This is a genomic window from Nonomuraea sp. NPDC051941 (genome assembly GCF_044593615.1).
The window spans coordinates 109211-164106 of the sequence record NZ_JBIUCF010000022.1 but is presented as its reverse complement, the minus strand read 5'-3'; the positions used below and the strand labels follow the sequence as shown (position 1 = coordinate 164106).

Genomic DNA, 54896 nt, shown 5'->3' with positions numbered 1-54896 from the left:
CCAGGCCGCTGGCGCGCTCGGCCCGCCGCTCGGTGATCTCGAGGCGGACCGCGCCCATCACGTACGCGTTGACGGTGCCGACGACCCGCATCACCGTGGCGACCGGCACATCCCCCAGCGCCGCCAGGGAGGTCTCCAGGTAGGCCAGCGCGTTGGGCCCCAGATTGGGACGCCCGCCCAGCAGGTCGGCGAACCACTCGTGGCGCAGCGCCGCCTGCCTGGTGAGCCGGGCGAGATCCCGCAGCGCCGCCCGCCAGTCGCCGCCGGGCGGCTCTGACGGCACGATCTCGCCGTACACCTCGTCCACCATGAGGTCCAGCAGCTCTTCCTTGGTGGACAGGTAGCCGTACAGGCGCATGGGGCCCGCGTCGAGCGCGGCGGCGACCTTGCGCAGCGACACCGCGTCGAGCCCCTCGCGGTCGGCGAGGTCGATGGCCGCACGCACGATCCGCTCCCTGCTCAGCGGGCTCGGCGTGGGCCTGCTCGGCGGCTCGGGCCGCTCCCAGACGAGCATAGGCTCACCTCCTTGAGGAATGAGAATACACCGTCTATCGTCGATACAGTGTATTGCTCAATACAGTGTATCGAAAGGACTCTCCCATGACCTCTCCCCGCATCGCCGTCGTCGGAGCCGGGCTCGGCGGCCTCACCCTGGCCCGCGTCCTGCAGGTCCACGACCTGCCCGTCACCGTCTTCGAACGCGAGCCGTCACCCGATTCCCGCTCCCAAGGCGGCACCCTCGACATGCACGCGGGCTCCGGGCAGACCGCGCTGGCCAAGGCCGGGCTGCTCGACGAGTTCCGCGCGCTGGCCCGGCCGGAAGGGCAGGAGAAGCGGATCCACGACGAGCACGGGACCCTGCTCCACCACGAGCAGCCCGCCGACGGCGACGAGAGCATGCCGGAGATCGACCGGGGGCAACTGCGCGGCCTGCTCATCGGCTCGCTCGCCGACGGCACCATCCGCTGGGGCCACGCCGTGGAGGGGGCCGCCGGGCGGAGCGTGCTCTTCCCTGACGGCTCCAGCGAGGAGTTCGACCTGGTCGTGGGCGCGGACGGGGCCTGGTCCCGGGTGCGTCCCGGCCTGTCGGAGGTGACGCCGGCCTACACCGGCGTCAGCTTCGTCGAGACCGGCTTCGAGGAGGCCCGCCACCCCGTGCTGGCGCGCCTGGTCGGCAACGGCACCATGTCGGCCTACGGCCCCAATAAGGCCGTGCTCGCCCAGCGCAACAGCAACGGCCGCATCCGCGTCTACGCCGCCTACCGCGGTCCGCAGGACCGGCCGGTCTCCGAGGTGCTGTCGATGTTCGACGGCTGGGCCGAGAGCGTACGCGCGCTCCTGCTGGAGGCCGACGAGCCGTTCGAGTCCCGCCCGCTGTTCACGCTGCCCGTCGGCCACTCCTGGCCGCACGCCCCGGGCCGCACGCTGCTGGGCGACGCCGCCCACCTGATGCCGCCGCTGGGCGTGGGCGCCAACCTCGCCATGCTCGACGGCGCCGAGCTGGCCGACGCCCTGGCCGCCGAGCCCGACGTGGACGCGGCGGTCCGCGCCTACGAGAGCGTCATGTTCCCCCGTGCGGCGCGCCTGGCCCGCTTCGCCACCGACGGCCTCGACGCCCTCTTCTCCCCGGAAGGCGTCAAGGGGGCCCTGTGTCTCTTCAGCGAGCTCACCGGCTGACCGCTGCCGTGGTCGCGGCGGAGGTCGCGAAGGCCTGCCGGCCGCGGGCCAGGAGCTCCCGTACGGCCGGGCCGTGGCCGGTGCGCCAGACCAGCGCCAGCAGGGCGGGCGCCTCGACGTCGGCGATGGTGCGGGCCACGAGCCGGTCGCCGTGGCGGGCGGCCATGGAGTCGCTGAGGACGCCGACAGCGACGCCGCGGGAGGCGAGGTCGGCGATGGCGTCGGCGGCGCTGGCCTGCAGGGCGATCACGGGCCTGCGGCCCTGCGCGGCGCAGGCCCGGTCGAACACCGCGCGCAGCCCGGTGCCGGGCGGCATGCACACGATCGGGTACGCCTCCAGGTCGCGCAGGCCGACCTGGGGCAGCTCGGCCAGGGGGTGGCCGGGCGGGACGGTCACGACGAGGCGCTCGCTGGTGATCGTGAGCGCCTCCAGCCCGTCGAGGGCGTCGGTGGCCGTGCCCACCAGGGCCAGGTCGATGGTGCCGGCGCGGACCCCGTCGATGAGGCGGTCCGAGTTGTCCTCCAGCAGGGAGAGCTCCACGCCGGGATGCGCCCGGTGGAAGGCGGCGAGCGCGTCGAACAGCGGCGTGACCGTGCAGCCGATCACCATCCCGATCGTGAGCCGCCCCCGGATCAGGTCGGTCACCTCGCCCACCGCCTCGCCGACCGCCCCCGCCGCCGCGAGCGCGGCCCGGGCGTGCTCCAGAGCCGCCCGGCCCGCGACGGTCAGCGTCGCGGTGCGGCCCGAGCGGTCGAACAGCTCGGCGCCGAGCTCGCGCTCGAGCTGGCGGATCTGGGCGCTGACGCCGGACTGGCTGATGTGCACCCGCTCGGCGGCCCGGGTGAAGTTCTGCTCCTCGGCGACCGCGACGAAGTACTCCAGCTGCCTCAGTTCCATAACCAGAGATTCTAGCTTCCATCAGAACCATCTGTTGGACTTCTGATGGGTGGCCGGGCAGGGTGGAAAACATGACGGAATACGAGAAGGCCATGCGGCCGGAGGACATCACCCGCCTGTTCGTCGAGCGGTCCAACGCCGGTGACGCGGCCGGAGTGGCGGCGCTGTACGAGGAGGACGCGGTGCTGGCCTACCCGCCGGGCAGCCAGACGGTGGGCCGGGAGGCGATCCGCGAGCTGTGGGAGAAGGTGCTGGCCGGGCGGCCGCACTTCGAGCCCGAGCAGCCGCTGCCGACGCTGATCCACGGCGACGTCGCGCTCACCTCCACCCCGCCGAGGGACGGGGCCGGGGCGCGGGCCCAGGTCGTACGCCGCCAGCCGGACGGGAGCTGGCTGCGCGTGATCGACCAGCCCGAGTTCGTCCCGCCCACCGGCTGAAAACGGGTCGCCGGGCAGGGCGGGGGCCGACTACGGTCGCGTGGATGAGCGATGATCGTCTGCCCCTGCTGTGGCTCTGCGGTCCGTCGGGCGTCGGCAAGTCGACGGTCGGCTGGGAGGTGTTCACCCAGCTCAGCCGGAGCGGCGTCAGGACGGCGTTCGTCGACGGCGACCAGATCAGCATGTGCCACCCGCTCCCCGAGGGCGGCACGCACCCCGTACGGGCGCGCCATCTGGCGGCGATGTGGCCGAACTTTCGCCGGGAAGGCGCCCAGTGCGTGGTCCTGTCGGGCTTCGTCTTCACCGACGAGGAGGTCCGCCAGTACACCCGCCTGCTCCCGGACGCCGCGCTGACGCTGTGCCGGCTGCGGGTCGGCCAGGCCGAGCTCAAGGAGCGCTTCCTCGCCAGGGGCTGGCGTCCCGACCTGGTCGAGCAGGCCATCGCGGACGCGGAGGCCCTGGAGCGTACGGACTTCGCCGACGTGTGCGTGGACACCGACGGGCTCTCGATCGCGGAGGCGGCCAGGACGGTCCTCGCCCGGGCCGGGGGATGGCCGCTCGCGCGGGTGCCGGTGCTGTGGTTCTCCGGCGCGACCGCCGTCGGCAAGTCCACGGTCGCGTACGAGGTCTTCTCGCGCCTCATCAGGAGCGGCGTCCCGGCCGCCTACGTCGATCTCCAGCAGATCGGCGTGCTCCGTCCCGTCACCGACGACGCTCGGCGGCTCAGAGCGGGCAACCTCGCCGCCCTGTGGTCCGGCTACCGGGCAGCCGGAGCCCGCTGCCTGATCGTTTCCGGCGACGCCGGCCTCGACACCTACGCGGACTCCCTCCCCGTAGCCGCGCTGACGGTGTGCCGCCTGCACGCCGGACCCGGCACGCTGGCCGAACGGGTGATGCTGCGCGGGCAGGGCGGAGGGCCGGCCATCCCCGGCGACGAGCTGAAGGGGCTGGATCCCGGCGCCCTGCGGCGGGCCGCCGAACGGGCGGCCCGTGAGGCCGAGGCCCTGGAGCACGCCGGCGCGGGCGACCTCCGCCTCGACACCGACGGCCGGTCGGCGGCGGAACTCGCCGAAGAGGTGCTGGCCGCCTGGCCCGGCCGTCCCGCCGGCGCGTGAGGCGGCGCGGCGGCCGTCAGCCCGCGGACGCCGGGCTCAGAGCCGCTGCAGCCCGCTGAGCACCCGTTCCAGCAGGCCGGCCTCAGGCCGCCCGCCGGGCAGGCGCGGGTGGTACAGGTGCAGCAGCCCTTCGGCCGCCATGTCGGCGATCAGCACACGGGCGACCCCGAGCGGGATCTGCAGCACCGCCGCCACCTCGGCCACCGACCGGACCTGCCGGCACAGCTCGCTGATGGCGGCGTACTCGGGCGTGATCAGGGCGAAGGTGTGCGGCGGCGCGTCGGCGGAGCACACCAGGGCCTCCATCGCCAGCTTGATGCGCGGCGCGGTGCGCCCGCCGGTGACGGCGTAAGGCCGGACCGGCGAATCCGGGTCCTGCTCGTCGGGATCGGGCGGCGGCCGCCAGCCGCCGCCCCAAGGCGGGTCGGTCATGTCCGCTCACCAGGACTGCCGGGCGCGAAGGGCCGGGGTGAGCACCTGTCCGGCCCGGTCGGCCAGGAGCGTCATCTGGTACGCCACCACGCCCATGTCGCAGTCGGGGGTGGCCAGCACGGCCAGGCAGGAGCCGTCGCTGATGGCCACGTTCAGCATGAGCCCGCGCTGCATCTCGATCGCGGTCTGGACGACCGGCCCGCCCTCGAACAGGGTGGCCGCGCCCTGCGTCAGGCTGGCCAGGCCCGAGGCGACGGCGGCCAGTTGCTCGGCGCGTTCGGGCGGGAAACCGGCCGAGACGGCGAGTGGCAACCCGTCGGAGGAGACGACCGCCGCGTGGGCGACGCCGGGGACCGACCGGGCGAAGTCGGTGATCAGCCAGTCGAGATTGCTGTTGCGGGTCATGGGCCTTCCTCGCGGGTCGTGCTCCCTGCATCGAAGGGAGGGATGCTGCGCATGCAGATGTCGTCGCGGGCCGCTCGGAACCCCAGCTGGTAGCTGGCCATGCGGTCGCGGACCTGCTCGGGCGAGATCTGCGGGATGGGGGCGACGCCCTTGGGCACCGAGGGGTTGTCGGCGCTGCCGGGCACCAGATTGGCCTTGGGCACGCGCTTGGGCAGGCCGGAGGCGGTGGTGCCGTCGTTGGCCGGGCTGGCGGCGGCCTCGGCCGCGCTCCACCCGGCGTCGGCCTGGGGCGAGCTCCAGGCGCCGTCGGAGGTGTCGTGGTTGAACCAGGCCGACTTCACCGCCGCGAAGATCGGCAGGTAGCCGTCGGGGTCGGGGACGGGCGCGACGCCCAGCCCCGTGCCGAGCGGGTCCACGGAGATCGCCCTGGCGGGGACGGCCCCATCCGGGAACGGGCCGTTGGCGATCGGGCCCGGCGCCGCGCCGCCGAACGCCGGGCTTCCCGGGACCGGGCCCGGGGCCGCGCCGCCGAAGGACGGGCCTCCCGGGACCGGGCCCGGGCCGCCGCGCAGGAGGTCGAAGCGCGCCCTGGCCCCGGGCGTGTCGAACATCCCCGGCCAGATGGCGGCCGCCGACCAGTCCGCCGAGGACTTGTCGGGCCCGGGATCGGTGGCGAACGACGGCCAGTCGGCCGAACCCGTCCCCACGGCCGGTGAGTACGGCCGCGGGGACGGAACCACGGGCGGGGGAGGGGTGACCCAGGAGTCGGATATGTCGAACGGCCGCCCGAAGGAGGCCGCCGGCGTCGGCTGGGCGGGCGGCTGCAGCAGCGCCTCCGGCAGGAACACCGTCGCGGTCAGCCCCTTGGAGTCGTTGAGGTGCAGCTGCACCCGGATGCCGTGGCGGTGGGCCAGCCGGGCGACCACGAACAGCCCCATGCGCCGCGAGACCGACACGTCCACCGTGGGCACGTTGGACAGGCGCTCGTTGGCCTGCGCCAGCTCGTCGGGGACCATGCCGATGCCGCTGTCGGAGATGGACAGCACGGCGCCGCCGCCCTCGATGGCGGCGGCGGTGACGACGACAGACGTGGTCTGGGGCGAGAACGACAGCGCGTTCTCCACCAGCTCGGCCAGCAGGTGGATGATGTCGTTGACCGCCTGCCCGGAGACGGCGCTGCGGGTGGCGACCCGGGGCGTGACCCGCTCGTAGTTCTCCACCTCCGACAGGCAGGCGCGTACGACGTCGGCCACGCTGACCGGCTTGTTCCAGCGCCTGGGAGGCTCCTGACCGGCCAGGAGCAGCAGGTTCTCGTTGTTGCGCCGCATGCGTGTGGCCAGGTGGTCGAGCGTGAACAGGCTGGCCAGCCGCTGCTCGTCCTGCTCGCCCCGCTCCAGCCCGTCGATGAGCTTGATCTGCCGCTGCACCAGGGTCTGGCTGCGCCTGGACAGGCTGACGAACATGGCGTTGACGTTGGCGCGCAGCCTGGACTCCTCGCCGGCCAGCCGGACGGCCTCGCGGTGGACCTCGTCGAAGGCCCGCGCGACCTCGCCGACCTCGTCCAGGGAGTCGACCCCGATGGGCGGGATGGCCACGGTGGTCTCGTCGCCGGCCTCGTGCAGCGAGCGCACGGTCCGGGGCAGGCGTACCCCGGCGATGTGCAGGGCCTCGGTGCGCAGCCGGCGCAGCGGCCTGACCAGCGACTGGGCCATGATGGCGGTGACCATCAGGACCGCGAGCAGCAGCAGGAGGCTGTAGGTGGCGGCCAGCAGCGCGTCGCGGCGCGCGGAGTCCTGCAGCGTGCGGCTCTGCACGTTGATCGACTCGCCGAGCCGCCGCTGGACGGTCCACATGCCGTCCACAGTGCCGCTGATCGCCTCGAACCAGCGCTCGGCGTCGTCCTCGCGGCCCGGGTCGAGATCGACCCGGCCGCCCTCGGTGACCTGGGCCAGCGCGCGCAGCCTGATCGCCTCGGCGCGGTCCACCAGCGTGCCGGTGACGGTGTCGTCGTAGGTCTGCAGCTGGTCCAGCGTGGCCACCGACCTGAACACGGCGATCTCGCTCTCCTGCTGGGCCCGTGCGGCCATGAAGCGTTCGAGCTCGCCGCTCTGGAAGCGGCCCGCCGAGGCCACCGCGGCGAGCAGGCCGCGCTGCTGCGAGGCGGCGTCGTGCGCCTTGGACAGGGCCGCCAGCGCGCGGACGCTGTTGCCCAGGGCCTCCTGGTCGCCGCCCTGGGCGATCTGGTCGTGGAACTGCTGGAAGGCGTTGATGATCTGGGAGTACTTGGTCAGCGCCGGCAGCGCGAGCAACTGGGTGGACTGCACGATGCCGCGGGTCGCGGGGATCTCCGGCAGGCGGCTGATCATCTGCTGGGTGATGGTCCAGGCACTCTCGCCGTGGTCGGGGGTGATCGTCTGGGCCTTCGCGCGCACGGCGGCGACCGCCTCGTCGACGGGGGCGAACTGCCGGCGCAGCGGCTCCGCGCGCGCGGCCGAACGGCCGGTGGCCACGAAGTAGACCGCGAGGTCGCGCTCGCGGGCGAGCTGGTGGGTCAGCTCGATGACGGTGTCACCGAGCTCGGCCTTCTCCAGCACGCGCTGGTACTGGCCCGCCGCGGCCCACGAGGTGATCACCTGCTGGGCTCCGAGCACGACGCCCACCCCGGTGGGGATGAGGATCAGGGCGACGAGACGCGCCCGCACCCGCCAGTCACGCAGTCGCAGCCTGCGCTTCTGCCTCCTGCGGACGTGCGCTAATCGGGGGCGAGGGCGGCGCGCGGTCGGTTGCTTCGTCACTGGCTCCCCACTCTGTCGCCTGAACGCACGCCGGCATGCGAGGCGCGTGATGTGCGCCATGAGACGAAGAGCAATTTGAACACACACCGACGAGGTAGGCCAACCTTACAAAGACCATGACTTCCATTGGAATGGCCGATTGACCTGGAATCCCTCCTATCTGCCCAAGGTTGCCAGAAATAGGACACTTTTGGACAACCCGTAATGTTCCACCGAGTCATGACTCATGACATTTCATGGCAATTGCCGCAGATCCTGCTGTACGATCACCGGCGGCCTTTCGGATGCGTGGACTCGCCAAGGAGAAACCCTCAATGGAATCCGGTTCTGCTTTTCGCGCGTTCCTGGCGTTCCTGGCCGCCGCCGCCCTCGCCGGGTGCAGCGGCGGCAGCACCCTCGCGGCGAACCCGGGCACGCCGGGAGACCTGGAGAAGACCACGCTGACCATCGGTGTCAGCCCCACTCCCTCCTCGGCTCCGGTGTTCATCGCCGATCGCAAGGGCTTCTTCAAGGCCGAGGGCCTGACCGTCAAGACGGAGATCATCCAGGCCCCGCAGCAGGTCATGCCGAAGATCCTCAACGGCGGCATCGACATATTCAAGGGCAGCTACGTGTCCCTCATCAACATCCAGGGCAGCGGCGCCGCCAAATTGAAGATCCTTTCAGACACTTTGCAGGGCGCGCCCGGCATCGCCGGCGTCGTGGTACGCAAGGACTCCCCGCTGCAGACCCCCAAAGACCTCAAAGGTAAGACGATCGCGGTCAACTCCCTGAACAACCTGGGCACCATGTCCATGAGCGCCCATTTGAAGGCGTATGAAGTAACGCCGAAACAGGTGAAGTTCGTCGCCATCGATTTCCAGGCACAGCTAGGCGCGCTGACGAGCGAGAAGGTGGACGCGGCCTGGATGGTGGAGCCGTTCCTGTCGGCCGCCCAGCAGGCCGGCGCCCGGCTGCTGCTCGACACCAACACCGGCCCGACCGACGCGCTGCCGATCGACGGCTGGGCCGGCACGGCGGAGTGGGTGAGCAAGCACCCGAAGACCACCGCCGCCTTCCAGCGCGCGGTCGCCAAGGCCCAGCGCCTGGCCGCCACCAACCGTGCCGAGCTGGCCGAGGTCGTCCCGCTCTACACGCAGACGCCCAAGCAGGCGGTGATGACCATGGCGATGGGCACCTTCCCGACCTCGCTGAACCCCAAGCGGATCCAGCGGGTGGCCGACCTGATGTACGAGTTCGGCTACCTGAAGTCCAAGGTGGACGTGGCCTCCATGGTCGTCCCCGAGCCCGTTCCGCAACCCGGTTAGCCGCGCCGGCCGACCCCTCGACGATCAGCTCGCGACGGCCCCAGCCGGGCGCGGTGCCCGCGAACTGCATGCATCCCGGGCCGATGGGGTCAGGGCCACGCCTGGAGCTCCTCGCCGTGCGGGTCGTCCACCAGGCTCCATTCGGCGTCGATGCGCATGGTGGCCCGGCGGCCGGTGTCGTAGCGGTCCCAGCCGGGGTCGCCGGTCGTGGCGAAGGAGACCCAGGCGGCGTGCATGCGGGCGGCCGGCTCCGCAGGCGGTTCGTCCGGCCCGAGCAGCGCCTCGGGGCCGCGCAGCCGGGGCAGCCCGGTGACGTCGAAGACGAACGGCAGCTCCACAGCGTGGGTGGCGCCCAGTTCGCCGCCCAGCGCGTTCGAGCGCCACGCGAAGGAGTAGCGGTAAGTGGCGGCGTCCGCGCGTCCCGCGTGCGCGTCGGCCAGGCGCCGGCTGCCCACGCCGAACAGGGCGTCGCCCATGATGGCCGAGCGCAGTTCCCCGAAGGACGCCTCCGGCCTGGCCTTGCGGTAGGTCTCGACGAGGCGGGCCGGATCCGGGTGCGAGCGGGCCGCGGCAGCGTCCACGTCCGCCGCGGTCGAGGTGGACAGGCTCCCGAACGGCGCCAGGTAGAGGTTGCCTTCCTCCGTGTTGGTGCCCACCAGCAGGTCCACCCCCGCGCCGCGGCCCGCGGCGACCGCCTCGGCCGGTTGCCGGTCGAGCACGATGCTGAATGCGCTGAGCCCGATGAGCGGGTCCGTGTGGGTCTCGGTCCGCAGGTCGATGCCCGACAGTTCGGATACGACCTCGACGAGCCGTTGGTCGGGGACGCCGGCGAAGGCGGCGGCGTGCGGCTCGATCCCCAGGGAGCGGGCCGCGGCGCGGGTCACGCGGGCGGCCTGCTCGGACGTGAAGGCGCCCAGACCGCTGCCGCTCTGCACGATCGCGCGCCGGAACAGCCCCTCGGCCTGCGGCGCGGCCAGCACACCGCCCACGATCGTGGCACCCGCGGACTGGCCGAACAGCGTGACGCGGCCGGGGTCGCCGCCGAACGCGGCGATGTTCTCCCGCACCCAGCGCAGAGCGGCGATCACGTCGAGCAGGCCCCGGTTGGCGGGCGCCCCGGGCAGGTCGAGGAAACCCGCGACGCCCAGCCGGTAGTTCAGCGTCACCAGGACGACCCCGTCGCGGGCGAAGGCGGCGCCGTCGTAGATCTCGGACCGGGTGGATCCCGCCACGAACCCGCCGCCGTGCACGAACACCATCACGGGCAGCCGCGCGCCGCCGGCTTCCGGCGTCCACACGTTGACGGTCAGGAAGTCCTCGCCGGGGATCCAGCCCGGCCCGAAGTACGGGGTCATGTCCACGCTGCCGAGCCTGCGTTCGGCCTGCGGCGCGGTCGGACCCGGCGTGGTGGCGTCCCGCACGCCGTCCCAAGGGGCGTGCGGCCTCGGGGCGGCGAATCGGGCGGCGCCCGCCGGTGGAGCGGCGTAGGGGATGTTCAGGAAGACGCTCGTCCCGTCGCGGCGCAGGCCCCGTACGGCGCCCTGCGCGGTGACGGCGGTGTCTCGCGTACGGTGGTTCATCGAGCGTCCTCCAGGCTATCGGCGTGTGGTGCGAACGGCGCCCAGCCCTTGATGGCGAATCCGCTCCCTTCGCGGCGCACCTCGGCGGCCCCCTGCCCGCCCAGGTGTGCGGGGACGACCAGGGCGTTGCGGTCGGCGGCCCAGCCGAGCACCTTGCGGCGGGTGGCGCGGGCCCCGGCCGGGTCCTCGCAGAAGCAGCTGTTCGTGTCGGGCTCCACGAACTGCACGGGGCTGTGCAGCAGGTCGCCGACGAACACCGCGCGGTCCGCACCCGATTCGAGGACGACCACGGAGGACCCGGGGGTGTGGCCGGGCGCGGACTCCAGGCGCAGGTTGGCGTCGATCGTGTACGAGTCCTCCCACAGCGTGGTCAGGCCCGCCTCGTGGACGGGGGCGACGCTGTCCTCGAACACGTTCTGGTTACCCCGGCCGAGCAGCGGCTTGTGCTCGTTCGCCGGGTTCCAGAAGTCGAAGTCGGCCTTGGGCATGAGGTAGGTGGCGTTGGGGAAGGTCGGCACCCAGGCGCGGCCGTCCAGGTAGGTGTTCCAGCCGACGTGGTCGACGTGGAGGTGGGTGTTCACCACGAGGTCAACGTCCTCGGGCCGTACGCCGGCGCGGGCCAGGTTGTCCAGGAAGCCGGTGTCGAGGCGGCTCCACACCGGCGAGTAGGGCCGTTCCTTGTGGTTGCCGACCCCGGTGTCGATGAGGATGTTCCGGCCCTCGCTACGCAGCAGCCAGGTCTGGATCGCGGCGTTGACGATCCGCGTCTCAGGGTCCACGAAATGCGGCTCCAGCCAGGAGGCGTGCTCCTCCCAGGCGCGTGGCGAGCTTTCCGGGAAGAACGTCTCGGGCGTCATCGCGACGGGTCCGTAGAACTCCCACACTCGCGTGACCGTGACGTCACCCAGGGTGATCTGATCGGTGATCATGAGTATTCCTTGATCGATGAGTGGTGATGAACGCGGTGGAAGCCGCCGCCCGTCCATCGTGCGCCGCCGCCCCGGCCGAGCGGTATGCGACAGGTGACTGCACCTGCCGTCCGGCAGCCGTTGCTACGGTGACAAGGAAGCGGTACGGACCTGCGACGACGCTGCGTCACGGCCGACGGGCACAGGCGTTTCCGGAGGGAGGCCCATGGACGAGCGGGTGCCGCGCGACCCGATCATCGGGCGGGACTCCGAGATCGAGCGGCTCTCCGCCCTCGTGGCCGACGGGTCCGGCGGCGGACGCGTCCTGCTCCTGTCCGGAGCCGAGGGGACGGGCAAGAGCACCCTGCTGGAGGAAGCGGTCCGCCGCGCCGAGGCGGCAGGCCACCAGGTGCTGCGCGCGACCGGCCACGGATCCGAGAGAGACCTGGCCTTCGCGGGACTCCACCAGCTCCTGCGGCCGGTGCTGCACGAGGCGGCCGACCTGCCGGACAGGCAGCGCCTGGCGCTGCTGGGGGCTTTCGGCTTCGCGCCAGACGCCCCCGACCCCCTGCTGACAGGCGTCGCGGTCCTGACCCTCCTGTCCCAGGTCGCCGAACGGGCGCCCCTCCTGGTCGTGCTCGACGACGCCCAGTGGATCGACTCCGCCTCCGCCGCCGTCCTCGCCTTCGTCGCCCGGCGGCTGGACGCCGACCCGGTTGCCGTGCTGGTCGCCGCACGCGACGGCGATCCCGGCCTCGACCGGGATTTCCCGACGCTCACGCTGGGCCCGCTCGACGACGTGGCGTCCCGGCGGCTGCTCGACCTGCACTCGCCCGGCCTGACGGGAAGGATCAGGAAACGCGTCCTCGACCAGGCCGCGGGGAATCCGCTGGCCCTGCTCGAGCTGGCCGAACACGCTCGTCCCGACCGCGACGATCACGGTCCGCCGCCGGTCGGCGAGCGCCTGGAGGACATCTACGCCGCCCGGCTGACAGAGCTGCCGGAAGCCGGTCGGCGCGCCCTGCTGCTGCTGGCCGCCGCCGATGTGGAGGACCCCCCGGACGCCGTCCTGGCGCTGCTGCCCGACGCCGACGACAAGGCCTGGCCCGCGGTCGAAGAGTCCGGGCTGATCCGCCGGGCGGGCCGGCACCCCCGGTTCCGCCACCCGCTGATCCGTTCCGCGGTCTACCACGCCGCGCCGTTCGACGCCCGGGTGGCGGCCCACCGCGCGCTGGCCGACGCCCTGCGCGACGAACCGGACCGCCGTGCCTGGCATCTCGCCGCCGCGACCCTCCACCCGGACGCCGACGTGTCGGCGGCCCTGGAGCACACGGCCGGTAGGGCGCGTCGGCGAGGTGGCTACGCGGCGGCGGCCAAGGCGCTGGCCCGCGCGGCGGAGCTGCGTCCCGGACGCGACGACGGTGCCCGGCTGCTCGCGGACGCGGCCGGCCTGGCCGTCTTCACCGGGGACCTGTCCTGGGTGCGGGAACTGGCCGATCGGGCCCGCGACCGTACCGACGACCCGGCCGTGATCGCCGCGGCCTCCCTGCACGTCGGCCGGCTGGCCGCGCTGACCAGGCAGCACGCCACCGCTTTCGCCGGTCTGGCCGCGATCGCCGACGACCTGGCCGCCACGCGTCCGGACACCGCGCTGGACGCGCTCGCCACCGCCGCCGTGCTGCGCTTCTACTCCGGCGAGGAGTCCCAACGGCGGGAGATCGACCGGATCCTGCCCCGCCTGCCCGCCGGACCGCTGCGGGACTGGGTGCGGATCGTGTCGGACCCGTTCGGCGGCGGGCGCGAGCTCGTGCCCCGGCTGCCGGACCTGATCGCCGCGGCCGGGGACAGCCCGGAACGGCGGACCGCGCTCGCCGTCGCGGCCTGGGTGCTGGATGAGCTGCCGCTGGCCGTCCGTACGTTCGAGGAGGCCGTACAGTCGTGGCGCGCCGCGGGACCGCTACCCGACGGGCTGGGCGGCGTCGTCGCGCTCGCCTACTTCGAGTACGGCCACTGGGAACAGGCCCGGACGGTGTGCGCGGAACTCGCCGAGCTGTCCGTCGCGGCCGGGCTCGCCCACGCCGTCGCGTGCGCGCGCGCCATCGACGCGATGGTCCAGGCCTCCCACGGAGAAGCCGCGGGTGCCCGCGCACTCGCCGAGGAGGCGCTGCGCCTGGTGAACCCGTTGGAGAGCCGGTCGGTTGCCATCTACGCGCGCCGCGCCCTCGCCGTCGCCGCCCTGGCCGAGGGCGATTACGAGACGGCCTACGAGCACGCGCGGATGGTGTTCGACGCCGACGGCGACCCCGTCCACTACCACGCCTCCTACCCGGCGCTGCCGGAGCTCGCCGCGTCTGCCGCGCGCGGCGGGCACCACGCCGATGCCGTCGAGATCGTCGAGCGCTCGGCCCGCGCTCTCGCGCGCGGAGGCTCGCCCCGCCTGCGGGCCCTGGTCCACCGCAGCCGCGCGCTGCTCGCCGAGCCCGGCCACGCCGAGCCTGACTTCCTGGCCGCCCTGGCCGACCCGGCGCTGGAAAGCTGGCCCTTCGAGCGCGCGCAGACGCTGCTGGAGTACGCCGAATGGCTGCGCCGCCGACGCCGGATCGCCGAGGCGCGGCCGTACCTCAGCACCGCGTACGACATCTTCCGCCGCCTCGGCGCACGCCCGTGGACGGAACGCGCGCAGGCCGAGCTGCGGGCGGCCGGTCTGGACGTCGACACCCCGGACCCCGACGCCTTCGCCGGACTCTCCCCGCAACAGCAGCAGATCGTCCGGCTAGCCGCCCGCGGGCTGACCAACCGGGAGATCGGCGAACGCCTCTTCCTGTCGCCGCGCACCGTCGGCTCCCACCTCTACCGCACCTTTCCCAAGCTGGGCGTCACCGCCCGCTCGCAGCTGCGCGACGTGCTGGAGACGGGGACCCGCGCGACCGACTAACGTGCCGGGCACCCGATGCGGGCTCCGCCAAGAGCCCCCGCGAGCTCGGTCGTCGCCTCGTCCAGGCGTTCCAGGTGAAACAGTTCGCGGTGCGCCGCGGAGGAGGTGCGGTCGCCGCCCCACCGGTGCTCGGCGGCGAGCCGCGCCAGCGTGCGGCGGCCGTCTTGACAGGGGATCGCGGGCCACCCGCCCGCCTCCACCAGGGCGATCGTCCGGTCAAGCGTGGCCCGGATGCGCTCGACGGCACGCATCTCGCACCCCGCTTCGCCCAGCTGAACCGCTGGTTCGGCGGTCACGGCGGCGAGGCTGCGGGCGTGATAGGCACACGACTCCAGCAGCGCGAGCAGACGGCGGGCATGGGCACGCCGGGCGCGGCGCGGGTTCAGCGGGTGGGTCAGCGGACGAAGCGAACCGCGCAGCTCCTCGATGGCCCCGTCCAGCTCACGGATGTCGAACAGCGCGCCCCCTTCCCGTACGCGCGTCCGCCGGAGGACCCGCAACACCTCGAGCAACCGCGCCGCGCCGGCCCGGCACGCGGTGGTGGGCAGGACGAGCGTCCCCATGAGCACCCCGCACAGCGCCCCGAGGACGGTCTCCTGGACACGCAGCGCGAGGAGCTCGGCCGAGAAGGTGCCGAGCAGGACGAACGTCATGGCGATCAGGCAGGTGACGAAGAAGGTGACCGCCCAGTACGCACGCGGCGGGGTGCGGAAGATCCCGTAGACACAGACCAGCGACACGCAGAGCGCCGGCAGGACGCCGCCCCCGCCCACGGCGGCGAGCGCCGGCCCGCACACCACGCCCAGGACGGTGCCCAGCAGCCGCTGGAAGCCCTGGACCAGGATCTCCTGGGAGCTCTCGGTGTTGACGAAGACGACCCACGCGGTGAGCACGGCCCAGTACCAGCGCTCGGAGGACAGCAGCTCCCCGAGCACGACGGCGATCGCCCCTGCCGCGGCGACCTGGACGGCCTGCCGCGTCGTGACCCGCCTCAGCCCGCGAGGGCTGGTACGCGGTGGCTGCCTGCCGTCTCCCAGCCGGTACGGGGCGCCGTCGACCAGCCGGAGTCCGGCCACGGCCCGCGTCAGCTCGCCGATCGCGTGACGCACGTCGGGGAAGGGGTCAGGAGCGCCCCCGAGCTGCCGGTCGACCCGGTCGTGGTCCGTGTCACGAGGGCGCATGAGATTGTCGTGGACAACCTGCAGCTCCGCGACCAGGTGCTCCCGGGCGCGTGAGCACGCCGGCCCGGCCGAGGCGGAGCGGACGATCAGCACCGCCAGCCGCTGCGCGGCCACCTCGGCCTGCACGACCCGCCTCAGCACCCGGTTCGCGGAGGACTCCCACGACTGCTCGGCCACGTCCTGGTCCAGGAGGTCCGCGATCAGCAGCGCGTCACGGTGCAGCCGGGCGACCCGGCGTTCCAGCGACCGCGCAAGGCGGGCATCGTCCCGTCCCGCCCGCACCACCTCGATCGCTCCGAGCACGACGTGTCCCAGGTGCGTGTGGAAGGCCCGCCTCAGCCGTCGCAGCGTCCTCGCGGGTCCCGTCCGCAGCAGGCCGAAGCGCACCAGCGCATGGGCGGCGAAGCCCACGCCCACGGCGGCGTACAAGCCGGGCAGATCACTCACCCGCGCGTCCAGGAACTGGGTCAGGAAATACGCCATGAAGGCGAAGATCCCAAGCGCTTGGCCCCGCGGCCCGTACCGGCGGATGTACACCGCCCAGAAGATCAGCACAACGAAGACGCCCTCGGCCATCACGGGAAAGGGCGCCAGCGCACCGCCCGCGGGCAGCACGGCGAACACCAGGGGAACGGCCGCGACGACCACGAAGACCTGATCCCGCGCGGCGCCGTCGCCGATGGCCAGCGCAGCGGTGAAGGGGGCGAAGCAGCCGGCGACGAGGAACGGGGCGGGCATGTCCAGGAAGGCCAGGACCGCCAGGGCGAGCGCGATGCCCGCGACGGCCGCGAGCGCGGTCGTCGAACGCATGAGCCCGGGGTCGCGGACCGCGAGGCGATTCCACGCACGCCGGAGTTGAATGCCCATCGGTTTCCTCGAGGTTGTCCGGTTCTCCGGGCCATCATGCGGACGTGCGGCCCTGCCGGGGTATCGGACGCATGACTGCACTTCAGCCCGGCTACCGCGCAGCCTGACGAATATAATGATCACCATGGGCCGTGCGGCGGGCGAGGACAGGACGGCGCCTCACAGCCGGTCCCCGAAGACGCATCAGCCGGACGACATGGAGTTCCGCCTGCTGGGGCCGGTCGGGCTCTGGGCGGGTGACACGTTCGTCGGCCCTGCCACCCCGCAACAGCGCTCGGTGCCGGCGATCCTGCTGCTCCACGCGGGCCGGACGGTCCCGCTCGAGCGGTTGCTGAAGGCGGTGCGGGAGCAGGAGCCTCCGGCCTCGGCGCGCAACGCCGTTCAGGGGCACGTGTCCAGGCTCCGGCGGCTGCTCGCCGGGGTGCCCGACGCCGAGCTGTCCACCTCGCCGCCGGGGTACCGGCTGGTCCTCCACCCAGCGCGGGTGGACCTGCTGCGCTTCCGCGAGCTGGTGGCCCGCGCGCATGCGAGCGATCACGGCCTGGCGTACGACCTGTTACGGCAGGCGCTGGACCTGTGGCACGGGCCGCCGCGCTGGCCGCCTACCGTGGCCTGCGCGGGCGGCTGGTCGAGGCGCACCGCCTGGGCAGGCCGTGGCCTATTACCAGCAGGCCCTCGACCTCCACCGGGAAGCGGGCCCCATCGGCGAGTTCCGGGAGGCCGACATCCTGTGAGGGCTGGGCCGCGCGTTCCACGACGCCCGCCGCTCGATCGGCATCATGCAGGGCCTCAACCTCATCACAGCCGAGGAAAGGCATGCGCTCGAAAGCAGTGAGGTGCCCGAGATGCCGCAGGCGATCCGACGGCAGCGCTGAGCTTTCAACGTCTCGACTCGACCAGGCTGCGGCGCGCGGGACAGGCGGCTCACTGGACGCTCCAGGCCTCCTTGCGCGGCGGATAGGTGAAGGTCTGCGTCTCGGCCCAGTCTTCCCCGACGACGCGGTAGTCGTGCGCGGCTTCGCTCGCGGTGTGGCGGCGGCCGATGTCGACCGTGTCGGCAGTCGACCAGACACCGTTGACCTGGTGCTGCACGGTGTAGAGAAACTCGTTGAAGCCCGAGGAGGACACGCACGTGTTGACGATGGTGAGCGAGCGTCGCCCCGTCGTCAGATCCGGCGGGAGGGCGACGATCTGGTTCCGCCACTTGTAGATGCCGTCCTCGAGCAGCGGTCGCCATTCCGCGGCCGGGGTCCCGTTGACGGTGATGGTGGCATGTTGCAGACCGACGCCCGCATCCAGCCGGCGGATCAGCCGTACACCCGTATTGGCCGGATCGACGGTCACGGTGAACCGGCTCCACCCTCCACGCGGGAACGCACGACCGTCGTCGCTGACGATGTGGGCGGGATTGACGATGTGGTCGGGCACCTCCTCGGAGGCGCCGCGTTGCGGCGTCGCCCGCTGGGCGATGACGACGCTCAGGATCACCGCGGCTGTCAGCACGGTGACCGCTGTGAGCAGGGCGGCTCGGCGCCGACGCCGGCCGGCGGCACGGGCCGTCCCCGTGGTGTCCGGTGCGGTCATGACCTGGGCGGCGATCTCCGTGGACCCGGGGGGCAGCTGATGGACACGCACCCGCTCCCACGCCCGTTCCCACGCCGGGAGCTGATGGTCGGGGACGCGGCATCCCCGGAGGAACGCCACCATCACCGCTTTCTTGGGGAAGCGCCGACCGGCCAGCATGTCGGCGCAGGTAGAGCGTGGCAGCCGCGTTCCGCCCGCCCTGTCCGCCCGCGTCTGAAGCTCCCGAAGCGACACGTCGGCCCGCGCGAACTGCTCGGCCAGCAGTGTCACCAGGTCGTCGTGAGACGTCACCGACTCCGGCCCGCCGTCGGGCCGAGGATCTTGGTCGCCTTGAGGGGCCTCGCTCATTTCCCAGACCCTGTCCTCTCCTGACCGGGCCGTTCGGCCTCGCCTGCTGCGACAGACAGTGTACGGGTGATTGCTCGGCGTGTCCGAGCCCGGCCGAGTCTGGCCGAGTTCCTGTTGGACACCCGCCGGGGGTGGGTTTCGCTGTCGTGTGCCACGAGAGCACGCCGAACACAGGAGACCACCATGCGTGCACGTCGCGGACTCGCCGGGATGCTCGCCTCCGCCGCCATGGACGCCGGGCCACACGAAGGAGTACGCGTGAAGCGCAAATTCGGCCGAAGGGCATTCCTGGCCGGCCTCTCCGCGCCGGTCCTGGGACTCACAATGTTCGCGTCGGCGCCCGTGGAGGCCGGCACCATGAGGACCGAGGGTCCTTGCTACGTGCTGGACATCAACGTCGGCGAGCTGCAGGGGGCCCGCTCGATCTGCCCGCCAGGCACGTGGACGCACTGGCACCAGGTGCACGTCCGCTGCAGGTTCATCGCCGAACCCACCGAGGACGGACCCATAGTCGGCGGCACCAGCGTGTCGGAGGTGTTCTGCCGGAAACCCCACTACCGCGTCCGGTCCTGGAACACCCAGGGGCCCGACCACCGGCAAGGCCGACCGGGACCGTGTTTCATAAGGCGTTGAGCCACTGGTTGATCGCGGCGATGATGACGACGGCTTCGTAGCGTACGGTGAGCTTGTCGTAACGGGTTGCCATACCGCGGCGACAGCCGTTGAAGAGCGATCTCAGCCACGGACGGGCGCGGCGAGGCTGCCCAGCAGTTTCAGCGCCTGCTCCGAAGGGCTGCCCGGCTGGGCGAGCAAAGTGATGAGCTGCAGGCCGTCGGAGCCGTTCACCGAGAAGACCTCGCAGGTCAGCTCCAGCTCCCCGACCTCCCGGTGGCACATGCGCTTGACCTCGGCCACCTTGGGCGAGACGTCGTGGCGGGCCCACAGCCTCCGGAAGTCGGAGCTCTTGACGGACAACTCTCCCACGAGCTCGGTCAGGCGGGGGTCGTCGAGCTGCGACCCGGCGACGAGGCGCAGGTGGGCGACCTTGGAACGGGCCGACTTCTCCCACTCGGGATAGAACTCGCGGGCCGCGGGATCCAGGAAGATCATGCGGAGCAGGTTGTCGCGGTCCTCGAACCCGCCGTACAGGGCGTCGGCGAGGGAGTTCGCGTCGAGGATGTTCATGAGGTCGTCGCAGATCAGCGCGGGCGTGACGGGCCAGCCGCCGATCAGCGTGCGCAGCGCGGGGCTGACCCGCCGGGCCGGCGACCGCCGGGGCTGGAGCATGGGATGGGCCAGCGCGTGCATGTGGGCCGTGGCCTCGAGAGTCAGCCCGAACACCTGGGCAAGGGCTCCGAGCACGCGCTCGGACGGGTGGCGCTCCCTGCCCTGTTCGAGGCGGATGTAGTAATCCGTGCTGACGTGGGCCAGCATCGCCACCTCCTCGCGCCGCAACCCCGGGGTCCGGCGCGGGCCCACGTCGAGGAGCCCCGCCTGCGCGGGAGTCATGACCTCTCTCCGCGCGCGCAGGAACTCCCCCAACAACTTAGTGCTGTCCATTTACGTACGATATGTCGGAATTTGAGTGTCAGGGTGGGCGTGTCACTACCAGGCTGAGACGGCACCGCCGCATCCGTCGGCATTCATCCAGGTATGCGAGTTTCCTGGGTGTCACGCGCCCACCCTCCTCAGCATCGTCCCGCCTTACCGTCGCAGTGACGGAAAGGAAACGATGACCGTGATTCCTCGCCCCCGGTCCATCCGAGCGCGCTGCACCGTGGCCGCGTCGCTGCTCGCCCTGGTCGCGCTGGCCGTGGTGGGCGTCACCTCCTCGCTGGCCATCCGCTACCGCATCCAGGACGACGCCTTCAACCGGGTCGAACAGGTCGCCAGCCGGTGGAGTGCGGCGGCCCGCGCCGGCACGATCCCCAAGGTGATACCCACCTCGGGCGACCTGGCTCTCATTCAGCTGGTCGACGCGCGCGGCCGGGTCCTCGCCGCCAGCCACTCCGCCCTCGCGCGCTCGGCGCTGAGCACGCTGCGACCACCCGTCGACGATCGCGTCCAGCGGCGGAGCGATGGGTGCCGCCTCCTGGTGGCCATCCGGATCACCACGGCGGCCGGCGCCCAGGTCCTGCTGGCGGAGCGCCGCGAGCCGGCCCTGCTGCGCGGCCACAACCTGGAGTACGCGCTCACGGCGGCGGCCCTCGTCCTCCTCGCGATCGTCTCCTGGACCTCCTGGAGAACGGTGGGCCGCACGCTGCGGCCGGTCGAGGCGATCCGCGTGCGCCTGGCCGAGATCACCGTCAGCGATCTCAGCCTGAGCATCCCCGTGCCGCCGGGCGACGACGAGGTCGCCATGCTCGTCCGTACCGCCAACCAGACCCTGGACCGGCTCGACGAGGCGGTGGCGCAGCAGCGCAGGTTCGCCTCCAGCACGTCGCACGAGCTCAGGAACCCGATCGCCGGCCTGCGGGTGCAACTGGAGGAGGCGCTGCTCCACCCGGGCGAGATCGATCCGCACAAGACCATCCGCTCGGCCCTGTCGGTCACCGACCGGCTCGACGCCATCGTCGGCGACCTGCTGGCGCTCGCGCGGCTCGGGGCCGGCGACCCGGCGCCGCCCGAGCTCATCGACCTCGGGCGGCTGGTGAGCCAGGAGGCGCCGCGCGCGGGCCGCGTGCCCGTACACGTCCACGCGGCCTCGGACGTCTGGGTCCGCGGGTCCCACATCCAGCTCGCCCGGCTGCTCGCCAACCTGGTGAGCAACGCGATCCGGCACGCCGGCAGCGCCGTGGACGTCTTCGTGGCAGCCTCGGACGGCGAGGCCGTGGTGAATGTGGCGGACGACGGCGCCGGCATCGCGCCCGCCGACCGCGAGCGGGTCTTCGAGCGGTTCACCCGCCTCGACGACGCCCGCCACCGCGACGCCGGCGGCAGCGGGCTTGGCCTGGCCATCTCCCGCGACATCGCCCAGAGCCACGGTGGGACGCTCAAGGTCGAGGATGCGCCGCGCGGCGCCAGCTTCGTCCTGCGGCTCCCGCTTCTCGGCCCCCCTCCGGTCGATCAGACGGAACGCGTGAGCGCTGTCGCCTAGCAGTCGCCCGGGCCGTACAGGCGCTCGATCGCCTCGATCTGCCGGGCGGCGAACCAGGCCCGATCGCGCGCGCCCTGCGACAGCCCGCCGGGCCGCTCGCCGTCGTGCCTGGCGTACTCCTCGGCCCACAGCCCCGTCTTCACCCTGCTCAGCAGGTTGCCCATGCCGGGGCGCCGCCGCACCCGGCGCAGCGCGTCCACGTCCAGCTCGGCGGCGGCCACCAGCGACTCGCCCGCGCCCGCTTGGGCGAGCACGCGTCCCTGGTGGTCGAGGACCTCCGAGCCGCCATTGGTGGAGTCGCCGGGAATCGGGATGCCCCTCAGGCCGCCGCTGTTGGCCGAGACCACGTAGGCCAGGTTCTCGGCGGCCCTGGCGCGGCGGGCGATCGCCTTCGGGGTCAGCGCCGGTGAGGAGGCCTCGGAGGTGGGGTGGCAGAAGATCTCGGCGCCGCGCAGGGCCAGCGCGCGGGCCAACTCGGGCATGAGGATCTCCTCCGAGGCCAGCACCGCCAGGTTGCCGATCTCGGTACGGGCCACCGGCAGCACCCCGTCGATGCCGTAGACCTCCAGGTAGCGCTCCCACACGTCGTACGGGCTCGGCGTGAACATCGAGTGCAGCCTGCGGTAGCGCAGGACCGGCGCACCCTGCGGAGAGAGGATCACCGACGCCTGGAAGTACAGCTCGGGGAAGTGCTCGTCGCGCTCATAGGCGTTCACGCACAGGTAGACCTCGTGCCGGGCGGCGATCCCGGCCAGCGCCTCGTACTCCGGGCCGCCGGGGTCGAGCGCGGCCTTGTCGCGCCACTCGGCGAAGCTCTCACGCATCGGGAAGCCGGTCAGCACGTACTCGGGCAGCACCACCAGGCGCAGATCGCGGCCGAGCCAGGCCTTGCTGCCGCCGACCCGCTCGCCGATCCGCTCGATGGCGGCGCGGATGGCGGCCCTCGGGTCGGCGGCGGCGTTGACGGCCCTGGTCTCCATCTGGAGCGCCAGAGCCGTGTAGGCGGTCACGAGCGCCCGTTGGCCGCGCACCAGTCAGACCAGGTGGTGGCGCCCTTGCCGAGCTGCTTGTTGTAGAAGGAGCTCCAGGAGTTCTCGCTGGCTCCCGGTGCGGTGGGGGCGGCCGTGAAGAGCGGGTGGTTCGCCTCGACCTCGGCGCGCAGCCACGGCTCGATCTCGGCGTAGGAGCTCAGGGACCAGCTGCGGGCGTGGTAGGTGAGCTGGCCGCGTACGTCGCTCTCGGCCAGGCACATGAACGGCGCCCACGGGCTGGTCCGCGCCCAGCTGATCTTCGTCTCCATGGCCCCGGAGGGGACGGTGCCCGGAACGGTCCTGGCGGCCGCCTCGCGCTCGTCCACGGAGAAGTCGAACATCTCCTGGGCCGCGTACACGCCGCCCACCAGGCCGAACCGCTCGCCGAGCGCGGTGCCGAAGTCGGAGCGTACGGGGATGTCACTGGTCCACACGTTCTCATCATGCAACTGGCGCACCGGCGGGCCCACGTAGGCGGAGGTGATGTTGAACGGGCCGAAGTTCACCGCGTCGTTGTTGATGGGGATGACCGGATAGGTCTTCTGGTCGATCGGGTTCTTCCATTCCCGCAGGACCCGCGTGGGATCGGCGGGGTCGGTGTAGAAGACGATCTCACGGGAGAGCTGGTAGAGCTGCGTCGTGTCCGGCACCCGGTACAGGCGCCTGATGTTGTAGCCCTCGATGTTGAACAGTTTCTGCCCGTGCCGCATCGCCGGGTCCAGGCTGTTGCCCTCGATGTTGGCGTACACGCTGCCGGAGATCCGGAAGACCATGTCCTTGCCGTCGGGACGGCCGAAGGTCTGGAGCGAGAGCAGGCCGCTCCGATCGGTGACCGTCTTGTAGACCGGTCCCGGAGCTGTCGGGTCGGCGGGCTTGTCGTCGGCCGCGGCGCCCGGAGCGGTCACGCTCAGGAAGAGGGCGGCAAGGGCTAAAGACCGGAGGATATTGCGCTTGACCATGGGTCCGCTCCGAACACTTAGGCGATTGAGCGAGCCCAATGTGATCATGTCGTGCTCGGCGCTGTCCATCCGGCCCCAGAAAACTGCAATGGACTCCAAATTTGGAGTAGACTCCAGGTATGATGGAGGGGCTTCGGGAGCGGAAGAAGCGGCAGACCCGGCAGCGCATCATCGGCGTGGCCATCGGCCTGTTCGTGGAGCGCGGCTTCGAGCACGTCACGATCGCCGAGGTCGCGGCGGCCGCCGAGGTGTCGGTGAACACCGTCTACAACTACTTCCCGGCCAAGGAGGACCTCGTCCTGCCGCCGGAGGAGGCCTCGCCGCACCGGCTGGCCGACATCGTGCGGGAGCGCCCGCCCGGCCAGTCGGCGGCCGGGGCGGTACTGGCGCGGCTGCGTACGGAGGTGCGCGGGCGCGAGCGCCAGGTGGGGCTGACGGAGGGGTTCGGGCGGGTGCTGGAGATGATGCGGGCCGCGCCCACGCTGGCCGCCCGGCTGGACGACCTCGGCCGCCGGATGACCGACGAGCTGGCCGTCGTGCTGGCCGAGGAGACCGGGGCGGCCGAGAGCGATCCGCTGCCGCGCGTGGCGGCCTGGCACATCGGGTGCCTGCACGCGCTGGTCTACGCCGAGATCGGCCGGCGGACGGTCGCGGGCGAGTCGCCCGACGCCATCGCCGCCGCCGTGCTGGAGCTGATGGATGTCGCAGAAGGGCTGCTGGGCGAGCGTGTCCTGGCCTATGCCGTACGAAAGGGATGACCGTGTTCAGGGTGACGATCAGGGGCAAGTTCAAGGGGCTCGACGACGCCGGGCGGGCCACCGTGCTGGCCGCGAGCGGCGCGGCGTACACCGAGGCCGGGACCTTCACCCATGACGCGGGCGTCACGGCCTTCACCTTCCGCTGCCAGGTGCCCGCCGGGCCCGACGACGGCGAGGACGAGGCGGCGCTGGGGGCGATGGAGGCGCTGGAGGCGCACGGGCATCCGTACGAGATCCTCCAGCTCGCGGTGACCGACATGCGCGACATCAAGGTGCGGCGTCGCCGCTGATCCCACATATGGGATATGTTCTCTTATATGAGACGGATGGAGGAGGTCGAGGTCCGGCTCGCCGGGCGGCTCGCGGAGCTGCGCGTCGAGCGGGGCTGGTCGCTGGAGGAACTGGCGAGCCACTCGGGGATCAGCCGCTCGACGCTGTCACGGCTGGAGCGGGGCGAGATCAGCCCGACCGCCGCCCTGCTGGGCAGGCTGTGCGCCGTCTACGGGCGTACGATGTCGCGGCTGCTGGCCGAGGTGGAGGCCGAGCCGCCGCAGCTCGTACGGGCGGGGGCGCAGGCGGTGTTCCGGGATGAGGAGTCCGGGTTCGTCCGGCGTTCGGTGTCTCCGCCCCACCCCGGGATGCGGGGCGAGGTCGTGGAGGGCAGGCTGCGGCCGGGGGCGGACATCTCGTACGACGCGTCGCCGGTGCCCGGGCTGGAGCAGCACATCTGGGTGCTGGAGGGGGCCGTGGAGATCACCGCCAACGGTCACACGCACACAGTGGAGGCGGGCGACTGCCTGCGCTTCCGCCTGTGGGGGCCGTCCCGCTTCCGCTGCCCCGGCCCCGACCCGGTCCGGTACGCCCTCCTGATCGTCCTCCCATGACCCTCAGCCCTTCGTCCCCTGGAAGACCCCGGAGGAATCCCATGCCCGACATCGAGCGCCTGACCGCCGACGACTTCGACGCCGACGTCAAGGAGCTGGCCGGCCTGCTGGTCGACGCCGTGGACAGCGGCGCGTCCGTGGGCTTTCTCGCGCCGTTCGGCCACGAGGAGGCCGCCGCCTGGTGGCGGTCCCAGGCTCCGGCGGTGGCCGACGGCAGCCTCCTGGTCTGGGTGTGTCGCGACGGGAGCGCCGTCACCGGCTCCGTCGGCCTCGCCCTGGCGACCAAGCCGAACGCCCGCCACCGCGCCGAGATCGTCAAGCTGATGGTCCACCGCGAAGCCCGCGGCCGGGGACTGTCGCGCGCCCTGCTGGCCGCCGCCGAGCAGGCCGCCCTCGACGCCGGGGCGTACCTCCTGCTCCTGGACACCGAGACCGGCAGCACCGCCGAGCACGTCTACCGCACGGGCGGCTGGACCCGCTACGGCATCGTCTCCGACTATGCCGGATCCCCGGACGGCACGCTCCAGGACTGCAGCTTCTTCTACAAGAAACTCACAGCGTCCGGGTGAGCGCGTCGAGGTCGGCCAGCCGCTCGGTGGGCGCCAGGCGGGCGGCCGTGGCGACGAGCAGCAGCTCGGTGACGGCGATCTCGTGGGCGAGCGGCGCGATCGGCCCGGCGGCCTCGCGCGGCAGCCTGATCAGCACCTCCGCCTCGGCGGCCAGCGGCGACTCCCACGCGTCGGTGACGAGCACCAGCCGCGCTCCCCGGACGCGCGCGGCTTTGACGAAGCGGGCGGTGCCGGAGGAGTAGCGCCGGAAGTCGTACGCCACCACCACGTCGGACCCCTTCAGATCCAGCACAGTACGCGCCCGGGCTTGCACGGAGTCCGGCACCCGGTGCGCGCCGGGCCGCAGGCTGGCCAGCTGGCGGATCAGGTACTCGGCGGCCAGCTCGCTCAACGGCCCGCCCAGCGCCCACACGGTCCTGGCCTCGGCGAGCAGGGCCGCGGACGCGTCGAGGAGCGGGTCCGTGGCGGCGGCGAGCGTGCCGTCCAGCCCCGCGCGCAGGTCCTCGGCGGCCTGTCGCAGCTCGGGACTGGCGGCGGGGGAGTCGGGTGCGCGCGAGACGAACTCCAGCAGCCGCGACCGGCCCCGCGCCCCGTCACGCACCGCGGCCTGGAATTCGGCGAACCCGCCGTACCCCAGCCGGTCGAACAGCCGCGACGCCGTCGGCGGGCTCACCCCGGCGCGCTCGGCCAGCGCCCGCAGCGAGCCCAGCGCCGCGAACGGATAGTCGTCGAGCAGCACCCGCACGATCGCCCGCTCCCCGGGCGGCAACTCGGGATAGACGGTGCTGAGGCGGTCGGCCACCGGATCGTTCTCCACAATGACAAATGTTACATCAACACCGGTTACCCAGGTTCGCGAAACGAATGTTACGGTGCGGGCATGAGAACCTGGCATGGCCTGATCGACAGCGACTACCGGCGCTGGCTGCCGGTCACCGCCGACACCCCCTCCATCTCGCTCAACGAGGGCAACACCCCGCTCCTGCGCTCCGCGCACCTGTCGGAGCTCACCGGCTGCGAGGTCTGGCTGAAGGTCGAGGGGGCCAACCCGACGGGCTCGTTCAAGGACCGCGGGATGACGGTGGCGATCAGCAAGGCCGCCGAGGCCGGGGCCCAGGCCGTCATCTGCGCCTCCACCGGCAACACCAGCGCCTCGGCCGCCGCCTATGCCGCCCGCGCCGGGGTGACGGCCGCCGTGCTGGTCCCCAAGGGACGGATCGCGCTCGGCAAGCTGAGCCAGGCCGTACGCTACGGCGCCGAGATCGTCGAGATCGACGGCAACTTCGACGACTGCCTGCGCGTGGCCCGCGAGCTGGCCGCCCACCACCCGATCGCGCTGGTCAACTCGGTCGGCAACGAGCTGCGCCTGGCCGGGCAGCGCACGGTAGCCTACGAGATCGTGGACGCCCTCGGCGAGGCGCCCGACGTGCACTGCCTGCCGGTCGGCAACGGCGGCAACATCACCGCCACCTGGGGCGGCTACCGCAACTACCACGGCGCCGGCCTGGCCGGGCGGCTGCCGCGCATGTGGGGCTTCCAGGCGGCCGGAGCGGCCCCGCTCGTCCACGGCGCTCCCGTGGCGGCTCCACAGACGGCGGCCAGCGCGATCAGCGTGGGCAACCCGGCTACCTGGGACGGCGCCGTGGCCGCCCGCGACGAGTCCGGCGGGTTGATCGAGGCGGTGACCGACGAGCAGATCTTCGCCGCGTACCGGCTGCTGGCCCGCCGCGACGGCGTCTTCGCCGAGCCCGCCTCGGCGGCCGGCGTCGCGGGCCTGCTCGACCGGCACGAGCGGGGCCTGCTGGAGCCGGGCCTGCGGATCGTGATCACGCTCAGCGGCAACGGCCTGAAGGACCTGGACGCCTCCCTGCGCGGCGGCTACTCCTCGACGGAGACCTCCTCGTCCGCCTCCGACGTGGCCCGGGCCCTCCGCCTGGCGGCCTGACCGCAGTTGTGGAGAAGGTATCGATCGTTCGCAGAGGAACACCCGGAAAGTTGTGGGATCTCTCCATGCCTGAAGGGTGCGGTTCTGGTGTGGGATCGTCCCCATGATGGATGCATCGAAGCGGCGCGGGTTCCCCACGGGCGACCTGGCGCGGGTGGCCGTGTTCGCGGCGCTGATCGCTGTGCTGGGCGTGCCCGGCTCGTTCAACCTGTTCGGCAACGCGGTCCCGATCACGCTCCAGACCCTCGGCGTGATGCTGGCGGGGGCGATCCTCGGCACGTGGCGGGCCGCGCTGGCCGTGGTGGTGCTGCTCGTGCTGGTCGCCGTCGGCCTGCCGCTGCTGGCGGGCGGGCGGGGCGGGCTCGGCGTGTTCGCCATGCCGTCGGCCGGATACCTGATCGGCTGGATCCCGGGTGCGGCGGTGACCGGCTGGCTCGTCGAGCGCGCGGGCCGCAACCCGGGGATCTTCCCGCTGATGGTGGCGTGCCTGGTGGGCGGGATCGGGGTGGTCTACCTGTTCGGCATCCCCGTCCAGTCGCTGGTCACCGGGGTGTCCCTGGGCGCGACGGCGGTGTCCAGCCTCGTCTTCCTGCCCGGCGACCTGATCAAGGTGGTGCTGGCGTCCGGCGTGGCCAGGGGCACGCAGCGGGCCTACCCGGACGCGGTCCCGGCGGTGCACCGCGAACGGCTGCGCTCCGGCGGGGGGCGTTGACCGCTCGATGCCCGTTGCACAACACGTGATGCGGCACGCCGCCGAACGCCCTTCGCACCCGGCGGTGTGCGGCCCCTCCGTCGAGCTCACCTACGCCCAGCTCGCCGAACGGATCCACGGCGCCGCCCGCCACCTGCTCGGCCGCGGGATCGGCCCGGGCGCGCTGGTCTCGATCGGCCTGGCGGACCCGGTCGAGCTGCTCACCGCCGTGCTCGCGGCCGACCTGGCGGGCGCGACGCCGCTGGTGGGCGACCCCGCCTGGGACCGGGAGCGGTGGTCGAGCATCGCCGCCGCGGCCGGGCCCGGTTTCCTCGTGGACGCGCCGCTGCCCGGGGTGGCGGGTCCGGCGGTGCGGCACGATCCGGAGCCCGGGGACCGGGCGTGGGCGTGCTTCAGCTCGGGCAGCACCGGCCGGCCGCGCGCGATCGTGCGCACCCGCGCGTCATGGACGGAGTCGTTCCCGCACCTCGGCGAGCTGGCCGGGATCGGCCCGGACGACGTCGTGCTGATCCCGGGCCCCCTCGTCTCCAGCCTGTACGCCTTCGCCGCCGTCCACACCCTGGCCACCGGGGCGACGGCCCTTCTCCCCGGCCACCGGCCCTCCCGCACGCTGCCCGGCCTGCTGGCCAGGGCCACGGTCGTGCACCTGGTGCCGCACCGGCTGCCCGACGTGCTGGAGCACCCGGGGGCGCTGCGCGTGGCCGTCGTCGGCGGCGCGGCCCTCGACCCCGGCACGCGGGCGGCGGCCGCCCGGGCAGGGGTCCGGGTCGTGTCCTATTACGGGGCGACGGAGCTGTCGTTCGTGGCGGTGGACGCCGACGGGGGCGGGCTGCGCCCTTTTCCGGGCGTGGAGATCGAGGTCAGGCCCAAGGGCGGGCTCGGCGAGGTGTGGGCGCGTTCGCCGTGGCTGGCCGACGGATATCTGGGCGGCGCCGCGGGCCCGTTGCGCCGGGACGCTGACGGTTGGGCGAGCGTGGGCGACGTGGCGGAGCCGTACCGGGTAGGAGAGGTGCTGCGGGTACGCGGCCGGGGTGACGGCGCGATCCAGACCGGGGGCGCCACCGTCGTGCCCGAGGATGTCGAGGAGGTGCTCAGGAAGGTGCCCGGTGTGGGAGACATCGTCGTGATCGGCTCGCCGCACCCGTCGCTGGGTGCGGTGGTCACGGCGGTCATCGAGGCCGAGTGGGCCACGCCGCCGCCGCGCGCGCTGCTGGAGGCGACGGCCAGGGGCGGCCTGGACGAGGCGCAACGGCCACGCCGCTGGTACGCGGTGCCGAGCCTGCCCCGCACCCAGACGGGCAAGCCCGCCCGAGCCCTGGTCGCGGCCCGGCTGGCGGGCGGCGACCCCGACATCCGGCGGCTGATCTGACATGCGCGACTCCGATCCGCGCCACGAAGCCGCGACCCGGACCCTCGGGGACGAGCCCGTCGTCGTGGCGGCCCGGCGCACCCCCATCGGGACGGCCGGGCACGCGTTCAAGGGCGTGACGGTCGATCGGCTGGCCGCGCCCGTGATCGCCGCCGTGGCGCGCGAGCTGGCCGGGCGGCGGGTGGACGACGTGGTGCTGGGCAACTGCATGGGGCCCGGCGGGAACGTGGCCAGGGTGTCGGCCCTGGCGGCGGGCCTGGGGCACGAGGTGCCCGGCCTGACGGTGGACCGGCAGTGCGGCAGCGGGCTGGCCGCGATCCTGGTGGCCGGCCAGGCCGTCCGGGCGGGGGAGATGGACCTGGTGATCGCGGGAGGGGTGGAAAGCGCCTCGACCGCGCCGCTTCGTACCCATCGGGGTGCCACCGAGCCGTACCCCAGGGCGCCCTTCGCCCCGCACGGTCACCCCGACCCCGACATGGGGCCGGCCGCCGAGGCGCTGGCGGCGGCGCGCGGCGTCAGCCGGGCGCGCCAGGACGCCTACGCCTGCCGCAGCCACGCCAGGGCGCTGGCCGCCCGCGAGGCGGGCCGGTTCAAGGAGGAGATCGTCCCGATCGGCGGGCGCCGCGACGACCAGCGGCCCCGGCCGCTGCGGGCGGCGTCGCTGGCCCGGTTGCCCGCGGCCTTCGTGGCGGACGGTACAGTGACGGCCGGTAATTCCTCCCCGGTCAGCGACGGCGCCGCCGCCGTGGCCATCGTGCCCGAGCGGCTGCGCGCGGGGCTGCCGGGGATGCGGCTGGTGGCCGGGTCCGTCGTCGGGTGCGATCCCGAGCTGCCCGGGTGGGGTCCGGTGCCGGCGGTGCGGCGGGTGCTGGCGCGTGCGGGGGTGGAGTTGGAACAGGTCGCGGCGGTGGAGATCGTGGAGGCGTTCGCGGCGCAGGTGCTGGCCGTCACCGACGCGCTCGGGATCGACGCCCTGGACGACGATCGGGTGTGCGCCGACGGCGGTGCGTTGGCCCTGGGGCATCCCTGGGGCGCCACCGGCGCGGTCGTGGTGACCCGGCTGTTCGGCCGCCTCGTGCGCGGGGGAGCCCCGCCGGGGACGCTGGGCCTGGCGACGGCCGCGGTGGGTGGCGGGCTCGGCGTGGCCGCCCTGTTCGAGGTGGTCGGCACCGGCCGGGACGGAGCGCGGGCGTGATCGAGTTCGCCGACGTGCGCGTACGCCTCGGCGCCCGCGACGTCCTCAACGGCGTCACCGCGGCCCTGCCCGAGCGGCGGATCGGCGTGGTCGGCGCCAACGGGTCGGGCAAGAGCACCTTCGCCCGCCTGATCAACGGCCTGGCCCTGCCGACCTCGGGCAGCGTCACCGTGCTCGGCCTCGACACCCGCCGCCACGCCGCCAAGATCAGGCGGGGCGTCGGGTTCCTGTTCACCGACCCGGACGCGCAGATCGTGATGCCCACCGTGGCCGAAGACGTGGCCTTCTCCCTGCGCCGCAAGGGCCTGGCGCGCGAGGAGGTCGAGCGGCGCGTGCACGACGTGCTCACCCGGTACGGTCTGGCCGGGCACGCCGACCACCCCGCCCACCACCTGTCGGGAGGCCAGAAGCAGCTGCTCGCCCTGTGCTCCGTCATGGTGCTCGAACCGGACATCCTCGTCATGGACGAGCCGACCACACTGCTGGACCTGCGCCACTCCCGCCAGGTCGCCGACCTGCTGCGCGAGCTGCCGCAACAGGTGCTGGTGGTCAGCCACGACCTGCCGCTGCTGGCCGACTTCGACCGCGTCCTGGTGCTCGACCAGGGCCGCGTCGTCGCCGACGGCACCCCCGACGAGGCCATCACCCACTACCGGAAGATCATGTCGTGAACGGCCTCACCGGCGCCTACGTCCCCGGCTCCTCGCCGCTGCACCGGCTCCCGGCCGGCGCCAAGCTGGCCGGGCTGGCGCTGGCGTGCACGGGGCTGGTGCTGCTGAGCTCGCCGCTCGCGCTGGCAGGCGCGGCGGTCGTGGCGGCCGGTCTCTATGCGCTGTCCGGGGTCGGCATGGCGGCGGCGTGGGCGCAGGTCAGGCCGGTGCGGTGGTTCGCGGTGGGGCTGTTCGGGATGCAGTGGGTGCTCGTGGACCTGCCGGGGGCGGTGTCCACGACGCTGCGCGTGGTGCTCGCGGTCGCGCTGGCCGGGCTGATCACCCTCACCACCCGCACCTCGGCCATGATGTCGGCGCTGGAGCGCTGCCTGTCGCCGGCCAGGTTCGTGGGTCTGGACCCGTTCCGGCTGTCGTTGCTGCTGTCGCTGACGGTACGCAGCGTGCCCGTCGTGGCCGCGCTGGCCACCCGCGTCCGGGAGGCCCAGCGGGCCAGGGGCGTCGAACGCAGCTTCCGGGCCTTCGCCGTGCCGCTGGTGGTCGGCTCCCTCCGGCACGCCGACGCCCTCGGCGAGGCCCTGAGCGCCCGCGGCCTGGACGACTGAGCGCGGGCTTATCCCAGGTTTGACTTATATAAGCCGATCCTGAACAATCAGGTCGTGCACGCATTCGACGTCCTCGGCGATCCGGTCCGGCGGCGGATCCTGGAGCTGCTGGCCGCCGGTGAGCAGAGCTCCGGAGAGCTCACCGGCGTCATCCAGCGCGAGTTCGGCATCTCCCAACCGGCCGTCTCCCAGCACCTGCGGGTGCTGCGCGACAACGGCTTCGCCAGCGTACGAGCCCAGGGCACCCGGCGGCTCTACGCCGTCGAGCCGGGGCCGCTGCAGGAGGTCGATCTCTGGCTGGAGCGATTTCGGGGCTTCTGGACCCAACGACTGGACGCGCTGGCGACGGAGCTGGCCCGCGGCAAGCGCGAGCGCCGCATGAACGAAAAGGACACCTGATGGATATCGTGGACGAGCTGCTCAAGGCGCAGCGCGAGGTGAAGGACGGCGACGTCAAGAGCGTGGTGCTGCGACGGCACTACGACGCCGAGGTCGAGGACGTCTGGGACGCCTGCACCGACGCCGAACGCCTGTCCCGCTGGTTCCTGCCGGTGAGCGGGGACCTCCGGGTCGGGGGGACGTACCAGCTCCAGGGCAACGCGGGCGGGGAGATCCTGCGCTGCGAGCCGCCCAGCCTGCTGAAGGTCAGCTGGCTGTTCGGCGAGAACCCCGGCTTCTCCGAGGTCGAGGTGCGCCTGTCCGCCGAGGACGGCGGCACCCTGTTCGAGCTGCGCCACAGCGCCGAGGTGCCGCCGGAGTTCTGGGGGCGGTTCGGGCCGGGCGCGACCGGCGTGGGTTGGGACCTGTCGCTGCTGGGCCTGGCCCTGCACCTGTCGACCGGTGGGGACACAGGGGTCGACGAGGCCACGTTCCACGAGACCAGCGAGGGGCGGCGCTACATCACCGAGAGCAGCCGGGCCTGGGGCGAGGCCCACCTGGCCGCGGGCGGCGAGCCCGACGAGGTCGCCGCCGCCGTCGCCGCCACCACCGCCTTCTACGCCCCCGAACCGGAGCATTGATACGCGGCGGATACACGGCTGAGCACGCGCGGATACCCCGTCAATACAGATCGGCCGGGAGAGGGCTCCAAAGTGGCCACGGCGTCGCGAAGGGCGGCGTGAGTCACCGGGAAGGAGTCCCCGATGCGTGTGCTGATGTGCGGTCTGCTCGGTCTGGCGGTGCTGACCGGCTGCGGGGGAGACCCGGCCCCCGCGGCCGACGGCGGTGGCGGTGCCACGATGGACAAGGCCCGCGAGCGCGAGACCGTCATCGCCACCTGCATGAAGCAGAAGGGATTCACCTACACCCCCTCGGTCAGCCCGCCCAGGAAGTCCGCGGCGAACCCCGCTGACTACGCGGCGATGAAGGCCGAGCGCGGCAAGAACGGCTTCGGCGTCTTCTCCGCCGTCGTCTATCCGAAGCCGCCGGAGACACAGGCCCCGGACCCCAACCAGGCGACGATCGACGGCCTCTCCGGCGCCAGGCGGGACGCCTACCTCAAGACCCTGAACGAGTGCCGGGTCACCGCCCTCCGGCAGGTGAACGGCCTCAAAGCCACCTCGGTCGCCGACTACCAGGACCAGATGGCCACGGAGATCGAGAACATCGACAAGACTCTCGACGGCGACCCCAAGCTGCTGGAGCTCGCCGCGCCGTTCGCCGAGTGCCTGAAGTCCAAGGGCGAGCGGGTGACCTCCGAGAAGCCGGTCGCGCTGAGCGGCCGCGGCGTGGTGCTCTGGAGCGAGCAGGCCGACCGGCTCGGCAAGGCGGGCACCGTCACGGCGGAGGCCGCCAGGCCGTATCTCGCCAGGGAGATCAAGTCGGCGCTGGTCGACCTGGAGTGCGGCAAGGACTTCTACGCCGCCTTCATCCCCCTGCAGAAGCGGCTCACCAACGAGGCCAGGGTGAAGTACGGGTTCCAAGAGCGGTGATGCGCACCCCTCGCGGAAAGCTGCTGCTCGTGCTGGCCGTGGTCCTGGCGGTCGCGGGGACCGGCTGGGGAGTGGCCGCCCTGCTGCGCTCCCCGGCCGACGAGGCGGCGGCGCGCAAGCCGCCCAGACCGTCGCTGGTCACCGTCGCGGTCGAGCGGCGCAAGCTGGTCGCCACCGTCGTCGTCAGCGGCGCGCTGGAGTACGGCTCGCCTTATCCGGTGTCGCTGGCCGGGGTGGTGGGCGGCAGCGAAACCACTCAGCGCGCGACCCGCGCTCCCCGGCGGGGCACCCTGGCGGAGGGCGCGGTGATGATGGAGGTGAACGGGCGCCCGGTGTTCGTCTTCTCCGGCACGGTGCCGATGCACCGCAGCATCGTCTCCGGCGCCAAGGGGGCCGATGTCGAGCAGTTGCAGAAGGCGCTGCGCAGGCTCGGTCACCGCGCGCCCGCGACCGGCGTGTTCGACCGGGCGACCGTGGCCGCGGTGTCGCGCTTCTACGCCAAGAAGGGCTATGAGGCGCAGCAGCCCACCTTGGAGCTCCGGCAGAAGCGCGACGACCTGCGCCGGGCCGTAAGGACCGCCCAGGAAGTGCTCGCGACCGAGCGCATGGCCCTTGACCAGGGCAAGGACGTGCTCCCGCTGAAACTCAAGCTCGCCGGCGCCCGGCAGGATCTCAAGGAGGCCGAACAGGCGCTCGGGAACGCGCGGGCGCAGGACCGCACCACCGAGGACGAGGCCAAGGTCGAGGCCGCCGAGAGCGCCGTACGGGCGGCCGAGGAGAAGCTGCTGGCGGCCCAGCAGGAGCTCGCCCAGGCCACCGCGACGCCCACCCCTGCGCCCAGCCTCGGGCCCAGCCCCACGGTGGGTGCCACGGCCGGGCCGCCCGCCGACACCCGCCTGCTCGAACTCCGGGTCGCCAACGCCCGAGCGGATCTGGCCGCCGCCAGGTCGGCGCTGGAGCGCGTACTGAAGGAGGCCGGGATCACGCGGGCCGCGCGCCTGACCGAGCTGGGGAAGAACGTCCGGCTGGCGCGCGAGGCGGTCGCCACCGCCGAGCAGGCGCTCCGGCAGGCCAGGCAGCTCTCGCCCGTCAAGCTCAAGGTGGCCAACGCCCAGCGTGACCTGGCCGCCGCCCGGGCGCTGCTGGCCGAGTTCTCCCGCACCTACGGCGTCACCGTCCCGCCGGGAGAGGTCGTCTTCCTGCCCAGGCTGCCCGCCCGCCTGCACAAGCGGGCCGTCAAGGCGGGCGAACTGGTGGACAAGTCGGTCGCCACGGTGACCAGCGCCTCGTTCGTGGTCTCGGGCTCGGTGGACGTGGCCGAGGCCGAGCGGGTGAAACCCGGCCTGAACGCGAGCATCGAGACCGAGGCCGGCAAGACCGTCCCCGGCACGGTGACCTCCCTCGGCGGACGCGACGCGAAGGGCGCCGTGCCAGTGACGATCACCCCCACGTCGATGAAGGGCCTCAAGAAGCTCGCCGGCGCGCCCGTCACGGTTCGCGTGACCATCGGCGCCACCGACCGGGAGGTGCTCGTGGTCCCCGCCGCGGCGGTCGTCACCGCCGCCGACGGCCGGGCCCGGGTGCAGGTGGAGATCGCCCCCGACCGGACCAAGGAGGTCGAGGTACGCACCGGCCTGTCCGCCGACGGGGCCGTGGAGGTGACCGGCGAGCTCAAGCCGGGCGACCTGGTGGTGATCAACAGTGCCTGAGCCGGTCATCCTGCTCGACGGCCTGACCAAGGAGTTCCCCGCTGACCCTCCCGTCAGAGCGCTCTCCGCCGTCACCCTAAGAGTTGAAAAATCGGACTATGTCGCCATAGTTGGCCCTTCGGGGTCCGGAAAGTCCACGCTGCTCAACACGCTCGGCCTGCTCGACCGGCCGACCAGCGGCAGCTACCGGCTCGACGGCATCGAGACCACCACCCTGAAGGACGGCGCGCGGACCACCATCCGCGGCCGCCGGATCGGCTTCGTCTTCCAGTCCTTCCACCTGTTGCCGCACCGCAGCGTGCTGGAGAACGTCATGCTGGCCGAGGTCTACGGCGCGGCACCGCGCGCGGGGCGGCGGCAACGCGCGCTGCGGGCCCTGGAGCGGGTACGGCTGTCGCACCGGGTGGACTTCCTGCCCGGCAGGCTGTCCGGCGGTGAGCGGCAGCGCGCCGCCATCGCCCGCGCCCTCATGGGCGAACCGTCGCTGCTGCTGTGCGACGAACCCACCGGCAATCTCGACAGCAGGAACACCGACGCCGTGCTCGACCTGTTCGACGAGCTGCGCGCCCAGGGGATGACCATCGTGGTCATCACTCACGAGACCGACGTGAGCGATCGGGCCGCGCGCCGGGTGCGCATCACCGACGGCGTCCTCACGGAGGAGTAGACGTGCACCCTCGCGACCTGCTGAACGAGGCCGTGGCGGGGCTGCTGGCCCGCCCGGTGCGCTCGGCGCTGACGACGCTGGGCACTGTGCTGGGTATCACGACGCTCGTGGTCACCCTGGGCGTCGCCGCGACGGCGGGCAACCAGATCGTCGGCCGCTTCGACGAGCTCACCGCCACCTCCGTCACGGTCGAGGTCCCGGAGAGCCCGTTCCCGCTGGTCGACTGGGCCGACATCGGCCGGGTGACCCGGCTGCGCGGGGTGGTCTCCGCCGCCGCCCTCGCCGAGTCGAAGCAGAGCGCCAACCTCAGCGTCCGCTCCAACGACATCGTGGACCCCACCCGGGTCACCGACCAGACCCTGACCGTGGTCTCCAGCAGCCCTGACCTGCCCGCCGCGGTCAAAGGCAGGATGATCGAGGGCCGCTACTTCGATGCCGGGCACATCGCCCGCGGGGACAAGGTCGTCGTGCTGGGCCGGCACGCGGCCGAGCTGCTGGGCATCACCCGGCTGAGCCGGGCTCCGGCCGTCTTCATCGGCACGCAGGCGTACACCGTCATCGGCGTCCTCGGCGACCTGCGACGCGAGAAGAGCCTCGCGAGCGCGGTCATGTTGCCGCCGTCGGTCGGCAGGCGCTACGGCCTGAGCACCGTGACCCGAGTCCTGATCAACACCGGCCTCGGCGCCGCGGAACTGATCGCCAGGCAGGCCCCGGCCGCGCTCAGCCCCGGCAACGAGGCCCTTCTCCAGGTCGGCTCGCCGCCCAGCCCCACCAGGGCCCGCGATGCGGTGGAAGGCGACGTCGACGCCCTCTTCCTGACCCTCGGGCTGGTCTCCCTGGTGGTCGGCGCGGTCGGCATCGCCAACGTCACGCTGGTGACCGTGATGGAGCGCGTCGCCGAGATCGGCCTGCGCCGCGCCCTCGGCGCCGCCCGCCGCCACATCGCCGCGCAGTTCCTGCTGGAGTCCACCCTCACCGGCCTGACCGGCGGAGTCATCGGCGCTTCCGGAGGGATCGTCGCGATCGTCGCGGTCTGCGCCGTCAAGCAGTGGACGCCGGTCATGGACGTACGGCTGGCCCTCATGGCGCCTGCCGCCGGTGCCGTCGTCGGGCTGCTCGCGGGCCTCTACCCGGCCCTGCGCGCCGCTCGCATGGAACCGGTCAACGCACTTCGCTAGATATGGTGCCCTTTCATGACATCCCTGCTGCTCGTCGAAGATGACGCGGTGATCCGTGAGTCCCTCGGCCTGGCCCTGGAACGCTACGGCTACCGGATGACCACCGTCGCCGACGGGCTGAGCGGCCTGGAGGCGGCCCGGTCGGGCGGCCACGACCTCCTGCTGCTGGATGTGATGCTGCCCGGCCTGGACGGCATCGGCCTGTGCCGCAGGGTCAGGGAGTCCAGCCAGGTGCCGATCCTGATGATGTCGGCGCGCGGCGACTCGCTGGACGTGGTGTCGGGCCTGGAGGCCGGTGCCGACGACTATGTGGTCAAACCGGTCGACATCCCGGTGCTGGTGGCCCGGATCAGGTCACTGCTGCGCCGTACCACTGCTCCTGCCCCTTCATCGGGCGTACTGACGTTCGGGGAGCTGACGGTGGACCCGGCCGCGCTGGAGGTACGGCTCGGCGGGCGGCTGGTCGAACTGGCGCCGACCGAGCTGCGCCTGCTGCTGGAGTTCGCCGCCAATCCGGGGATCGTGCTGGAGCGCGCCACGCTGCTGCGTAACGTGTGGGACTACGGCTGGGACGGCGACAGCCGCGTGGTCGACCTCTGCGTGCAGCGGCTGCGCAGGAAGATCGGCACGGACCGGATCGAGACGGTGCGCGGGTTCGGCTACAAGCTGCGCAGGTCGTGATGCTGGGCTCGCTGCGCTGGAAGCTGGCGGCACTGATCACGCTGGCCTGCTGCGCGATCGTGACCGTGGTCGGGATCCTGGTCCACCGCACGACGCTCGAGCGCACGATGCGGCTGGGCGAGGAGCGGGCGCTGGTGTCGGCCGCGGAGGTCGCCGACAAGCACCGCAGGGACGCTCCTCCCGAGGAGGGACTGGTCCCGTACACCGAGTCGATCATGAGTGTGGACGAGCTGCCCCCGCCCCTGCGCGCGCGGCTGGCCGTCGAGTCGCCCGCCACCTGGTACGACGACCTGCGGGCCGAAGAGCGGTGGATGTGGGCGGCACAGCCGGTGGGCGATGGGCTCGTGGCCGCCCCGAAGATCGACATGACCTCGGACATGCGCGGGCTGAGTGCCCTCGACCGAGCCATGGTCCGAGCCGCCCTGACCGCGCTCGCCGTGGTGCTGCCGCTCTCGATGGGCATTGCCGAGCTGGCCAACCGGCGCCTGCGCCGGGTCGCCGCCACCGCCCGCAGGATCGCGGACGGCGACCTGGACGCCCGCGTCGCCGCGCACCGCCGGGGCCTCTCCCGGTGGGGCGGGCGCGACGAGATCGCCGGCATCTCCGCCGCCGTGGACTCCATGGCGGCGAGCCTGCAGCACCGGTTGCTGGCCGAGCAGCGCTTCACCGCCGATGTCGCCCACGACCTGCGGACCCCGCTGATGGGCCTGGTCGCCGCGGTCGAGCTGCTGGAGGAGAGCGAGGCCACCGATCTGGTACGCGACCGGGTCCGGGTGCTGCGCTCGCTGGTGGAGGACCTGCTGGAGGTCTCCAGGCTGGACACGGGCGCCGAGGTCGCCGAGCGCGTACGGGTGCCGCTGGCCGAGGTGGCGGAGGAGTCCGCGGCCCGGGTGGGGGTCGAGACGCGCGTGACGGCCTCGGGTCATCCGGTGGCCGAGACCGACCCGCGCCGCCTGGACCGGATCCTCGCCAACCTCGTCCTCAACGCCCACCGCCACGGTGCGCCCCCGGTGGAGATCACGGTCCGGGACCACGTGATCGAGGTCCGCGACCGGGGGCCGGGCTTCCCGCCTGAGCTCCTCGCCGACGGCCCGAGCCGCTTCCGCACGGGCGCCGCCGAACGCGGCCGCGGCCACGGGCTCGGGCTGACGATCGCGCTGGGCCAGGCCCAGGTCATCGGCGCCGACCTGACCCTGGCCAACGCCCCCGACGGCGGCGCCGTCGCCACCCTCCGCCTCCCGCTGGGCCACGGCTAGCTCGTCGGGCTTGCGCTCTGGGCGCGAGGTGGCATCCAAGCCTGGCTCAGCCGTTGGTGACCCAGTCCATGTGTTCGATCCAGTGGGCGAGCAGCGCCCGATCCCCCTGCAATTCCAGCGTGGGAGCCGCATCCAGTGGGCGACGCCTGCTGATCACGAGCAGGAGCTCGGCGGCTGGGCCGCTTACCACGACGTCCGCCTTGGTGTGCGTGCGCTCCAGCACGACCATGTCCGCTTCCCGGCGTGCCACCCACTCCCCAGGCGCGTCGGTTGCGTGGAAGTGCAGAGTCTGACCGCCCCCGCGCATCGCATCGGCGAAGCCCGCCCTGTTCTCCCAATAGCCGCGGGACGCCATCGTGTCCAGCCAGTCCTCGATGGCCGCGACGGCGAGCTCCGGAGCCAACTCGTACGGCATGCCGAGCGCCGCAGCCGCGTCCGCTCGATGCACGCAAGCCTCGCCGAGCAGCCGACGTGACCAGAACGGCACGCCTGCGGCGCCGCCCGACGGATCCCACACCGGCGTGTCATCGGCGACCGATGCGAACGCCTGTCTCGCCTCGGCCGCGCCGTCGTTCAGCCAGGCGCGCCACTGGCCCGAATCGGTCGGACCCGGAACGTAGCCGGCGAACGCCCTGCTCGGCTCGGTCATCTGCTCACCCACGAGCATGGCCACCATTCGCTGTACCCCGCCGACATGGTCGACAAGATCGGCCAGCGTCCATTTCGGACAGGTCGGCACCGGGGCCGCCGCATCCCTGCCGTGCACCCAATCGGCAAACGTGCTCGTCTGCTCGACAACGGCCTTCACATACGCAGGTGTGTCCATCGCTGCACCTCCAAGTGCTTTGTGATCTTCCCGAAGTTCGGGGGCCAGGTCACTCGATGCCGGCCGCCGGTCGGTGTCGATGATCAGGGGCGAAACACCGCACTGATTGTGGCTTGCGGAAACGCGCCTGACCAGGTCAGTGACCGGACATTCTCCGGACTTCGGCGGCGATCAAGGCAGCGGCGGTGTGCCGCAAGCGGACCTGACCGGGGCCTCCTGGGATTCGGACACGCGAGCCAGCCCTCTGCGTGCCTGCCTGATCGCCGACCATCATCAGGCGGTGGCCGTGCTGGACGTTGTCACCAGGCGGTAGCCGAGGTCGAGGGTGTCGGCGTCGAGGAGAGCCCGGTGGCGTTCGTGCCAGCGCCCGGTCGCGAGGTCGGCGGCGAGGCGCCGCATCGCATCCTCGACCCGCTCCTGGTCGAGGGTCGCCAGCGCGGAGATGGCGGCGCGGACCTGCGGGTCGAGGTAGCAGTGCGGGCGTCGCCAGTACGCGCCCAGGAACCCGTCGGTGCAGTCGGCCGGCACCGGGACCGGGACGACGGTCACCGGCGTTCCGTCACGCCGGAGGTGGGTCTCGACGACCTCCAGGGCGGCAAGCCGGGCGTCGGCTTCGGCGATCTCCGGGAGATACTCCGCGACCAGCCAGAATCGTGCCGTGACGGCGGGATCCCAGGTGAGGACGACCTGCCGGGCGGATACCCGGCGCAGCTCGGTGAGGCCCGCGGCCGCGTCGGTCCAGTGGTGGACGGTGAGGATCGCCATCGCGGCGTCGAACGACCGGTCGGGGAAGGGCAGGGACTCGGCATAGCCCTGGACGACCGTCGCGGAGCCGGGAGGACGCTGCTCGATCATCACCGTGGACGGCTCCACGGCGGTGACCTGCCGGCCGCGCGGTTCGTAGGAGCCGGTCCCGGCGCCCACGTTGACCACCGTCCGGGCGGGCCCCAGGGCCTGGTCGATCAGGCCGGCGATCCGGGGGTCGGGGCGGCGGTGGTGGGAGTAGCCGAGCCCGATCGACTCGTACGGATTGCCGGTCACAGGTGCTTCCCGAGGTCGGACACGTCCAGCAGGGGCAGGCCCCAGCGCAGGGCGGCGATCTCCAGGTCGGCGGCGTCGGCCATGGTGCCGTCGGGGTTCATGACCTCGCAGCACACCCCGACGGGCGGCAGCCCGGCCGCCACGCACATGGCCACGGTGGCCTCGGTGTGTCCGGCGCGTTCGGCCAGCCCTCCGGGGCGGGCAGCGAGCGGGAAGACGTGTCCCGGCCGCAGGAAGTCGGCCGGCCTGGCGTCCGGATGGGCCAGGCGGCGCACGGTCGCGGCGCGTTCGGCGGCCGACACCCCGGTGCCGGTCCCGGAGGTCAGGTCCACGGGGATGTGCGGGCGGGTGCCGTGCCGGTCGCCGGGGCCGGGGACGGGGCCGATCTCCAGCCGGTCGAGGACCTCGGGCGCGCAGGGCACGGTCGGATGGCCGCACACCTGGGTGAGCAGGAACGTGAACGCCTCCGGGCGCAGCCGGGCCCCCGCGAACACCACGTCGCCTTCGCTCTCCCGCTCGGGGTCCCAGATCACCACGGCTCCTCCGGCGGCGAGCTGCGTGAGCGCCTGCTGCACGCCGCGCGCGCCCGAGAGCCGTCCGGCCCAGGGAAGCGCCGCGACCACCTCGGTCACCGACTTCGCCAGGTCGGGCAGGCGGCGGCGGGCCAGGCGGACGACCAGGTCGGGCTCCAGGTTCACCCGATCGCCGACGGACAGCTCCGACAGCGTGGTGGCCCGCAGCGTCAGCGGGATCAGCGCCACCGAGAACCGGTCGCGGGCCACCTCGGCGACGGTCAGGCTGACGCCGTCGACCGCGATCTGACCCTTCGCGACGACCAGCGAGAGGAAGCGCTCGGGCGGTTTGATCCACAAGCGCCGTGCGACCCCCTCGTCATCGATCCGCACGATCTTGCCCACGGCGTCCACGTTGCCCTGGACCAGGTGACCGGCGAGCGGGTCGCCCAGCGTCAACGGGGTCTCCACGTTGACCCGCGTGCCCGGCCTGATCTGGTCGAGGGTCGATCTGCGCCGCGTCTCCGCCGACAGCCCGGCCTCCAGCGGTTGCGTCTCGTGCGCGGTCCGGAGGACGGTCAGGCCCACGCCGTTCAGGCAGATCGAACCCGGCGCGCCGACGGCGGCCCCGGGGGCACTGACCGCGATGCGCGCCTCGTCGACGGCCACCACCGTGCCGATTTCCTGGATATTTCCGGTGAACATGCGACACCACCTCTCGACAGCGGGAACCAGGGGCCGGACAGGCCCGAGAGGTGGCGGGGTGTCACCGCGTGGCCCGGAGTCGCACCGAGTCGTCCCGCCGGAACCGGCAGAACCGGCGGGCTGTCACCGCCGCACCTTGGAATCGCACCAATCAACCTTTTATCACCCGGCGGCCCGGGAGATCAAAGCGTCTGGCCCAGAGAGATCCCGGCCAGCTTGATCAGGAACCGGTCGATCTGCGCCTCCAGTGGCGGCCAGGGCAGGTCGGGCTGGTTGACCCGCATCGACACGGCCCCGTGCACCGCCGCCCGGAGGTCGAGCGAGACCTCCGCGGCGTCGCCGGGGGCGGCGAGCCCGGCGTCCATGCAGCGCCGCACCGCGTCCGTGGTGCGCTCGCCCAGCTCCTGCTTGAACTCCATGCTGGCCCGCTGGTTGAGCGTGCTCTCGTGGAGGACCTTGTACAGGCCTGGGTGCCGGCGTACCCAGTCGCCCAGGTAGAGCAGCCGGGCGCGTAGCCGCGCCACCGGGTCGGCGGCGGTCTCGGCCTGGTCGAGGACGCGTACGAGGTCGCGGTGGCACTGCTCCAGAGCGGCCAGGACGAGGGCGTCGCGGTCGGCGAAGTGGATGTAGACGGAGGTGGCGGCGATGCCGACCTCACGCGCGACCGCGCGCATCGACAGGGCCTGGTCGTCGGCGAGCTCGTCGAGCAGCCGTACGGCGGCCGTGACGATGTCCTCGCGCAGCCGCTCGCCCTGACCTCGGGGGTTGCGGCCCCGGGAGCGGGGGTTGGTCGCGTTCATGGGAGCCATTGTAACGAGACGGGCGTTGCACTACAGTCGTAGCGCTACAGCCGTACAGTTATCGAGGAGTATCGATGAAAGTCCACGCCAAGACGCTCGACCCGGTGTTCGCGGAGATGAGCGAGGCCACCGACCGCATGATCTGGGAGGAGATCGCCGAGCTGTCCATGCGGGAGAAAATCCTGCTGTCCCTGGTCGGCGACGTCTGCCAGCAGACCCTCGGGCTGCCCTTCGAGGCGCACGTGGCGATGGCGTACGAGAACGGGCTGTCCGCCGACGACCTGCGCGAACTCCTGCGCTTCATCGCCTACGACAGCGGCTACCCGGCGGCCCTGTCGGCGCTGGCCCGCCTGGTCGACATCGAACGCGGGCAGGGCCTGCCCGGCCCCGCGGGCGACGGGCACCCGATCGACGCCGACGGGCTGACCAGCCCGATCCCCGCGCCGACCCGGCAGGCCGTACGCAATCTCGACCCCGCCTTCGCCGACTACATGGACCTGCAGTCGCGCATGCGCGCGGGGATGCGGCGACTGACCGTTCGCGAGCGCGCGTTCGCGACCATGACCGTCGACGTGCTCTTCCAGACGCTGGAGGAGAGCTTCCGCGTCCACGTGACGCGGGCCCTGAAGGCGGGTGCCACGCCGGAGGAGGCGCGTGCCGTGGTGCGCTTCTCCGCCCAGTTCGGCCTGACGAAGGCGTGGCGCGGCATGCGGGCGCTGAATGCCCTGTTCACGGAGGCGGGCACGGTCTTCGCCTGATCCGTCCCCGCGAGGTAGGGTGAGTGAATACTCACCTACCGAGAGGGGCGACACTGATGAGACTCGCGGTCTTCGGCGCGACCGGCGGCATCGGCCTGCAGCTCCTGCGCCAGGCCCTCGGTCTCGGCCACGAGGTCACCGCCGTCGTACGCGACGCGTCCCGGCTGCCCGCCGAGCTGCGCGGGCGGCTGGACGTCGTCGAGGCCGACGTGATGAACCCCGACGCCATAGTCCCGGCGGTCAAGGGCTGTGGGGCCGTGCTGTCCGCGATGGGCACGCGCGATCGCGGCCCCACCACCGTCCACAGCGCCAGCACCACCTCGATCATCCAGGCCATGACCCAGGCGCAGGCCCGCCGCATGCTGCTCGTCAGCGCCAGCGGCCTGGTCGCCGACGCGGGCGACGGCTTTTTCACCCGGTACGTACTCAAGCCGCTCATCGTGCAACGCCTGCTCCGCCACTCCTACGCCGACCTGGCCCGGGCCGAGGAGCTGCTGCGCGCCTCCGACCTGGACTGGACCATCGTGCGCCCCTCCCGGCTGCTCGACACCGAGCGGCCCGGTCAGTACCGGACCGCACGGGACCTCAACATCAGAGGAGGGCTCAGCACCACCCGCGCCGACGTGGCCCACTGCATGCTCGGCCTCATCGACGACCCGTCGTCCGTCCGCCACGTCGTCTCGGTCGCCTCTCAGGGGCCGGCGGTGTAGTTGCGCAGCTCCGGCAGTGCCCATGCGACCGCGGCCACGGTCACCGTGGTGAGCAGCCCGCCGACGGCGATCACCGTCTGGTGATCGAGGATCGAGGTGGCGGCCCCGTGCAGCAGGTTCGCGAGGTGCGGGCCGCCGAAGAGGACGACGGTGAGCGAGCCCTGGATCCGGCCGCGCACGGAGTCGTGGGTGTGCGCCTGTGTGATGGCGTTGCGGAAGGTGCTCAGCACGAAGTTGACCGCGCCGCCGAGGACGAGCGCCACCAGGGCGAGCCACAGCTGGGCGGCCAGCCCGAGGAGCGCCACGGTGATGCCCCACGCCGCGGCGGCCGCCGCCATGAGCGCGCCGTGGCGTCGGGCCCGGGTGAACGTGCCCGACATCAGCCCGGCCGTGACCACCCCGGCCGGATAGGCGGCGTACAGCAGCCCCAGCTCCAGGCCGCCTCCCGCGGGCCCGCCGTAGGTCTGCTGGGCGAGCTCCGGGAACAGGGCCGTCGGCATGCCGAAGACCATCGCCGCGAGGTCCACCAGGAGCACCGCCACCAGCAGCCGGCTGGCCGCCAGATACCGGAACCCGGCCGCCGACCGGCGCTGCGCGGCCGGGTGGGGTTGGGGCGGCAGCGGCGGGAGCTTGACGACCGCCCACACGACGGCCAGCAGCGCGACGGCGTCGAACAGGTACAGCGCACCGAGCCCGACCAGCGGTATCAAGGCGCCGGCCAGCACCGGCCCGAGGATCGACCCGGCGTAGCGGGTCAGGGCGCTGAGGCTGTTGGCCGCCGGCAGGAGCTCGACCGGGACCAGGCGGGGCACCACGGCGCCCATCGTGGTCATGATCGCGGCGAAGGACAGTCCCTGGCAGGCGACCAGCACCATCAGGACGGGGACGAAACGTCCGCCCAGCACGGCCTGCGCCCAGAAGGCCACGTACGTGAGCGCCAGGCCGCAGTGGGCCGCCAGCAGCACCTTTCGCCGGTCCATGACATCGGCGAGCGCGCCCACCCCTAACGCCGCCACCACCAGCGCGACGAACGACACCGCCCCCGCCACGCCCACGGCCGCCGAGGAGCCGGTCACCGTGAACAGCTGCGCCGGCACGGCGACCACGCTGAACGAACCGGCGACGGCGCAAATCGCCGATGACACCCACAATCGCCGGTAGGCCGCGATGGCCAGCGGGCGGCGGTCGACGGTGTAGGCGCCGAGCGACCGGGCCGTTGAGGTGATCACTGTCCGGCCCCATCGGCGTCCAGGCTCACCACGTCGGCCACGACGCAGGCGATGTTGTCGGGGGCGCCGGCCGCGTACGCCAGCGCCACCAGCTCGTCGAGCACCTGCTGGGGGGCGCCGGGCCCGGTCAGCGCCGCGCGCAGCGCTCCGGCCGGGACGACGGTGGACAGCCCGTCGGAGCACAGCAGGTACCGGTCGCCGGCCGCGGCGGCGTGCAGCGACAGTTCCGGCCGGGCCCCGCCCGTTCCGGTCAGCGCTCGTGCGAGCAGCGCGCGCTGCGGATGCGAGGCCGCCTCCTCCACGGTAAGCCGGCCCTCGTCGACCAGCCCCTGCACATAGGTGTGGTCATGGGTGATCTGGAACAGCTCGCCGTCCCGCACCAGGTACGCCCGGGTGTCACCGATGTGCACCAGCGCCAGCCGCGACCCCGACCACAGCAGCGCGGTCAACGTGGTCACCGCCTCACCCGACGGCGTCGAGGCGGCGATCTCCCCGATGGCCCGGTCGGCTTCTCCGACCGCCTCGGCGAGCGCGCCGAGCAGGTCCTCGGCCGCTACGGCCAGCGTCTCCAGCGGTTTGAGCGCGTCGACGGCCGCCGCGCTCGCCAGGTCCCCGCCCGAGCCGCCGGCCCCGTCGGCCACCGCCAGCAACCGGGGGCCGGCGTAGGCGGTGTCCTGGTTGCTCGTACGCACCAGGCCCGACTCCGACCGGGCCGCGTAACGGATCCCCAGCATCGTCGCCGTCTCTTCCACGGTGCTTCCCCTCCCCGACAGATAGTCGACGAGGAACGTGGCCAGCTCTCCACGGGCGGCGGTCTCGGCCAGCACCTGCTCCCAGTAGCCGGCGATCTCCTCGGCCGCCGCGCCCGCCGGCAGGTCGCACACCCGCCGGATGCGTGCCAGCGGCATGCCCAGCCGCCGCAGCCAGGCGATCAACCGGGCCCGCTCCAGCTGTACCGGATCGTAGAACCGGTATCCGGACTCGCCGTCCACCGCGGCCGGTCGCAGCAACCCGAGCTGGTCGTAGAGCCGCAGGGCCTTCGGCGACAACCGCGCGGCCCGAGCGAACGCCCCGATCGTCAGCAGCCGCACCATTCCTCCTCGTCCCGGCCCCCGTGGCCGGTACCGACGATGCTGCGGCTTCACCCTAGGGGAAGGTCAACACCGCACTTTCCGGAAACCAGTTCCGCATGCACAGCACAGGCAAGTTGCCAAAACGGAACCACATTCCCTATCTTTATCGGAACGCGGTTCCGTTTAATCCAGGAGGAAACACAGTCATGCAGTACCGCACCTTGGGCCGTACCGGTGTGCAGGTCAGCTCCCTCGTGCTCGGCGCGATGAACTTCGGCAGGATCGGACGCACCACCCAGGACGACGCCACCGCCATCGTCGACGCCGCCCTCGAAGCCGGGATCAACCTCATCGACACCGCCGACATGTACAGCGACGGCGAGTCGGAAGAGATGGTCGGCAAGGCCATCGCCGGCCGCCGCGACGACATCGTGCTGGCCACGAAGGCGAGCCTGCCGATGGGCGAGGAGCGCAACCATCAGGGCGGCTCGCGCCGCTGGCTGGTCACCGAGCTGGACAACAGCCTGCGCCGCCTCGGCGTGGACCACGTCGATCTCTACCAGATCCACCGGTGGGACCCGACGACCAGCGACGAGGAGACACTGTCGGCCCTGACCGACCTGCAGCGCGCGGGGAAGATCCGCTACTTCGGCTCCTCGACCTTCCCCGCCCACCGCATCGTCCAGGCCCAATGGACCGCCCGCGAACACCACCTGAGCCGTTACGTCACCGAGCAGCCCAGCTACTCGATCCTGCAGCGCGGGATCGAGAGCCACGTCCTGCCCGTGACAGAGCAGTACGGGCTTGGCGTGCTGGTGTGGAGCCCGCTGGCCTCGGGCTGGCTGTCGGGCGCGATCCGGCAGGGCCGGGAGATCGCCACCAACCGCTCGGCGTTCATGCCGCGGCGCTTCGACACCTCCATCCCGTCCAACCGCACCAGGCTCGACGCGGTCGAGCGACTGGCGAAGGTCGCCGACGCGGCCGGGCTGACGATGATCCAGCTCGCGCTCGGTTTCGTGACCGCGCACCCGGCCGTGACCAGCGCGATCATCGGCCCCCGCACGCTGGACCACCTGCGCTCGCACCTCGCCGCCGCCGACACGGTGCTCTCCGCCGACGTGCTCGACGCCATCGACACGATCGTCTCGCCCGGCGTCGACCTGGCCCCGGAGGAGAAGTACGACACCCCGCCTTCCCTGCTCGACCCGTCACTACGCCGCCGCTGATCGCTCAGGCGGGCTCCCACCACACCAGATTGGCGGCCACCTGGGCCACCGGCTCGATGATCTCCCACGCCTCGGCGATCAGCCCGTCGTCCAACCGCCAGATGTCGACGACCGCGATCTCTGGCCCGGCACCGGGGAGCCGGCGTCGCGAGTACATCACGACATGATCACCCTCGGCCAGCACGTGATGGATCTCGACCTGCATGCCGGCGAGCGGGCCGAGCGCGGCGCGTACGGCGGCGAGCCATTCCGCCTTGGTCGACGAGGTCGGACCCGGCCGGTGATGGACGAAGTCCTCGCTCAGCAACGGCGCGAGCGCATCGACGTCGCCCGTCGCGACCAGCGCCGTCAGCGCCCGCTGGACGAGGCTCTTGTTGTCTGTGGTCAGGTTCTGCGTAGTCATGGCGGCAGTGTTTCGACCGTTGCCCACGGTTGTCGATGAACTCGCATTTCATGGCGCCCGGCGCCACGAGGAGTAGCATCGACGGGCATGTACACGGTCGGGGAGCTGTTGCGGCAGTGGCGGAATCGCCGGCGAATCAGCCAGCTCGATCTCGCGATCGCCGCCGACGTCTCGGCTCGTCACGTCAGCCTGGTGGAGACCGGCAAGTCCAACCCGAGCGCCGACATGATCCTCCGGCTCGCGGATCAGCTCGAGGTGCCGTTGCGTGAGCGCAACCGGCTGTTGCTGGCCGCCGGCTTCGCACCCCGCTACGTCGAGCGGCCGCTCGACGGGGACACGCTGTCGGCGGCCTGGGACGCGGTCGAGAGGGTGCTCCGCGCACACGAGCCGTACCCGGCGCTGGTCATCGACCGCCGGTGGAACATCGTGATGACCAATCGTGCTCTCGGCCCGTTCCTCGCGGACGTCGCCCCCGACCTGCTGCGGCCGCCGATCAACATGCTGCGCCTGGGACTGGACCCGCGCGGGCTCGCCCCTCGGATCGTCAATCTGGCCGAGATGCGCGTGGTGCTCCGTACCCGGATCGCGCGTCAGCTCGCCACCGCTCCCGACCCCGAGCTCACCGCGCTCTACGAGGAGCTGCTGGCGCCCGGCTCCGAGGACGCGGGCCACCCCGTCGAGTCCGAGGTCGTGATCCCGATGATCTTCAACTTCGGCGGGCGAGAACTGCGGCTGTTCTCGACCACCACGACGTTCGGCACCCCGATGGACATCACGCTGGACGAGGTCGCGATCGAGTCGTACTACCCGGAGGACGCGGAGAGCGCCGCCTACTTCAAGAACCTCGTCGCGCTTGACCTCAACCGCGGTTGAGATCCCAGAATTGCTGATCGCGGGCGGCGCGCCCGCCTGTTCTGGATCGCCTTTCATCCCAACCGTGGAGATTTGTCATGACCAAAATCGTCGTCATCGGCGCCACCGGCAAGCAGGGCGGCGCGGTCGCCGACCTGCTTCTGCAGCGCGGTCACGAGGTGGTGGCGTACGTGCGCTCGGAGGAGTCCCCGGCCGCGAAGGCGCTTTCTGCTCAGGGAGCGCGGCTCGCCGCCGGTGACCTCGCCGATCCCGACGCGCTCCAGCGGGCCTGTACGGGCGCCGACGCGGTTTTCGGCCTCTCGGTGCCGTTCGGCGAGGGCGGCAAGGACGAGGAGGTGGCGCAGGGACGCCTGCTCGTCGACACCGTCGCCCGCCTCGACGCCCACCTGGTGTATTCGTCCGTACGGGGTGGCGACCGGCTGGAGGCCACCAACGTCGACCACGCCGACAGCAAGCAGCTCATCGAGGCGTATTTACGCGAGCAGCCGGTGCGCGCGACGGTGCTCGGCCCGGTGTACTTCATGGAGAACGCGCTCAACCTCGGCTTCAGTAGGCTCGGCGACGGCATGCTCGCCAACCCGCTGACTCCCGGCAAGCCGCTCGACCAGGTGAGCGTCCTGGACATCGCCGGCATGGCCGTACACGCGATCGAGAACCCCGATGAGCTCGTCGGCGAGCGGATCGACATCGCCTCCGACCGCGTCACCGGGCAGGAGGCGGCCCGGATCCTGAGCGAGGTGCTGGGCCGGGAGATTCCGTACCGGCAACTGCCGCTGGACATGGTGCGGCAGTGGGCCGGCGAGGAGGTGGCCACGATGTTCGAGAGCTTCGAGAACAACACCGACTTCCTCGACATCGAGACCCTGCACGCCACGTACCCCGCCGTGCGATGGCACAGCTACGCCGAGTGGGCCAAGACGGTCGACTGGGACAGAGTCCTCGCAGGTCAGCTCCCCTGAGCGGGACCGGCTGACGGCTCATCCGGACGGTGTCGTGACGGTGGGTGCCTGCGGCGCGGACACCTCCGCGGGCCCGGACCTCACCAGCCACAGGCCGGTGAACACGGCGCCGGCCAGGGTGACGACGCCGGCCGCGATGAAGGCACTGTCGAGGCCGGCCTCGAAGGACGCGCCACCGGCCTCCCGGGTGCGGACGACGGCTCCGAGCACCGCCACGCCGAGCACCGCACCGATCTGCCGGGTGGTGCTGCTGATGCCCGACGCGAGGCCTCCCTCCTGCGGGCTGACCGCCTGGATGGCGGCGCCGGTCAGCGGGGACATGGTCAGGGCGAAACCGACGCCGACGATGGCCAGCCGCCACCACACGTTCCCGTAGCCGGTGTCCGCGTGCACGAAGCCCAGCGCCAGCAGCCCCAGCCCGGCCAGCGCCAGGCCGATGGTGACCACGATCCGGAAGCCGTACCTGGCCGCGAACCGGCCCGCCAACGGGCTGACGATCACCATGGCGAGCGAGGCGGGCAGGGTCTGCAGGCCGGCCAGCAGAACCGAACTGCCCTGAACGTACACGAAGAACTGGGAGAAGAAGAAGGACGAACCCATGAGCGCGAAACCCACCACGACCATCGCCGTGTTGGACACCGTGAACAGCCGCTGCCGGAACAGCCGCAGCGGCAGCATCGGCGTCGAACCACGTCCTTCGACGACGACGAAGACGGCCAGGATCGCCACCGCGGCGGCGAAGGTGCCCAGGATCACCGGCGAGGTCCAGCCACGGGAGCCGCCCTCGATCAGCCCGAAGGTCAGCGCCCCCACGCCCAGCACGGACAGGACGGTTCCCGGGAGGTCGATCGCCGGCGCGTCCGGATTGCGGGACTCGCTCAGGACGCGCATACCGACCAGCAGCAGGATCGCGCCGATGGGCACGTTGACGAGGAAGATGGCGGGCCAGCCGAAGGCGTCCACCAGGATGCCGCCGGCCAACGGTCCGGCGGCCAGGCCGATCCCGCTGAATCCGGCCCACAGCCCGATCGCCTTGACCCGTTCCTGCGGAACGGGATACGCGGCGGCGAGCAGGGCCAGCGAGGCGGGGCTCAGCGCCGCGGCCCCGATGCCCTGCACCACCCGGCCGGCGATGAGCCAGCCGATCGAGGGCGCGACGGAGCACACCACGGACGCGACGGTGAACACCACGACGCCGGCCAGGAACACCCGCCTGCGGCCGAAGCGGTCGGCGAAGACGCCGCCGGACAGCAACAGCATGGCGACCAGCAACACGTAGGCGTCGACGATCCATTGCAGGCCGGTCAGCTCGGTGTGCAGCCGCTGCTGCATGTCGGGCAGCGCCGCGCCGACGATCGTGCTGTCGAGCAGCACCATGAACTGGCCCAGGCAGGCCACTGCGAGTAACGCTGTCCGGTTCGTGCTTCCGTGTGCGGTCAAAGCTGCTCCCTCTCATGGGGCGGATGCTCTGGCACACCATAGTTCGATAATTCCGAAGTGTCGAAGCGTTGTATTGTGGGGGGCATGCGACCGCTACCCCAGCCGGCCCGCGAGTCGTTGACGCTCGCGCCAGTCCTCCACGCGCTCGGCGATCCGGTGCGCCTGGAGCTGGTACGGCGGGCCTGGGACAATCCCGAGTCGACCTGCTCCGCTCTCGCCGACGGCCTGGACGTGCCGCTGTCGACGCTGTCCAACCACTGGCGGATCCTGCGCGAGGCCGGGCTGATCACCATGACCGTCGACGGCCGGCACCGGCGGATCCGGCCGCGCGCCGACGATCTGAGCGACCGCTTCCCGGGCCTGCTCGACCCGATCCTGCGCCTCAGCGCGGCCGATCCGTCGGACGGCGGCCCGCAGTGAATAAGAGAGCAGGCCGAAAGTGAGAATGATTGAGCGTCCCGGGTGCCGTCCGCAGACCGCCGCCGGCGGGCCGCCCAGGATCCGCGGGCTGGAGGTCATCGTGAAGTCGCTGTCGCGGGGCCGGCCCGTGGCGGTGCCGGTCAAGCCTGGCGGGCGCACCGCCCGGCCCGAAACCCATCACCTGTCTCGTGACATTTACATCTGTCTGCCACGGGCCCTCACGAGGAGGATCGTTCGCGTAACCGCACCTCAAAGGGAGCAATCATGACCGTCTCACCCGTGGCCAAGACCGTCCGGATCGAGCGCACCTACGCGACCACGCCCGAGCACGTGTGGCGCCTGTGGACCACCGGTGCCGGCATCAAGTCCTGGTGGTCGCCCGACGGCTTCACGGTCGACGTCGGGAAACTGGACCTGCGGCCCGGCGGCGAGCTGATCTACACGATGACCGCGACCGCGCCCGAGCAGATCGCGTTCATGGAGGGCGCCGGGCTGCCGCTGAGCACCGAGTCGCGCAAGACCTTCGTCGAGGTGGACGAGCCTGCGCGGCTCTCCTACACCTCGCTGGCCGACTTCATCCCGGGGGTGGAGCCGTACGACTTCCTCACCGTGGTCGAGATCCAGTCCACCGGCGACGGCGTCCACGTCGTCATGACCATGGACGCGATGCACGACGAGGAGTGGACCCAGCGCCTGACGGCCGGCCGCGGCAACGAGCTGGACAACCTCGGCCGGGTCATCGACGCCGGACAAGCCTGATCCCCTCACGCTCGTGGTGCGCATCGTCTCTCCCTTGAACGGTCACGACACCGTTGCTCTCGCCCCCCGCCTGCGCCGCCGCACGATCGGAGCGGATCCAGGTCGCCGGCATGCCGGCCCGTCCAGGACTCCCACCCGCGCCGGATCCGGCACCCGGCCGCGGCCTCTACTCTGGTCAGCCAGGACGCGAGGACGGGCGGTGGGAGGATTGGCGGAGCTGTGGCGATCCGACCGCATCGTCCGGCTGGCGCCGGTCGGCGCGGTCGCCTGCAGTGCTCTGCTGCCGGTGGTGCAGGTGATGCTGGCGTTCGGCTACATGGGCAACGACACCCGCACGGGGCTGTGGAGCCTCGCGGCGGTGGTGACGTACCTGCCGCTGCACCTGCGCCACGTCTGGTACGCGGCGCACGCGCGGCGGCCACCGGCCGGCGTCTGGACGTTCGCCGTGATGGCCGTCGTCATCCTCGGCGTCACTCCCTTGGCCGGGAACATGTGGCCGCGGTCGTACGCGGCCCTGGTGGTGTCGGCGCTGCTGGTGCTGCCGGCGCCGTGGTCGTACATCGTGTACGTGACGGTGGCGGCCGCGGCGGCGCCGATCGCCTACGCGCTGGGGCTGCCGTGGACGACGGCGCCGTGGCTGCTGTTCTCGGTGCTGGGCGGGAGCGCGGCGCTGCTGCTGCTGGTCTGGCTCCCCGCCGCGCTGACGCGGCTGCGGGCGGCCAGGGAACTGCTTGCCCAGCAGGCGGTGGCACAGGAACGCCGCCGCCTCGACGACGATCTGCGCCGGAGCCTCGGCCGCGCGCTGGAGTCGATCGCGGCGCGCGGCGAACAGGCCGGGCGCAGGCTCGGGGGAGCCGCGCCCGAGGATCTGTCGGACGAGCTGGCCGCGCTCGCCGACGACTCCAGACGTACGCTCGCCGACGCCAGGCAGCGCGTACGCGGTTACCGTCAGCCGTCGTTGCGGGCCGAGCTGGAGACCGCCGCGACCCTGCTGGCCGCGGCCGGCATCGAGACCCGCCTCGAACTTCCACGCGGCGGCGTCCCCGACGCCATCGCCCCGCAGTCCCGGGCCGCGCTGCGTGCGACGGTCACCCGGCTGCTGCGCGCCGACGCCTTGCCCTCCTGCACGATCACGGTGGCCTCCACGGACGGCCGCCTACGGCTGGAGCTGCGCACCGGCGAGGCCACCGAGACGATCGAGATACCGGCATGACCGCGTCCATCCCGCCCCGCTGGGTGCTGCGGCACCCGCACTGGCCGCTGATCGCCCTGCACGTGCCGCTGGCCCTGCAGGTGCCGGTCTACACGATCCTCGGCATGGACGGCCCGCCCGGCAACCCGGTCGCCGCGATCCTGGGGGCCGCCGCGGCCGGCGCGATCCAGCTGCGGCACAGCCTCGCGGCGGCCCGGGGCGAGCGTCCCGCGGGCTGGCCCTGGAGCCTCGCGGCGCTGGTGCTGCTCGCGGACCTGCCGATCTGG

Annotated in this window: 56 protein-coding genes (2 of these 56 running past the window's edge); 35 read left to right on the top strand and 21 right to left on the bottom strand. The window is 72.3% G+C overall.

Annotation, left to right across the window (positions count from 1 at the left end):
* On the bottom strand, positions 1-514 hold the 5' portion of the coding sequence (locus ACIHFD_RS33620; protein ID WP_363973713.1) for a TetR/AcrR family transcriptional regulator. 173 nt of this gene lie to the left of the window's left edge; 514 of the gene's 687 nt are visible here — the first part of the coding sequence; it begins with the start codon at positions 512-514; the stop codon falls past the left edge of the window.
* Between the two features lie 86 nt (positions 515-600).
* On the opposite strand from ACIHFD_RS33620, the gene ACIHFD_RS33615 reads away from it, so the two are divergent.
* Positions 601-1677, top strand: a complete 1077-nt coding sequence (locus ACIHFD_RS33615; protein WP_397370325.1) for an FAD-dependent oxidoreductase — start codon at positions 601-603, stop codon at positions 1675-1677.
* Here the strand turns inward: ACIHFD_RS33615 and ACIHFD_RS33610 are convergent.
* The gene (locus tag ACIHFD_RS33610) at positions 1667-2575 is read right to left on the bottom strand and encodes a LysR family transcriptional regulator (protein ID WP_397370324.1); all 909 of its coding nucleotides are present in this window, start codon (positions 2573-2575) and stop codon (positions 1667-1669) included. The two genes, ACIHFD_RS33615 and ACIHFD_RS33610, sit on opposite strands and share 11 nt — an antisense overlap.
* A gap of 71 nt (positions 2576-2646) precedes the next feature.
* Here ACIHFD_RS33610 and ACIHFD_RS33605 point away from each other — a divergent pair, with 71 nt between their 5' ends.
* Together ACIHFD_RS33605 and ACIHFD_RS33600 are read left to right on the top strand one after the other, a co-directional pair.
* On the top strand, positions 2647-3012 hold the full coding sequence (locus tag ACIHFD_RS33605; RefSeq protein WP_397370323.1) for a YybH family protein: 366 nt from the start codon (positions 2647-2649) through the stop codon (positions 3010-3012).
* Between the two features lie 44 nt (positions 3013-3056).
* Positions 3057-4127 (top strand): adenylyl-sulfate kinase, encoded by a 1071-nt coding sequence (locus ACIHFD_RS33600; protein ID WP_397370322.1) that lies wholly within the window; start codon positions 3057-3059, stop codon positions 4125-4127.
* Between the two features lie 36 nt (positions 4128-4163).
* Here ACIHFD_RS33600 and ACIHFD_RS33595 read toward each other — a convergent pair whose 3' ends face one another.
* From ACIHFD_RS33595 to ACIHFD_RS33585, 3 genes are read right to left on the bottom strand one after another with little or no spacing between them, the layout of a single operon-like run.
* Positions 4164-4559: a DUF742 domain-containing protein gene (locus ACIHFD_RS33595; protein ID WP_350730597.1), complete on the bottom strand. Its 396-nt coding sequence runs from the start codon at positions 4557-4559 to the stop codon at positions 4164-4166.
* A gap of 6 nt (positions 4560-4565) precedes the next feature.
* Positions 4566-4964, bottom strand: coding sequence for a roadblock/LC7 domain-containing protein (locus ACIHFD_RS33590; protein WP_363973731.1), 399 nt, complete (start codon positions 4962-4964; stop codon positions 4566-4568).
* On the bottom strand, positions 4961-7759 hold the full coding sequence (locus tag ACIHFD_RS33585; RefSeq protein WP_397370321.1) for a nitrate- and nitrite sensing domain-containing protein: 2799 nt from the start codon (positions 7757-7759) through the stop codon (positions 4961-4963). Before ACIHFD_RS33585 ends, ACIHFD_RS33590 begins: the two co-directional genes overlap by 4 nt.
* Positions 7760-8073: 314 nt before the next feature.
* Between ACIHFD_RS33585 and ACIHFD_RS33580 the strand changes: the two genes are divergently transcribed.
* Entirely contained in the window at positions 8074-9066 is a 993-nt protein-coding gene (locus ACIHFD_RS33580; protein WP_397370320.1) for an ABC transporter substrate-binding protein, read from the top strand.
* 89 nt (positions 9067-9155) lie between these two features.
* Here the strand turns inward: ACIHFD_RS33580 and ACIHFD_RS33575 are convergent, their stop codons facing one another.
* Both ACIHFD_RS33575 and ACIHFD_RS33570 read right to left on the bottom strand, forming a co-directional pair.
* Positions 9156-10646 (bottom strand): carboxylesterase/lipase family protein, encoded by a 1491-nt coding sequence (locus ACIHFD_RS33575; protein WP_397370319.1) that lies wholly within the window; start codon positions 10644-10646, stop codon positions 9156-9158.
* Positions 10643-11575, bottom strand: a complete 933-nt coding sequence (locus tag ACIHFD_RS33570) for an MBL fold metallo-hydrolase (RefSeq protein WP_397370318.1) — start codon at positions 11573-11575, stop codon at positions 10643-10645. Before ACIHFD_RS33570 ends, ACIHFD_RS33575 begins: the two co-directional genes overlap by 4 nt.
* A gap of 205 nt (positions 11576-11780) precedes the next feature.
* Between ACIHFD_RS33570 and ACIHFD_RS33565 the strand changes: the two genes are divergently transcribed.
* Complete coding sequence (locus tag ACIHFD_RS33565) at positions 11781-14489, top strand: AAA family ATPase (protein WP_397370317.1); 2709 nt, start codon at positions 11781-11783, stop codon at positions 14487-14489.
* On the opposite strand, the gene ACIHFD_RS33560 is transcribed toward ACIHFD_RS33565, so the two are convergent.
* Positions 14486-16480, bottom strand: a complete 1995-nt coding sequence (locus ACIHFD_RS33560; protein ID WP_397370316.1) for an FUSC family protein — start codon at positions 16478-16480, stop codon at positions 14486-14488. The two genes, ACIHFD_RS33565 and ACIHFD_RS33560, sit on opposite strands and share 4 nt — an antisense overlap.
* Positions 16481-16529: 49 nt before the next feature.
* Between ACIHFD_RS33560 and ACIHFD_RS33555 the strand changes: the two genes are divergently transcribed.
* Entirely contained in the window at positions 16530-17372 is an 843-nt protein-coding gene (locus tag ACIHFD_RS33555; RefSeq protein ID WP_397370315.1) for a winged helix-turn-helix domain-containing protein, read from the top strand.
* Positions 17373-17461: 89 nt separating this feature from the next.
* Here the strand turns inward: ACIHFD_RS33555 and ACIHFD_RS33550 are convergent, their stop codons facing one another.
* Positions 17462-18391: a hypothetical protein gene (locus tag ACIHFD_RS33550; RefSeq protein WP_397370314.1), complete on the bottom strand. Its 930-nt coding sequence runs from the start codon at positions 18389-18391 to the stop codon at positions 17462-17464.
* A gap of 261 nt (positions 18392-18652) precedes the next feature.
* Between ACIHFD_RS33550 and ACIHFD_RS33545 the strand changes: the two genes are divergently transcribed.
* Entirely contained in the window at positions 18653-19102 is a 450-nt protein-coding gene (locus ACIHFD_RS33545) for a hypothetical protein (protein ID WP_397370313.1), read from the top strand.
* Positions 19103-19204: 102 nt separating this feature from the next.
* On the opposite strand, the gene ACIHFD_RS33540 is transcribed toward ACIHFD_RS33545, so the two are convergent.
* Positions 19205-20029, bottom strand: a complete 825-nt coding sequence (locus ACIHFD_RS33540) for a helix-turn-helix transcriptional regulator (protein WP_397370312.1) — start codon at positions 20027-20029, stop codon at positions 19205-19207.
* 172 nt (positions 20030-20201) lie between these two features.
* On the opposite strand from ACIHFD_RS33540, the gene ACIHFD_RS33535 reads away from it, so the two are divergent.
* Positions 20202-21566 (top strand): sensor histidine kinase, encoded by a 1365-nt coding sequence (locus ACIHFD_RS33535; RefSeq protein WP_397370311.1) that lies wholly within the window; start codon positions 20202-20204, stop codon positions 21564-21566.
* On the opposite strand, the gene ACIHFD_RS33530 is transcribed toward ACIHFD_RS33535, so the two are convergent.
* Together ACIHFD_RS33530 and ACIHFD_RS33525 are read right to left on the bottom strand one after the other, a co-directional pair.
* Complete coding sequence (locus ACIHFD_RS33530) at positions 21563-22597, bottom strand: nitrilase-related carbon-nitrogen hydrolase (protein WP_397370310.1); 1035 nt, start codon at positions 22595-22597, stop codon at positions 21563-21565. The genes ACIHFD_RS33535 and ACIHFD_RS33530 overlap by 4 nt on opposite strands.
* Positions 22573-23556, bottom strand: coding sequence for a DUF1838 family protein (locus ACIHFD_RS33525; protein ID WP_397370309.1), 984 nt, complete (start codon positions 23554-23556; stop codon positions 22573-22575). Before ACIHFD_RS33525 ends, ACIHFD_RS33530 begins: the two co-directional genes overlap by 25 nt.
* 119 nt (positions 23557-23675) lie before the next feature.
* Between ACIHFD_RS33525 and ACIHFD_RS33520 the strand changes: the two genes are divergently transcribed.
* Genes ACIHFD_RS33520 through ACIHFD_RS33505 form a run of 4 tightly spaced genes read left to right on the top strand, consistent with a single transcriptional unit; the run spans position 23676 to position 25767 of the window.
* Positions 23676-24314 carry a TetR/AcrR family transcriptional regulator gene (locus ACIHFD_RS33520; RefSeq protein ID WP_397370308.1) on the top strand — a complete coding sequence of 213 codons (639 nt, stop codon included), beginning with the start codon at positions 23676-23678 and terminating at the stop codon, positions 24312-24314.
* Positions 24315-24316: 2 nt separating this feature from the next.
* Positions 24317-24604, top strand: coding sequence for a DUF6204 family protein (locus ACIHFD_RS33515; protein ID WP_397370307.1), 288 nt, complete (start codon positions 24317-24319; stop codon positions 24602-24604).
* Positions 24605-24631: 27 nt separating this feature from the next.
* The gene (locus tag ACIHFD_RS33510) at positions 24632-25198 is read left to right on the top strand and encodes a helix-turn-helix domain-containing protein (protein WP_397370306.1); all 567 of its coding nucleotides are present in this window, start codon (positions 24632-24634) and stop codon (positions 25196-25198) included.
* A gap of 41 nt (positions 25199-25239) precedes the next feature.
* Positions 25240-25767: a GNAT family N-acetyltransferase gene (locus ACIHFD_RS33505; protein ID WP_397370305.1), complete on the top strand. Its 528-nt coding sequence runs from the start codon at positions 25240-25242 to the stop codon at positions 25765-25767.
* Here ACIHFD_RS33505 and ACIHFD_RS33500 read toward each other — a convergent pair.
* On the bottom strand, positions 25751-26584 hold the full coding sequence (locus tag ACIHFD_RS33500) for a MurR/RpiR family transcriptional regulator (RefSeq protein WP_397370304.1): 834 nt from the start codon (positions 26582-26584) through the stop codon (positions 25751-25753). The genes ACIHFD_RS33505 and ACIHFD_RS33500 overlap by 17 nt on opposite strands.
* Positions 26585-26647: 63 nt before the next feature.
* Here ACIHFD_RS33500 and thrC point away from each other — a divergent pair, with 63 nt between their 5' ends.
* From thrC to ACIHFD_RS33430, 14 genes are all read left to right on the top strand, one after another.
* Positions 26648-27712, top strand: a complete 1065-nt coding sequence (thrC, locus tag ACIHFD_RS33495; protein WP_364262926.1) for a threonine synthase — start codon at positions 26648-26650, stop codon at positions 27710-27712.
* A gap of 103 nt (positions 27713-27815) precedes the next feature.
* Positions 27816-28424, top strand: coding sequence for a biotin transporter BioY (locus ACIHFD_RS33490; protein ID WP_350730561.1), 609 nt, complete (start codon positions 27816-27818; stop codon positions 28422-28424).
* A gap of 7 nt (positions 28425-28431) precedes the next feature.
* Entirely contained in the window at positions 28432-29793 is a 1362-nt protein-coding gene (locus tag ACIHFD_RS33485; protein WP_397370303.1) for a class I adenylate-forming enzyme family protein, read from the top strand.
* A gap of 1 nt (position 29794) precedes the next feature.
* Positions 29795-30988: a thiolase family protein gene (locus tag ACIHFD_RS33480; protein ID WP_397370302.1), complete on the top strand. Its 1194-nt coding sequence runs from the start codon at positions 29795-29797 to the stop codon at positions 30986-30988.
* Positions 30985-31659, top strand: coding sequence for an energy-coupling factor ABC transporter ATP-binding protein (locus ACIHFD_RS33475; RefSeq protein WP_397370301.1), 675 nt, complete (start codon positions 30985-30987; stop codon positions 31657-31659). The genes ACIHFD_RS33480 and ACIHFD_RS33475 overlap by 4 nt, the downstream gene beginning before the upstream one ends.
* Positions 31656-32261 (top strand): energy-coupling factor transporter transmembrane component T family protein, encoded by a 606-nt coding sequence (locus ACIHFD_RS33470; protein WP_397370300.1) that lies wholly within the window; start codon positions 31656-31658, stop codon positions 32259-32261. Before ACIHFD_RS33475 ends, ACIHFD_RS33470 begins: the two co-directional genes overlap by 4 nt.
* Before the next feature lie 54 nt (positions 32262-32315).
* Positions 32316-32660 (top strand): helix-turn-helix transcriptional regulator, encoded by a 345-nt coding sequence (locus ACIHFD_RS33465; RefSeq protein ID WP_192784068.1) that lies wholly within the window; start codon positions 32316-32318, stop codon positions 32658-32660.
* Complete coding sequence (locus tag ACIHFD_RS33460) at positions 32660-33280, top strand: SRPBCC family protein (protein WP_397370299.1); 621 nt, start codon at positions 32660-32662, stop codon at positions 33278-33280. Before ACIHFD_RS33465 ends, ACIHFD_RS33460 begins: the two co-directional genes overlap by 1 nt.
* A gap of 123 nt (positions 33281-33403) precedes the next feature.
* Entirely contained in the window at positions 33404-34192 is a 789-nt protein-coding gene (locus tag ACIHFD_RS33455; protein ID WP_397370298.1) for a hypothetical protein, read from the top strand.
* Positions 34192-35901, top strand: a complete 1710-nt coding sequence (locus tag ACIHFD_RS33450) for a peptidoglycan-binding protein (RefSeq protein ID WP_397370297.1) — start codon at positions 34192-34194, stop codon at positions 35899-35901. Before ACIHFD_RS33455 ends, ACIHFD_RS33450 begins: the two co-directional genes overlap by 1 nt.
* Positions 35894-36568 carry an ABC transporter ATP-binding protein gene (locus ACIHFD_RS33445; protein WP_397370295.1) on the top strand — a complete coding sequence of 225 codons (675 nt, stop codon included), beginning with the start codon at positions 35894-35896 and terminating at the stop codon, positions 36566-36568. The genes ACIHFD_RS33450 and ACIHFD_RS33445 overlap by 8 nt, the downstream gene beginning before the upstream one ends.
* Before the next feature lie 2 nt (positions 36569-36570).
* Entirely contained in the window at positions 36571-37746 is a 1176-nt protein-coding gene (locus ACIHFD_RS33440) for an ABC transporter permease (RefSeq protein WP_397370294.1), read from the top strand.
* A gap of 15 nt (positions 37747-37761) precedes the next feature.
* A complete protein-coding gene (gene cseB, locus ACIHFD_RS33435) occupies positions 37762-38427 on the top strand; it encodes a two-component system response regulator CseB (protein WP_397370293.1) in 666 nt (221 codons plus the stop codon).
* Positions 38427-39683 (top strand): sensor histidine kinase, encoded by a 1257-nt coding sequence (locus ACIHFD_RS33430; RefSeq protein ID WP_397370369.1) that lies wholly within the window; start codon positions 38427-38429, stop codon positions 39681-39683. Before cseB ends, ACIHFD_RS33430 begins: the two co-directional genes overlap by 1 nt.
* A gap of 46 nt (positions 39684-39729) precedes the next feature.
* On the opposite strand, the gene ACIHFD_RS33425 is transcribed toward ACIHFD_RS33430, so the two are convergent.
* The 4 genes from ACIHFD_RS33425 to ACIHFD_RS33410 all read right to left on the bottom strand — a co-directional run bounded on the left by ACIHFD_RS33425 (position 39730) and on the right by ACIHFD_RS33410 (position 43567).
* Positions 39730-40509 carry a maleylpyruvate isomerase family mycothiol-dependent enzyme gene (locus tag ACIHFD_RS33425; protein WP_397370292.1) on the bottom strand — a complete coding sequence of 260 codons (780 nt, stop codon included), beginning with the start codon at positions 40507-40509 and terminating at the stop codon, positions 39730-39732.
* Positions 40510-40782: 273 nt separating this feature from the next.
* Positions 40783-41550: a class I SAM-dependent methyltransferase gene (locus tag ACIHFD_RS33420; protein WP_397370291.1), complete on the bottom strand. Its 768-nt coding sequence runs from the start codon at positions 41548-41550 to the stop codon at positions 40783-40785.
* Positions 41547-42767 (bottom strand): riboflavin synthase, encoded by a 1221-nt coding sequence (locus tag ACIHFD_RS33415; RefSeq protein WP_397370290.1) that lies wholly within the window; start codon positions 42765-42767, stop codon positions 41547-41549. The genes ACIHFD_RS33420 and ACIHFD_RS33415 overlap by 4 nt, the downstream gene beginning before the upstream one ends.
* A 182-nt stretch (positions 42768-42949) precedes the next feature.
* Positions 42950-43567 (bottom strand): TetR/AcrR family transcriptional regulator, encoded by a 618-nt coding sequence (locus tag ACIHFD_RS33410; RefSeq protein ID WP_397370289.1) that lies wholly within the window; start codon positions 43565-43567, stop codon positions 42950-42952.
* 74 nt (positions 43568-43641) lie between these two features.
* Here ACIHFD_RS33410 and ACIHFD_RS33405 point away from each other — a divergent pair, with 74 nt between their 5' ends.
* Complete coding sequence (locus tag ACIHFD_RS33405) at positions 43642-44325, top strand: carboxymuconolactone decarboxylase family protein (RefSeq protein WP_397370288.1); 684 nt, start codon at positions 43642-43644, stop codon at positions 44323-44325.
* 56 nt (positions 44326-44381) lie between these two features.
* Positions 44382-45035 (top strand): NAD(P)-dependent oxidoreductase, encoded by a 654-nt coding sequence (locus ACIHFD_RS33400; protein ID WP_397370287.1) that lies wholly within the window; start codon positions 44382-44384, stop codon positions 45033-45035.
* Here the strand turns inward: ACIHFD_RS33400 and ACIHFD_RS33395 are convergent.
* Positions 45017-46264 carry an MFS transporter gene (locus tag ACIHFD_RS33395; protein WP_397370286.1) on the bottom strand — a complete coding sequence of 416 codons (1248 nt, stop codon included), beginning with the start codon at positions 46262-46264 and terminating at the stop codon, positions 45017-45019. The two genes, ACIHFD_RS33400 and ACIHFD_RS33395, sit on opposite strands and share 19 nt — an antisense overlap.
* Positions 46261-47358, bottom strand: a complete 1098-nt coding sequence (locus ACIHFD_RS33390) for a MerR family transcriptional regulator (protein WP_397370285.1) — start codon at positions 47356-47358, stop codon at positions 46261-46263. Before ACIHFD_RS33390 ends, ACIHFD_RS33395 begins: the two co-directional genes overlap by 4 nt.
* A 185-nt stretch (positions 47359-47543) precedes the next feature.
* On the opposite strand from ACIHFD_RS33390, the gene ACIHFD_RS33385 reads away from it, so the two are divergent.
* A complete protein-coding gene (locus ACIHFD_RS33385; RefSeq protein WP_397370284.1) occupies positions 47544-48563 on the top strand; it encodes an aldo/keto reductase in 1020 nt (339 codons plus the stop codon).
* Between the two features lie 4 nt (positions 48564-48567).
* On the opposite strand, the gene ACIHFD_RS33380 is transcribed toward ACIHFD_RS33385, so the two are convergent.
* Complete coding sequence (locus ACIHFD_RS33380; protein WP_397370283.1) at positions 48568-48966, bottom strand: nuclear transport factor 2 family protein; 399 nt, start codon at positions 48964-48966, stop codon at positions 48568-48570.
* A gap of 87 nt (positions 48967-49053) precedes the next feature.
* Between ACIHFD_RS33380 and ACIHFD_RS33375 the strand changes: the two genes are divergently transcribed.
* Together ACIHFD_RS33375 and ACIHFD_RS33370 are read left to right on the top strand one after the other, a co-directional pair.
* Complete coding sequence (locus tag ACIHFD_RS33375) at positions 49054-49839, top strand: helix-turn-helix domain-containing protein (RefSeq protein ID WP_397370282.1); 786 nt, start codon at positions 49054-49056, stop codon at positions 49837-49839.
* A 77-nt stretch (positions 49840-49916) separates the two neighbouring features.
* The gene (locus ACIHFD_RS33370; RefSeq protein WP_397370281.1) at positions 49917-50798 is read left to right on the top strand and encodes an NmrA/HSCARG family protein; all 882 of its coding nucleotides are present in this window, start codon (positions 49917-49919) and stop codon (positions 50796-50798) included.
* A gap of 18 nt (positions 50799-50816) precedes the next feature.
* Here ACIHFD_RS33370 and ACIHFD_RS33365 read toward each other — a convergent pair whose 3' ends face one another.
* Entirely contained in the window at positions 50817-52238 is a 1422-nt protein-coding gene (locus ACIHFD_RS33365) for a DHA2 family efflux MFS transporter permease subunit (protein ID WP_397370280.1), read from the bottom strand.
* Positions 52239-52322: 84 nt separating this feature from the next.
* Here ACIHFD_RS33365 and ACIHFD_RS33360 point away from each other — a divergent pair, with 84 nt between their 5' ends.
* The 4 genes from ACIHFD_RS33360 to ACIHFD_RS33345 all read left to right on the top strand — a co-directional run.
* A complete protein-coding gene (locus tag ACIHFD_RS33360; RefSeq protein ID WP_350730520.1) occupies positions 52323-52658 on the top strand; it encodes a helix-turn-helix transcriptional regulator in 336 nt (111 codons plus the stop codon).
* A gap of 264 nt (positions 52659-52922) precedes the next feature.
* Positions 52923-53417 (top strand): SRPBCC domain-containing protein, encoded by a 495-nt coding sequence (locus tag ACIHFD_RS33355; RefSeq protein ID WP_397370279.1) that lies wholly within the window; start codon positions 52923-52925, stop codon positions 53415-53417.
* Positions 53418-53616: 199 nt separating this feature from the next.
* The gene (locus ACIHFD_RS33350) at positions 53617-54630 is read left to right on the top strand and encodes a hypothetical protein (RefSeq protein WP_397370278.1); all 1014 of its coding nucleotides are present in this window, start codon (positions 53617-53619) and stop codon (positions 54628-54630) included.
* Positions 54627-54896, top strand: partial view of a sensor histidine kinase gene (locus ACIHFD_RS33345; RefSeq protein WP_397370276.1) — the 5' portion only. It continues 876 nt past the right edge of the window; 270 of the gene's 1146 nt are visible here — the first part of the coding sequence; it begins with the start codon at positions 54627-54629; its stop codon lies off the right edge, out of view. Before ACIHFD_RS33350 ends, ACIHFD_RS33345 begins: the two co-directional genes overlap by 4 nt.

Excerpts from the sequence above, each read along its gene's own strand:
- ACIHFD_RS33555 (WP_397370315.1), top strand. The coding sequence starts at position 16,530 with ATGCCCATCGGTTTCCTCGAGGTTGTCCGGTTCTCCGGGCCATCATGC.
- ACIHFD_RS33590 (WP_363973731.1), bottom strand. The coding sequence starts at position 4,964 with ATGACCCGCAACAGCAATCTCGACTGGCTGATCACCGACTTCGCCCGG.
- ACIHFD_RS33545 (WP_397370313.1), top strand. The coding sequence starts at position 18,653 with ATGCGTGCACGTCGCGGACTCGCCGGGATGCTCGCCTCCGCCGCCATG.
- ACIHFD_RS33390 (WP_397370285.1), bottom strand. The coding sequence starts at position 47,358 with ATGGTGCGGCTGCTGACGATCGGGGCGTTCGCTCGGGCCGCGCGGTTG.
- ACIHFD_RS33490 (WP_350730561.1), top strand. The coding sequence starts at position 27,816 with ATGATGGATGCATCGAAGCGGCGCGGGTTCCCCACGGGCGACCTGGCG.
- ACIHFD_RS33400 (WP_397370287.1), top strand. The coding sequence starts at position 44,382 with ATGAGACTCGCGGTCTTCGGCGCGACCGGCGGCATCGGCCTGCAGCTC.
- ACIHFD_RS33485 (WP_397370303.1), top strand. The coding sequence starts at position 28,432 with ATGCCCGTTGCACAACACGTGATGCGGCACGCCGCCGAACGCCCTTCG.
- ACIHFD_RS33430 (WP_397370369.1), top strand. The coding sequence starts at position 38,427 with ATGCTGGGCTCGCTGCGCTGGAAGCTGGCGGCACTGATCACGCTGGCC.
- cseB (WP_397370293.1), top strand. The coding sequence starts at position 37,762 with ATGACATCCCTGCTGCTCGTCGAAGATGACGCGGTGATCCGTGAGTCC.
- ACIHFD_RS33560 (WP_397370316.1), bottom strand. The coding sequence starts at position 16,480 with ATGCGTTCGACGACCGCGCTCGCGGCCGTCGCGGGCATCGCGCTCGCC.
- ACIHFD_RS33610 (WP_397370324.1), bottom strand. The coding sequence starts at position 2,575 with ATGGAACTGAGGCAGCTGGAGTACTTCGTCGCGGTCGCCGAGGAGCAG.
- ACIHFD_RS33405 (WP_397370288.1), top strand. The coding sequence starts at position 43,642 with ATGAAAGTCCACGCCAAGACGCTCGACCCGGTGTTCGCGGAGATGAGC.
- ACIHFD_RS33525 (WP_397370309.1), bottom strand. The coding sequence starts at position 23,556 with ATGGTCAAGCGCAATATCCTCCGGTCTTTAGCCCTTGCCGCCCTCTTC.
- ACIHFD_RS33375 (WP_397370282.1), top strand. The coding sequence starts at position 49,054 with ATGTACACGGTCGGGGAGCTGTTGCGGCAGTGGCGGAATCGCCGGCGA.
- ACIHFD_RS33580 (WP_397370320.1), top strand. The coding sequence starts at position 8,074 with ATGGAATCCGGTTCTGCTTTTCGCGCGTTCCTGGCGTTCCTGGCCGCC.
- ACIHFD_RS33510 (WP_397370306.1), top strand. The coding sequence starts at position 24,632 with ATGAGACGGATGGAGGAGGTCGAGGTCCGGCTCGCCGGGCGGCTCGCG.
- ACIHFD_RS33385 (WP_397370284.1), top strand. The coding sequence starts at position 47,544 with ATGCAGTACCGCACCTTGGGCCGTACCGGTGTGCAGGTCAGCTCCCTC.
- ACIHFD_RS33415 (WP_397370290.1), bottom strand. The coding sequence starts at position 42,767 with ATGTTCACCGGAAATATCCAGGAAATCGGCACGGTGGTGGCCGTCGAC.
- ACIHFD_RS33355 (WP_397370279.1), top strand. The coding sequence starts at position 52,923 with ATGACCGTCTCACCCGTGGCCAAGACCGTCCGGATCGAGCGCACCTAC.
- ACIHFD_RS33460 (WP_397370299.1), top strand. The coding sequence starts at position 32,660 with ATGGATATCGTGGACGAGCTGCTCAAGGCGCAGCGCGAGGTGAAGGAC.
- ACIHFD_RS33540 (WP_397370312.1), bottom strand. The coding sequence starts at position 20,029 with ATGGACAGCACTAAGTTGTTGGGGGAGTTCCTGCGCGCGCGGAGAGAG.
- ACIHFD_RS33380 (WP_397370283.1), bottom strand. The coding sequence starts at position 48,966 with ATGACTACGCAGAACCTGACCACAGACAACAAGAGCCTCGTCCAGCGG.
- ACIHFD_RS33455 (WP_397370298.1), top strand. The coding sequence starts at position 33,404 with ATGCGTGTGCTGATGTGCGGTCTGCTCGGTCTGGCGGTGCTGACCGGC.
- ACIHFD_RS33575 (WP_397370319.1), bottom strand. The coding sequence starts at position 10,646 with ATGAACCACCGTACGCGAGACACCGCCGTCACCGCGCAGGGCGCCGTA.
- ACIHFD_RS33565 (WP_397370317.1), top strand. The coding sequence starts at position 11,781 with ATGGACGAGCGGGTGCCGCGCGACCCGATCATCGGGCGGGACTCCGAG.
- ACIHFD_RS33450 (WP_397370297.1), top strand. The coding sequence starts at position 34,192 with ATGCGCACCCCTCGCGGAAAGCTGCTGCTCGTGCTGGCCGTGGTCCTG.
- ACIHFD_RS33570 (WP_397370318.1), bottom strand. The coding sequence starts at position 11,575 with ATGATCACCGATCAGATCACCCTGGGTGACGTCACGGTCACGCGAGTG.
- ACIHFD_RS33480 (WP_397370302.1), top strand. The coding sequence starts at position 29,795 with ATGCGCGACTCCGATCCGCGCCACGAAGCCGCGACCCGGACCCTCGGG.
- ACIHFD_RS33505 (WP_397370305.1), top strand. The coding sequence starts at position 25,240 with ATGCCCGACATCGAGCGCCTGACCGCCGACGACTTCGACGCCGACGTC.
- ACIHFD_RS33600 (WP_397370322.1), top strand. The coding sequence starts at position 3,057 with ATGAGCGATGATCGTCTGCCCCTGCTGTGGCTCTGCGGTCCGTCGGGC.
- ACIHFD_RS33360 (WP_350730520.1), top strand. The coding sequence starts at position 52,323 with ATGCGACCGCTACCCCAGCCGGCCCGCGAGTCGTTGACGCTCGCGCCA.
- ACIHFD_RS33370 (WP_397370281.1), top strand. The coding sequence starts at position 49,917 with ATGACCAAAATCGTCGTCATCGGCGCCACCGGCAAGCAGGGCGGCGCG.
- ACIHFD_RS33615 (WP_397370325.1), top strand. The coding sequence starts at position 601 with ATGACCTCTCCCCGCATCGCCGTCGTCGGAGCCGGGCTCGGCGGCCTC.
- ACIHFD_RS33410 (WP_397370289.1), bottom strand. The coding sequence starts at position 43,567 with ATGAACGCGACCAACCCCCGCTCCCGGGGCCGCAACCCCCGAGGTCAG.
- thrC (WP_364262926.1), top strand. The coding sequence starts at position 26,648 with ATGAGAACCTGGCATGGCCTGATCGACAGCGACTACCGGCGCTGGCTG.
- ACIHFD_RS33535 (WP_397370311.1), top strand. The coding sequence starts at position 20,202 with ATGACCGTGATTCCTCGCCCCCGGTCCATCCGAGCGCGCTGCACCGTG.
- ACIHFD_RS33595 (WP_350730597.1), bottom strand. The coding sequence starts at position 4,559 with ATGACCGACCCGCCTTGGGGCGGCGGCTGGCGGCCGCCGCCCGATCCC.
- ACIHFD_RS33520 (WP_397370308.1), top strand. The coding sequence starts at position 23,676 with ATGATGGAGGGGCTTCGGGAGCGGAAGAAGCGGCAGACCCGGCAGCGC.
- ACIHFD_RS33605 (WP_397370323.1), top strand. The coding sequence starts at position 2,647 with ATGACGGAATACGAGAAGGCCATGCGGCCGGAGGACATCACCCGCCTG.
- ACIHFD_RS33425 (WP_397370292.1), bottom strand. The coding sequence starts at position 40,509 with ATGGACACACCTGCGTATGTGAAGGCCGTTGTCGAGCAGACGAGCACG.